This is a genomic window from Parabacteroides sp. PM6-13 (assembly GCF_029892605.1).
GTDB lineage: Bacteria > Bacteroidota > Bacteroidia > Bacteroidales > Tannerellaceae > QVMG01.
In genome coordinates this window covers 115,344-173,014 of the sequence record NZ_JARXWF010000007.1, presented here as the reverse complement: position 1 = coordinate 173,014, position 57,671 = coordinate 115,344, and the positions used below count along the sequence as shown (strand labels likewise).

The following is a 57,671-nucleotide window of genomic DNA, read 5'->3' as shown; positions in this document are numbered from 1 at the left end:
GGTGGTCGACGAATGCCATTGTATCTCGCAATGGGGCTATGACTTCCGCCCCTCCTACCTAAAGATAGCGGATATACGGGAACAGCTACCGGGCGTGCCACTATTGGCGTTGACCGCCACGGCCACTCCCGAAGTCGTCAATGACATCCAGGAAAAGCTCCTGTTTAAGAAAAAGAATGTTTTCCAGAAGAGCTTCTTACGCTCGAACCTCTCCTATACGGTACGAAGGACGGATGATAAACTCAATCAATTAGTCTATATATTGGAGCGGGTAAGAGGATCGGCCATCGTGTATGTACGCAACCGGAAACGCACCAAAGAGATTGCGGATCATCTCAGGAGCCAAGGTATCAGCGCGGACTTTTTCCATGCGGGGCTGAACAGGGAAGAGAAAACGGCCAAGCAGAATCAGTGGAAAAACAACGAATGTCGCGTAATTGTATCGACAAACGCCTTTGGCATGGGGATCGACAAACCGGACGTACGGCTGGTGGTGCATATCGATATGCCGGGATCGTTGGAAGAATATTTCCAGGAGGCCGGACGTGCCGGGCGCGACGAGCAGAAAGCCTATGCCGTAGCCCTTTGTTCGGGCATCGACAAAACAAAGCTCAAAAAACGACTGGCCGATGAGTTTCCTGATAAAGCGTTTATTGCCCGTGTCTATGAGGCGTTAGGTAATTATTACCAGATTGCCGTAGGGTATGGATTGGAAACGGTGCACGACTTTATGTTGGAGGATTTCTGTCATGCCTTCCGGTTCTCTATATTGCAGGCGCACCACGCGCTCAAAATACTGGAACTGTCGGGATATATCGAATATACGGAAGAGATCGAAAATGCGTCCCGGCTGCGATTCACCGCTACCCGGGAGGAATTGTATCGTCACCTGCGACAGGACCAGGTCACGGACGATATCCTTCATGTGATCTTACGCTCCTATACAGGCATTTTTACTGATTATGCCTACATCAACGAGGCAGCCATAGCCACCAAGGCGGGCGTCAGCGGGCAACAGGTATACGACCTGTTGATTAACCTGTCGAAATACAGGATCGTCAACTATATTCCACGGAAAAAGATTCCGCTTATCATCTACACCCAGACCCGGGAAGAGCTGAAATACCTGAAGATACCCCGCTCGGCTTATGAAGAGAGAAAAGAGCGCTTCGAAATGCGTATCGGAAAGGTATTGGAATATATCGGCAACGATACGGTCTGCCGGAGTCGGATGCTGCTGCGTTATTTCGGAGAGAAAGACTCGGCCGACTGCGGCATTTGCGATGTGTGCAGGGCCAAGCATGCGACGGGCCTGACCAACCAGGAGTTCAACGCGATCCGCTCGGCTCTCGAAGAAACGGTAACAACCGAACCGGTTGATTTTAAGGAACTGATACACACGCTCTCCTACCCGATGGACAAAATCATCGAAACCGTCCGGTTTTTAGCCGACAACGACCCCTGTTTCACCCTCGAAGAGGGCTATATTTCTTTTACTCCCAACAAGGAATAGGCCTGTTAAATAGCCTTTTATCACTTTTTTAATTAAAAAAACAGAGGAGTCTCCGGGAAACGCCTATCTTTGCCGGTGAACTTAAATGATAAATGTATGAAAAAGTTATTCATCTACCCCATCATGACCTTATGTCTGCTGGCTTGTGGGGAAAGGAGCCAGTATGATGTGAAGGGAACCGTTGCTGATAGCAAGTACGACGGACAATATGTTTATCTGTATGAATATGGTACCACCCGAGTTGCCCCCAAAGACAGCGCGTTGGTTGAAAAGGGCAAATTCTCTATGAAAGGAAAGCAGGAGATCCCCGCTTTATATACACTACGTTTTGCCGAGAACGAAAAGAGCGAGGCACAAACAAACACCGGCGAGGTTGCTCCTTTTACGGCTTTATTCACTTTACAAAACGCGAAATACACCATAGAGGTAAATGAGTTATCCACCGTTTCGGGCACGCCCGAAAATAATGCTTTCAGCCAATTGCAGCAAGAGTTACGGAAGGTGCGCGAAGAGATGGCATCGGTGACGGAGGATATGCGCTCAGACAATGAGGATATTGCCAACAGAGCAGAGGAACGATATGAACAGATCGAAGCCGAAGCGACAGCGTTGGTCAAAACATATATCGATAACCATCCCAATGCGCCGACATCGGCTAAACTACTGTACGACTTTAGGTACGACCTAAGCGAAGAAGAACGACGCGAGATCGTTTCAAAAGCAGGTGACGCATTCCTGGCGGTACCGGGCATCGATCGCATCATAGAGCATTTGGCCATACTGGAAAAGGTGGCTATCGGCAAACCATTCAGCGATTTTGACATGGCAGACCCTCAGGGCAAAATGCGCAAACTATCCGATTATGCAGGCAAAGGCAAGGTTGTATTGGTTGATTTCTGGGCCTCCTGGTGTCCTCCCTGCCGGGCGGATATGCCACATTTGGTTGCTTTGTACAAAGAATATGCGAACCAGGACTTCGAAATCGTAGGCGTCTCCTTAGACCGTACGGACGAGGCGTGGAAGAAAGGCATTGCCGACCTGCATATCACCTGGCCGCAGATGTCCGACCTGAAGTTCTGGCACAATGAGGCAGCCACGCTTTATGGAGTCAACAGTATTCCTCATACGGTGTTGATCGACAAGGACGGCACGATCATTGCCAAGAACCTGCGGGGCAAAGCGCTGGAAGAGAAACTACGGGAAGTATTGAAGTAAAATCTAATTCACCCGATATACATGAAAAAAAAGAAACGAATCATTCGCATATTAGTCATCATAGCCGCCATCATCGCGATTGCGGCTACCATTGCCTATTTTGTCTTAGAACCTGAAAAGCCCTGGTTAGCTTTTTATATTGCCTGTTGCGGCGGGGTGCTTGTGGTCAACTTCATCCTCTCAATCATCTTTGTCAATAAGAATTTCAAAGATCGGGAGTAAAAAAAGAGCTCGGCTAAACGTGAACGATTGTTTAATTCCACCCACGTATTCTTAAAAAAACTTTCTTTCCGCATTTTATGCTCTCCTCCGTTAGGGTTCAAGGGGAGCAGGCCGTCTTTATTGTAGTATCTGAAGTAAATTAACACATTTGTATTGGTTTGCAATAATGGAAATTCTATTACTGTAAATAGGTTAGTAGTGAGAATTAATTGTGAATACATCTGCGTGAGCAGATAACGAAAGATTTAAAAGATTCTATGCTTTAGTCGAGTGCGGGAGGCATTTGGCTAAAGCTTTTTTTTGTGATAAATTTTGTAAATTTGCACTCTTACTAAATCAAGAGACATAAGAAGATGAAGAATCCTATCCAGATGATCAAACAATGTTTTGAGAAAGATGAACCCTATTTTGTGTTGCGTGGACAAGACCGATGTGCGCTTGCTGCCATTGAAGCCTATTACAACGCTGTCAAAGAGGAGGTGAAAGACCCCTATTTTATCGAAGAGATTGAAGAGATTATGAAGGATTTTCGCGCCTATCTCGAAGAAGAGGAAAGGACAAAAATACCTGATTAACACCCTATACACCATGATAGACAGCTACAGAACGATAAAGAACCCGTCGGAAGGCTTTTACTCGGAGAAACGAAGCCGCTTCCTTGCGTTTGCTATTCCTGTTCGCACGGTGGAGGAGGTAAAAGCAGAAGTAGACAAATACCGCAAACAATATTACGACTCCCGCCATGTGTGCTGGGCGTATATGCTGGGGGCGGAGCGAAATGTCTTTCGTTCCAACGACGACGGGGAGCCCTCTTCTACGGCCGGAAAGCCTATCTTAGGGCAAATCAATTCCAACGAATTAACTGACATACTGATTATTGTTGTTCGCTACTTCGGTGGCGTAGAGCTGGGCACCAGCGGCCTGATTGTTGCCTATCGCACGGCTGCCGCCGACGCCATTGCTCAGGCAGAGATAGAAGAACGCACGGTGGATGTCGACATAACGATCGCTTTTGAATATCCTTACTTGAATGGCATTATGCGCGTCGTGAAAGAAGACAATCCGACAATCGTCTCCCAGCGTTTTGAAATGGATTGCGAAATGACCCTGCGCATCCGCAAAAGCGAAGTCGAACGATTGACAAACCGCCTGTTAAAAGTAGACTCCGCCTACCTGAAAGAATAAAATGGTCAGCAGCAAGGAATTTATGGTCGATTTTGCATTTCGGGTTGCCATCCTTTCCTTGAAAACGAGTATCTTTGAAATCGAAAGCACAGGTGACTTATTCGCCCATTATATACTTATTCTAATTTGACTTATGGAACGTAACATTCGAGTTATTCTTAAACCTCTTCGTCGCTTTGCCACCCAAAAGCCAAATGCCAGTGTACTCCTTTTTGTCGCTACAATCGTGGCGATGGTATTGGCCAATTCGCCTTGGGCGCATGCCTATCATGAGTTACTCTCATTCCCCATTCAGGTACAATTAGGAAGAATAACCCTCTTCACGCATCATGGCGAGCCCATGAGTATGTTGGAGTTTGTCAACGACGCCCTGATGGCTGTCTTCTTTTTCATGATTGGATTGGAGATCAAACAGGAGATACTGATCGGCGAACTAAGTTCCATACGCAAATCGATCCTGCCGGTGGTGGCTGCCTGCGGCGGTATGATTGTTCCGGTCTTATTTTACATCTTGGTATGCCATAAAGCCCCTGAGATACGAGGCGCCGCTATTCCCATGGCTACCGATATCGCCTTTGCCCTGGCTGTATTAGGGGCATTAGGCAAGCGGGTACCACTTAGCATGCGGATCTTCCTGACCGCGCTGGCGGTGGTCGACGATATAGGAGGTATTTTAGTGATCGCGATCTTCTATAGCTCTCACATCAGCTTCCAGGCCTTACTGATCTCTTTTGCGCTCTTATTTGTATTATATATAGCAGGAAGGATGAAGGTACATCAGAATATATTCTATTATTTTATGGGATTCCTGGTTTGGATGTTCTTCTTAGAGTCAGGAGTACATGCCACCATCGCCGGGGTATTGGTCGCTTTCACCATCCCGGCTCAGCCCAAGATCAACCTGAAACGTTTCTCAAGCAATATGGCCGGTTACTTGGAAATGCTCGACTTCACAGAGGTCAAGCACTCTCGGAATTGCGAAGTCCTCTCTCCTACTCAGATTCATGTGTTGAATAATATACACTCGATTGCCAACCGGACCATCAGTCCGCTGCAAAGCATTGCCGACAAATTGCATCCATTGGTGAACTACCTTATTCTTCCACTGTTTGCATTCGTCAACGCGGGAGTAACCTTTGGTGACATCTCACCGGCTACCCTACTCAATGTACCATTGGCTGTATTTTTTGGTTTGTTTGTAGGGAAAACGATTGGTATATTCAGTTTCTCTTACGCCTTTGTCAAATTGAAACTGGCTGCTATGCCACTGGGCATGAACAAACAGACATTGTTTGGGGTATCGATGTTGGGAGGTGTTGGCTTTACGGTGGCACTCTTTATTGCCAACCTATCGTTCGACGTAACCACCACGGCAGGCATGGATCTACTGAACCAGGCGAAGCTGGGTGTCTTCGCCGGATCATTCATCTCCGGGATATGCGGATTTCTTTACCTAAAGAAGAAACTTCCTAAAGGGGAATAAAGCGTTGAAGCTTCAAATAAGATTAAAAACCAGTTCTTAATCTTCCTGATTCAACGCTTTCATAGAGAAGTGGAAAGTAGTACCCTTGTTCTCTTCTGATTCAAACCAGAGCTCTCCATCGTGTAATTCGACAAAGTCTTTGGTCAACATCAGTCCTAAACCGGATCCTTTCTCATTGCCCGTACCGTAGGTAGTGAAGTGGGTATTCTGCTTAAGCAGTTTGCTTTGATCTTCTTTCTTAATACCAACTCCGGTATCCTTCACGCTTACAATTACGTAATCGCCCTCTGAGCGTGAGCTAATGGTAATCGTACCGCCTTCCAGGCTATACTTAAGCGCGTTTGAAATAAGATTGCGAACAACTGTCTTCAACATATCGATATCTACCGAACCGGCCAGTTTGCTATCCAATCCTTCAAGTACGATGGATACACCTTTCTGTTTGGCCATAGCGACATAGATATCAGAGGTGCTGGCAATAATACTATTGATATCGATCTGCTGACGGTAGAGCGTCTGACGTTTCAGTCTGTTCTTCGCCCATTTCAATAGGTTATCGAGCAACAGGAACACCTCTTCCGATGTTTTATTGATCATCTGAAGCATCTCGTACACTTCGGAGCCGACTGTTTTCTTGTCGACCATCAGCAATACGGCATTGATCATCATCTTCAATGACCCAAGCGGGGAGCGAAGGTCATGCGCGATAACGGAATAGAGCGTATCACGCGATTCGATCGTGTTTTCCAGTTCCAGCTTGATCCGCTTAATGCTAAACAGTTCGAAGCGATGGGCTACACGCTTGAGCAACTCTTCCCGTTGAAACGGTTTGGTCACATATTCAATGGCACCCAGTTGGTATCCCTTCACGATGCTCTGCATATCGCTAAGCGCTGACATGATGATCACAGGAATATCATTCGTCTCCGGATTACTTTTCAAGTGCTGTAACACCTCATAGCCATCCATTTCAGGCATCATAATATCCAATAGTATAAGATGAGGATGTTGCTCTTCCGCAATTTCCAACGCTTTCGGGCCATTGTCACAAGTCAAAATGGTATATCCTTCTTTTTTAAGGATTGCTTGAACCAACATTACATTGGTTGGCACATCATCAACGACTAAGACTTTGTAATCTGATGCTAAATTATCCATAAAGGCTATAGTGCTATTCTAAAGTTTTAATTCACAAATGTATAAATTAATGTTGACATGGGAGTCTTTTTTTTGTTTTTTCTTCCCGCATCAACTTAATGTACGCTTCACTCTGATTTTGAGTTCTTCCGGATTAAACGGTTTCAATATAAAATCAGCGGCACCGTTCTCAAACAAACGGATCCGGGTTTCACTGTCATCCACGTTTGAAAGGATAAAAACAGGAATACGTTGAAACATATCGTTTTCTTTCAGGTAAACCAGGAATTCCTCCCCGGTCATTTCCGGCATATTGATATCCGAGACAATCAGATCCGGTGTGTTTCCACTGGTAAGCCAGGCAATAGCAATCAATGGGTTCTCTACATATTTTATCTCATACTCACAGAGATACAAGGCTATTATCTTAGCTATTTCTGGTTTGTCATCTACTAACAAAATAGACTTTTTCATGAAATCCTCTTTAATTAAACTCAGGCAAATCGTAAATAGTTACAAATATATTCAAAAAAAACAGGAAGGCAAACACCTGGCTTGTCATAAAAATCAAAAGACAGGACAAATACTACTAAGAGTATTCGTCCCGCCTCATTATCTCATTGGCTGTGCTGACCGGGTTTACCAGGCAAACAGCGGATATTCCTTCATAATGCTGTTCACTTTCTCACGCACTGCCGCGATCGTCGCGTCAGATTCCGGAGCTGAAAGCACCTTATCCATCAATTCCACAACCTCCTGCATCAGCGGCTCCTTAGCACCACGGGTGGTGATAGCCGGCGTACCCACACGGATACCGGATGTCTGGAAAGCCGAACGGCTGTCGAACGGAACCATATTCTTGTTCACTGTAATATCGGCGGCCACCAGGGCTTTTTCCGCTACCTTTCCGGTCAGTTCCGGGAATTTGGTGCGCAAGTCGATCAGCATGCTATGATTATCGGTACCATCAGAAATAATCTTATATCCTTTATCGATGAAGGCCTGTGCCAACGCTGCCGCGTTCTTTTTCACCTGAGCTTGGTAAGTTTTGTATTCCGGTTCCAAGGCTTCGCCAAAGGCAACCGCTTTAGCTGCGATCACATGTTCCAGCGGTCCTCCCTGAATACCCGGGAATACAGCCGAATCCAGCAACTGAGACATCATCTTGATCTCACCCTTCGGTGTTTTCTTTCCCCAAGGATTTTCAAAGTCTTTCCCTAACAAGATGATACCACCGCGCGGACCACGCAAAGTCTTATGCGTTGTAGAGGTCACAATATGTGCATATTCCAACGGATTATTCAACAGTCCGGCAGCTACCAATCCAGCGGGATGCGCCATATCGACCATCAACAGAGCACCTACCTTATCGGCAATTTCACGCATACGTTTGTAATCCCAATCACGTGAATAGGCCGATCCACCGCCCACGATCACTTTCGGTTTCTCGCGCAGAGCCACCTCTTCCATTTGATCGTAATCGACACGTCCGGTATCTTCCTTCACGTTATATTCCGTAGCACGGTAGAGAATACCTGAACTATTCACAGGAGACCCATGGGAAAGATGTCCGCCATGAGAAAGGTTCAGGCCAAGGAATGTATCACCCGGATTCATCACTGCCAGAAAAACAGCGGCATTCGCCTGCGCCCCGGAGTGAGGCTGCACGTTTGCCCATTCGGCATTGAATAATTTCTTCAGACGTTCGATAGCCAGTGTTTCGCTTTGGTCTACTACTTCACACCCGCCATAATAACGTTTCCCGGGATATCCTTCCGCATACTTGTTGGTTAACACGCTCCCCATGGCTTCCATGACCTGGTCGCTCACGAAGTTTTCTGAAGCAATCAATTCGATACCTTTTAGTTGGCGTTGCTTCTCTTTCTCAATAATCTCGAAAATCACAGTGTCTCTTTTCATTACCTTAATATTGGTTATTGGACTAATGAGTTCTTGCTATCCAAGCAAGAAACGCTACAAATTTACAATATATTTCCATACATTTCTTTCACAAATGGAAGTTTCAAGACACAAAAGACACAAACGCACGCCTCATTGAGGGATTTGGCGGATATATTCGTATAGTATAGCATAAAGAATAAAAATATGAAGAATAGATTGTTTATCATTTTCTGCCTGACAGGAATAGCTTGGGGCTGTTTACAGGGCCAGACACAGACAAGCGTGTCGATTGACAGGAACGAATTATCCCGAAACCGTGTTTATCAATGGGAGACAGACATAAACTGCCTGCCGGGCGAAAACGAAGAAAATACCAGACGCGCCTTTCTATGGATTCCGCCCGGTTGTGAGCAACTGAAAGGCCTGATTGTGTGTGGGCATAACTATATTGAAGAGGGTATTTTGGAAGATCCTTTGTTTCGGGAGGCGATGACCCGGCTCGATTTTGGTGAGATCTGGATCACGCCGGGTATTGATCCGGGCGGAGTATTCGATGTCAGAACGGGCGCACAGGATTCTTTCGACGAAGCCATCCATGAATTAGCCGATATCTCTGGTTATGATGAGATCCGCTATGCGCCGGTGGTCATGCTCAGCCATTCGGCACAAGCCTCGCAGCCTTGGAATTTCGCAGCATGGAATCCGGAACGCACCTTGGCTGTGATCTCGTTTCATGGCGATTCTCCCCGTTCGACCTACCTTTGTTGTAACCATTTCAATCCGGATTGGGAGGATCGGACTATCGACGGCATACCCAGCCTGATCTGTATTGGCGAAGAGGAGTGGAACGAGTTTCGTGTGGAAGACTCTTTCCGCTTTATGAAGCAATATCCCGGCAGCCTTGTCTCGTTGTTATGTAATGCCGGACGCGGACATAGCGATTTTAGCCAGGAGGATCTGAGATACCTTATCCGTTTCATCGAAAAAGCGGTTCAATACCGGATGCCCGCCCAGTGGGACGGTCAATCGGAAATGGCTCTAACAAAGCTTCGACGCGAAGAAGGGTGGCTGGCAGATCGTTGGCATAAAAACCAATTGCCGTCGGCCAGAACAGATAGCTACGGAGGCTATCCCGGCAACCGGGAGTATGCCTATTGGTATTTTGACGAAGAGATGGCGCGCTGGACAGAAAGCATCTATACCCGGGAAAGAAATAAGAAAAAACAATACATAACCCTGATGCAAGATGGGCGGATACTAAAACCCCACGAGCGTTTGGCATTTGTGACCGACGGCCACACCATGGATATTCAGGCCAAAGTGGTCTTTACCGATTCGACCTACACCCGTTTGTCCGACGCACATTCCATCGAACCGGTTCGAATAAAGCGGATTGCCGGACCTGTTCATATCATCAATGACTCGACCTTCCGGTTCAGCCATTACCGACCGGGCACGTCGCATAATCGCGCTATGACCATAGGGTTGTTTGCTTTTGCAGAATCGGATATCTTCTACGGACATGCCGTACGCGAAATCTCCTGGAGAATGCCCGTCAGACTAACGGAAGGCAAACCCCAGGAGATCAAATTTCCGGAAATAGCCGATGTGGCAATCGGTACTCCTTTTATTCAGTTAAAAGCGACCTCAAACAGAAAGCTACCGGTGCAGTATTACGTCCGAAGCGGTCCTGCCTATATAGAGGGCGACAGGCTTATATTCACCGAACTGCCTCCAAAAGCAAAACTACCGGTTAAAATCACGGTGGTAGCCTGGCAATATGGCAGCATGGTCGATCCCCTTATACAAACAGCTTTACCGGTAGAGAGAAGCTTTTATTTGTATTCCCGATAGAATTCGGCAACTGCTTCGATGCCTTGGTAAAAGAAATCCAGGCGGCAGCTCTCGTTCGGTGAATGGATAGCATTCTGCTCCAAGCCAAATCCCATCAGGATGGTTTTCAGACCTAACACCTTTTCGAAGGTAGAGATAATAGGAATACTTCCACCCCGTCGTACCGCCAAAGGCTTTTTGCCGAAAGCGATACCGACGGCCTTCTCGGCTATCTGATAGGCCGGCATGTCGATTGGGCATACATAACCCTGTCCGCCATGCGTAGGACGCACCTTCACCTTCACATAATCGGGAGTAACCCGGTTCATATAGGCTTCAAACAGGTCGGATATCTTTTGGTAATCCTGATGGGGTACCAGGCGGCAGGATACTTTCGCATAGGCTTTCGAAGGCAGGACAGTCTTGCTTCCTTCTCCGGTGTAGCCCCCCCAGATACCGCAAAGATCAAAGGTCGGGCGACAGCTATTCCTTTCGAGTGTGGAATAACCCTTTTCACCAAAGAGGGCTTTCACATCGATCGCCGCTTTATATTTCTCCTCGTCGAAGGGTATCTGCGCAATCATCTCCCGCTCTGCTGGCGACAGGTCTTCCACATCGTCGTAGAAACCGGGGATGGTGATGCGTCCGTCGCTATCGACAATATCAGCCATCAATTTGCATAAGACATTAATCGGATTGGCTACTGCCCCGCCGAAATGACCCGAATGCAGGTCGCGGTTCGGACCGGTCACCTCCACCTCCCAATAAGCCAGGCCACGGAGACCAGTAGTCAACGACGGCGTCTCGGCACTGACCATGCTGGTATCGGAAACAAGGATAATGTCGGCTTTCAACAGTTCTTTGTTTTCTTGACAGAAATCTTCCAAACTGGGCGAACCGATCTCCTCTTCCCCTTCAAAAATAAACTTCACATTGCATTGCAACAAACCCTCACGAAGGGCGGTTTCAAACCCTTTCACCTGGATCATTCCCTGCCCTTTGTCGTCGTCGGCTCCACGCGCCCAGATACGTCCATCCCGGATCTCCGGCTCAAACGGATCACTTTGCCAGAGATCCAACGGCTCTGCCGGCATCACATCATAATGGGCATAAACAAGCACCGTCGGTGCATCCTTCGACACGAATTTCTCTCCGTATACCACCGGATGACCTTTTGTTGGCATAACAACCGCTTTGTCGGCACCCGAAGAGAGCAAGACCTCCGTCCAACGACGGGCGCAAGCCTCCATATCAGGACGATGCTCCTGTTTGGCACTAATGGAAGGAATACGAATTAATGAAAATAATTCTTCCAGAAAACGTTCTTTGTTAGATTCGATGTACGTTTTTACAGACATGGTATTTTTATTATTTGGTTATTAAACAGGTAACAAACTTACATAAAAACATGATTATAAATGATACAAATCAAAACAATTCTTCTACCTTTGTGATATTAGACCCTAAATTACAACGGATGGATGCGCTACAGTTTTTTTCAGTTCCTGACAATAACCCCGGCTTGCTAAAAGAATACTTTCAAAAAGTAACTGCTATTTTATCCAATAATCATATTGGTTTGTGGGAATGTGATATGGAGAATGCATGCATGAAATATCTAAATGATTTCCTGCATGTACTGAAACTTGATAAAATCGGATTGCAATATGATAATCTGACCAAGTTAGAAGATTATGTACACCCGGAAGACCTACCAAAACTCTGGGAAGTATTTCATTTAGCCCGGACACAAAAAGGGAAAAACCAGACAATCAGATACCGCGCCATAGGCCCTCAAGGTGAAGTCATGTGGATGGAAGATCATTTCTATGCCATCATTGAAGAGGAAGGCGACACAAGGGAAAAAATCATCGGTTATACGGTTAATATAGAAAAAATCCTGGAAGAAGAGATACGGGCCAACCAATTGGCACTTCTTTCCAAGGCCATGAACGAAGCTCAGCCCGGCTTTATCTTCGTGTTTGATGATAAATTCTTCCTCAGAGAGGTGTTTATGCCAGACAGCATGAAGCTACTCCATAGCATGAAAGAGTTGATTGGCATGGATGGGCGACATATCTACTCACCCGAGGTAAGCGAACTGATCATACATAACATTCACGGTTGTCTGGAAGACGGACAACTGCGCGAATTAGAATATCCTGTCGACCTGAACAACCTTCGTTTCTACTACCAGGCACGTATCGTGCCCTATAAAGAGAATATGGTACTGGCCATGATTCAGGACATTAGTGACCGTATCCGTCGGATAGAAGAATTGGTGGAAGTACGCAAACAGGAAGAAACGAACAAAATGAAATCGACCTTCCTGGCCAATATGAGCCATGAAATACGCACGCCACTCAACGCGATCGTTGGTTTCTCAGAGATATTGGCAGCAGAAGATGATCCTGAAAACCGAGAGGAATTTATCAGTATCATACGAAAGAATAGCGACCTCTTGCTTCAGATCATCAACGACATCTTGGATATATCTCGCATCGAATCGGGGAAAATAGAGATCAATGTGCGGGAGACGGATATTAACGCACTTATTAAAGAAGTAGCAGAGGTTCATCAGTTGAAAATGAAACGGGAAGTTGAATTCATCGTCATGATGCCAACGGAACCGGTTCGCACCTATTCCGATCCAAACAGAATAAAACAGGTATTATACAATTTCCTTTCCAACGCCATAAAACATACTGCAGAAGGACATATCACCCTACGTCTGGAAGTTGAAAAAGATGAGATTCACTTCTATGTTACAGACTCGGGGGCTGGTATTCCGGAAGACAAAATGCCCTACCTGTTCCAGCGATTCGAAAAGCTGAATAGCTTTATACAAGGCACCGGCTTGGGCTTGGTCATTTCAAAAAATTTAGTCGAGCACATGGGTGGGCGGATTAGCGCCACCTCCGTCTTCCGGGAAGGCAGTACTTTCACCTTTTCGCTGCCCATATATAGCTCCGCGCAAGAAGCAACGACAGCGATCTCGAATCAGACCATCGCCAACAAGAAATCGAACTCCGATGATTCGGGAAAGAAAAGAATTGTGGTGCTTGAACCGGACGACCAGGATTTCAATACGCTCAATGATATGCTTGGCAGCGATTACTCCCTATCGCAAACGAGAACAAAAAGCGAAACGATCGACCTATATGTATCTGAAAAGCCCGATCTTTTCCTATTAGACATCTCCAATCCGGACAACGAAGGCGTGGAAACGATAAAAAGGATCCGAGCCTTTTCCATCAACATTCCCATCATTGCCATGGCGACACATGGGAATTACATTGATCAGGAGCATGCGTTCAAAGCAGGTTGCAACGATGTGGTGTTAAAGCCTTTTACCACCTCCCGCTTGCAAGACGCTATCGTGGCATACATTTAGGAGTCCTCTCCCTCCTACTCGGGCTGAATACATTCACCCCTCTTATCAAAAGATAATGGCCAGTTGTCAAACAATTTTGGTCGGACTGTTTTGCACATAGTATATTTGCTATGTGATTATCATTTTCAAGGCATAAAGAAGACGGTTAATAAAGTAAAAGAGATGGAAAAGGAGATGTATTTAGGTCAAAAAGATATCGTAGAACAGGGAAATTCATTTGCCTCTTATGAGAACGTATTAGGCATGTTGGAAGTAGACAAAAACTTCTCTCCCGAAAATATCAAAAAAGTTGAAAACCTGGGGAAAGAAACAGATATGATCACCCTGTTTTGGTTGGAACAAGGCAGTTGTTCCTTATCCATAAACAACAAGCTCATAGCGATGGAAACGCATACCTGTTGTTTTGTCTCTTCTTTAAGCGATTTGCAAATCAACACCTACACTTCGGATTTCAACGCCCGGGTATTGATTGTCAAAAAGAGCTTTATGGATGAATGTTTACCGAACAAGAACATACGTTCTTTCTATAATCGTTTGTTCATCAAACTATGGATCAAAATCACCCTCACCCAGGAAGAGAGCGAGTTGATCAACCAAAGTTTCCATATACTGAAACACAAAATAAACGAACAAAAGGATTCTTCTTTCTACAAAGAATTCATTTATGTCAGTTTCAAATCATTCATGTTCGACCTGACACATATCCTCAACAGCCGGGAAGAGAATAACACATTAACATTCAGCCGCAAGGAAGAGCTGTTTATTCAATTCATGGATCTGTTATTGGAACATTATAAAGAGGAACACGAAGTAGGGTTTTATGCCGAAAAACTATTCGTTTCCCCTCAATACCTTACGTTGATTATCAAAAAACTGACCGGAAAAACAACCAATAAGTGGATAGACGATACCTTGCTGATGGAGGCACGCAAATTGTTAAAGACAACACAAGAGCCCGTTCAGCAAATCGCTTATCGGCTTAACTTCTCCGATCAGTCCACATTCGGTAAGTTTTTTAAGAAATACTTGGGCATGTCTCCCTTGGAATACCGCCGGTTGGAACATGCACCTGCCGTAGCCATTTAACCGTACCATACAAGCCAATCTATACTTTTTTATTTGACAGAGAGGAAAAAATGACTTTTTCCTCTCTTTTTTTGTACTAATTTGTAAGAAAATGTGTTTGTTTGCGACTGATTTAAAGAAATAGTAAAGCAAACAAATCAAATCAATGTTAGAAAAAGAACTTCAAAGCCATCAGTGGAAGGCTTTCAGACGACACTCCATGTTCGAGCGCAACATGGGAGTGAAAGTATTTATGTTCATTATCTTCGGAATTCTGGGGCTTCAACTGATGTCGGTTGGCTTCCTGCTTGAAAAGATATTATTGGATGTCGGTGCATATACCTATGCCATCGACACCTTCAATCATATTCTTTTCCCGCTGTTCCTCTTCGATTTCATATTGAAGTACACTATGAAGCAGAGCAATTCCATGCAGATAGCTCCTTATCTCACACTGCCTATCAAGCGAAACAAACTATTCAACTTCCTGTTGATAAAAGAGTTTTCCAACGTCTGGAACCTCTATTGGTTCTTCCTGGTGATTCCTTTCGGACTGAAAGCAATCACGCCCTATTTCGGATTCCTTTCGGCCGTATTGTATATCCTTTTCTTCTATCTATTGTGTGTAGGCAATAGCCTACTGGTCAATATGGTAAACCAGCTACAGAAGATAAGCGGATGGCTCTACTACCTTCCTTTCCTGGTAGTGGTCGGTCTGTTTGCCTTAACCATTCCGGCCTGGTCACCCATTGGCGAGTTTACGGTAAAGATGGGCGAATGGGTATTGGCAAAGAATCCGTTCGTCTGGCTGGCCGAGATAGCCATTCTGTTTGTGCTGTGGAAAATGAACCAACGCTTTATGCGCCAGGAGGTATACCGTGAATTACAAGGCAAGAAGGTGAAGGATGCCACCACCTTTAGCGGATTCTCATTCCTCGATAAACTGGGCGAAAAGGGTGAGTTTATTCAGACAGAGATCAAGATGATCTTTCGTTCCAAGCGCTTGAAACAGCAGATGTATATGATGGGCTTCTTCTTTGTCTTCTACTTTATTATGCTCTTTAGCGCGGATTCACAGATTAACCGGATCTACTTCTCTAAGCTCTTCTTCACCCTTTTCTTAGTTGGATTCCTGGGATTGATTATGTCGCAATACATGTTCACCTCCGAATCCTCTTTCTTCGACGGATTAATGGTGCGCAAGCACTCAATCCTCAACCTATTGAAAGGAAAATACATATTCTACAGCGCCAGCTCTGTATTAACCTTGTTGATTCTTATGGTTCCCGTATTTATGGGCAAGCTCGATTTCTTTTTTCTTATCTCGGTGTTTTTCTATTCCGTCGGCTTCCTCTATTTCCTGATGTTTCAGAATGCGGTATATAACAAAAGTTACTTCGACCTTTTCGACGGAGGGGCCATGAACTGGAAAGGCACCTCGGGCAATATGCTGGTTGTAACCATGCTGGGTATGTTCCTCCCGGTAATCATCGCGATGATCATTGCCGGGATCTTCAATGAAGCAATTGCCAACTATTATATGCTGGGCATGGGATTGCTTTTCACCATCACGGCAAAATCCTGGCTTCGCTGGACATACAACCGCTTTCTGAAACGGAAACACATTAATATGGAAGGGTTTCGGAGCAACGCTTAAGGAGTAAGAAGTTAAGAAGTCAAGAAGCAAGAAGTTAAGAAGCAAGAAGCAATTAATTATCAATTATCAACTATCAATTATCAATTAAAAAAATGGACATTACAATAAAAGATCTGAGCAAACGATTCGGCGACAAAGTAGCCATCGATATTCCTGAGTTAACCATCGCGGAAGGTACCTTATTGGGACTGGTAGGCAATAACGGAGCCGGAAAAACAACCCTATTCCGTCTTATCCTGGATCTGTTGAAGGCCGATAGCGGGTATGTATTGAGTAAAGGTGTTGATGTCACCAAAAGCGAAGACTGGAAAGGCTATACCGGTTCTTTCCTGGACAACCGTTTCCTGATCGATTTCCTCACACCCGAAGAGTATTTCTACTTCGTGGGACAGGCCTATCAGTTGAACAAAGAGGAGGTAAACGAGCGATTAGCCCCATTCGGCCGCTTTATGAACAGTGAAATACTGGGACAAAAGAAGTATATCCGCAATTTCTCAGCAGGTAATAAACAAAAGATCGGCATCATGGCTGCTATGATGATCCGTCCGCAACTGTTGATACTCGACGAGCCATTCAACTTCCTCGACCCCTCTTCCCAGATGGAGATACGCGATATGATCCGGCAGATGAACGAAACGGAGAAGACGACGATCCTTATTTCAAGCCATAACCTAAACTACACCACTGATATATCCAATCGGGTGGTATTGCTTGAAAGCGGAAAGATCGTGAAAGACATGGACAATTCGCCGGCAGCCATTGCCGAACTCAATGCCTATTTTCTGGAAAAAAGCATCGAATAGACATGAAACGAATCGTTATTGTAGGAGCAACCTCCGGCATTGGTCGGGAGGTAGCCCGCCTTTTTATTCAACAAGGCTGGCGGGTAGGCATCGCCGGACGTCGGACAGAGTTATTGGAATCTATCCGTAGCGAAGCGCCCCAGCAGGTTGAGACAGCCCCCATCGACGTCACAGCCGCGGATGCGCCCGAACGACTATATGCCTTGATCGACAAACTGGGCGGCATGGATATCTTCTTTTTAAGCTCCGGGGTCGGGTGGTATAACCCATCCTTGGATCCGGAACTGGAAATGAAAACCGTCGAAACCAATGGAAAAGGCTTCACACAAATGGTCGATTCAGCCTTTCACTATTTCCTGCAACAGGGCAAAGGGCATATAGCCGTGATCAGCTCCATTGCCGGCACGAAGGGATTAGGCGCCGCCCCTGCCTATTCAGCCAGCAAACGCTATCAGAACACCTATATAGACGCGCTTGCCCAGTTAGCCCGCATGCGTAAAATCCCCATCCGTTTCACCGACATCCGTCCGGGATTTGTCCGCACCGACCTATTAAAAAACCAAGCCTTCCCGTTACAATTAAAACCGGAGAAGGTAGCCCGTCAAATAGAAAAGGCGCTCCTTAAAAAGAAGCGCCGTATAACAATCGACTGGAAATACCGTCTATTGGTTTTCTTCTGGCGGCTCATCCCCTTATGGATCTGGGAAAGGCTGCCTATTCACACCTAATCAATCTAAACAAATTATTCTTTTTTTGTTTGCTCTGTCAACAACAAAAGCTTGCGGATAAAACCTCCGACCCGCTTGTATGCCATATCGGGATCCGCCGGAGTCCCCGTTTCATCGTATTCCGTCCCGGCATTGATTGCGGTAAAAGAGGCGGGCACCACCAAGGCTCCCATATAAAGCATAAGCGCTTGAATCTCTTTCACAGTCGCGATACCGGCATTCGTGCCATAGGTCACCGAGGAGACAGCCACCACCTTGTCACGCCACTCTTTCACTAAGAGGTCGATCACATTCTTTAGGGCAGCCGGGAAACTGGTATTATACACCGGAGAGACGATGATGATAGCATCCGCCCGGTTAAAACGTTCCACATAATCCAACACCTGCGGGGTAGGGTTCTTCTGATACATCAACCGTTCCGTAAACAACGGAAAATCATACGCTTTCAAGTCCAGGATATCCACCTTAGCCAACTGGTTTTCCTCCATATATTTCTTCATAAAAAGAGCCACCCGATGGCTAAGTCTCCCATCCCGGATACTGGCGGATATAATTGCAATCTGTTTCATTTTTTTTCGTTCTATAAATTATACATACATACTTCTTACTTATAGAACGCTATTTCGGCCGGTTTTGTTTAGGAATAGAGCCGCTTATTTCTGAAACACCTTGGTCGACTTCACATACACATCTTTCAAAGGACGATCGAACTCATCGCGTTCCACCAAAGACATCTTCTCTACCACATCGAGTCCCTTCACCACTTCTCCGAAGATAGTCACCGAACCATCCAGATGAGGTGATCCACCAAGGGTTTTATAGACCTCCCGCTGATCTGCCGGTATCACATACGGGCCACCCAGCCGTTCTATCTCATCCATGATCATAAGCGACAACTCTGCCTCCAGCTCATCGGCTTTCTCTACCTCACCCCAAGAAGCATCCTTCTCCAATAGCTCTTTCTTAAACTTATAATACAACCAGTTGCGACGTATATCATTGATACGCACCTCTATTTTATCCAGCTCTTCATCGGTTTGTATCTTTCCTTGCAGGAAGCAGAATTGTGTCCCGGCCGAGGCACGCTCCGGATTCACATCATCCCCCTGCTTGGCATCGATCAGGGCGCCTCGTTTATTGAAGTAGTGAGGTAGGATCTCTGCCGGAACCGTATATCCGCCACTGTTACCCCCATAACGGGCACCCGGCTCGCGCTCTTTGCTGGTCGGATCGCCTCCCTGCACTACAAAGTCTTTGATTATACGGTGAAACAAAACACCATCATAAGCGCCCTCCTGGCACAAACGAATAAAGTTCTCTTTATGCAAAGGAGTGTCGTCGTAAAGCAATACCGTCACTTTGCCCATAGAGGTATTAACCGTTACATAGACCGGCTTCTCCGGATCTAATGGCTTTTGCTCGCCGGAGCAACCGACACATAGCATGCCTGCTAAAAAAACAAGAGTAAAAAGTAGATTCTTCATTTGATTATAGATTTAGAAATTAACATATATCATCGGCTTTCATCCAAAAACACCTTCATTTCACACGCCTTGCAATCAAAGGCCAACCGCAGGCGATTTCCCTTATAAACCAGGAAATAGGGTTCCTGATAGGGAGAAGCCTTTTTCTGCCACACCGGACACCACCCCAACGAATAGCGAAGGCAATGCTTCGTAAACATAAGCGGTACCTCTTTTTTATTCTCTTTTTCAAAGGCCGGTTCAATCGCTTCTACGCCATGGAGCGCATAAAACGAAGCCGCCTTTTCATTATACACATTCCCCTGATAGGAAAGCGTTGTCTGTGGATAGGCCACAGCCGAATTTCTTCGCATGATAGGACGCGCAGACAGAGCAGGATAACGCATCCGACGAGCCATCAATAATCGATCGACCAGCTGACGACGCATCTCATTCAATACCGAAGAGGGTATAAACCAGTTCTTGGTCAGCGAAACCCTCACATCGCGCGCCTCAAAGGGCGTATTGCCCAACTTAGTCAATTGCGTCTCTATATTCTTCCGCTGATCAGAGCGTGCCTCCTCCTTTTCGCAAGGAAACGGCATCTCCACCCGAGCGCCTGTTTCATCGGTCATCGCCAGGGTGAAGCCCCGGGCATAATCCGCGAAGGTGATATCCACCGCTATCTTCCGTGTGGCCGAAGGCTTGTCCAACAGCTTCTCAAACTCCTGATCCATATTCCGGTAAAGCGGCGTCTTAGGTTGAATGGTGGGCATCTCGGCCGGGAAAACACGATTATCCTCTACCCGATTTACCCGAAATCCGTCCAGTTCGCCTTGGGGATTAAAGAAAACCAATCCGTCGCCATTATGTAATGATTTCACGCCAGCCACCGTAAAGGAGTTGCCTTTGATCTCTTTCACCGTTCCAACCGCTTCGCCTATCGACTTCGGTGTATCAAACGAGGTGATATCTTGACTTCGCCTATCCAGCCAATAGGAGGTAAAGCCACGGTTAAAGCTCTTTTCCGGAACAGGTTCAAACGTATACCGGCTCTCTCCTGCCGACGAACGCCGGTATTCCGGTCGGCGCGCCAGTATCGCATCCAGCCTCTTCCGGTAATAGGCCGTTATATTTTTTACATACGAGACATCTTTCAACCGCCCTTCGATCTTGAACGAGGAAACACCGGCATCCAATAAGGCTTCCAGGTCCGCCGAACGGTTCATATCTTTCAACGATAACAAATGCTTTTGGGACAGAATCGGGGTATCATCACGATCAACCAGATCGTAGGGAAGACGGCAATACTGCGCACACTCTCCCCGGTTAGCACTCCGCCCGCTCAGGGCAGCGCTCAGATAACATAACCCACTGTAGCTCACGCACAAGGCGCCATGAACAAACACCTCCAGGTTGACCGATGTATTTTCCGCGATCTCCCGTATCTGAGGCAAGGCAAGCTCGCGCGCCAAGACTACCTGATCAAATCCGCTGTCTTCCAGAAACCGTACCTTTTCCACCGTCCGGTTATCCATCTGCGTACTCGCATGCAACGGAATAGGCGGTATATCCAGCATGGCAATGCCCATATCCTGCACAATAAGGGCATCGGCTCCCGCCCTGTACAATTCCCCAATCAGCTTCTCCGTCTCCTTCAACTCTTCATCCTTCAGGATCGTGTTCAAGGCAATGTAAATACGGGCGTCATAGATATGCGCAAATTCACAAAGTTGGCGGATATCCTCGACCGAATTGCCTGCCGCCGCCCGGGCACTAAACTTAGGCGCACCGATATAAACCGCATCCGCCCCATGCAGAATAGCCTCTTTTCCACTAACCAAATCTTTAGCAGGGGCTAATAATTCTATTTGTTTTTGATGTTTCATATTATGAAGATAAAACGAAGGCAATCACAAATCCCCCAAGTATTTTATATCTTCAATATTATAGGGCGTTTCCTGATAGACATAGTAATTCAACCAGTTGTTGAACAATAGATTGGCATGTCCCCGCCAACGCACCACAGGCCCCTGTGCCGGGTTATCGTTACGGTAATAGTTCTGTGGAATATTGATCGGAAGCCCCTTCTGTTTATCACGTATATATTCGTCATTCAACGTATAAGGCGAATACTCCGAATGACCGGTCACGTAGAACTCTCTTCCTCCCCGCGACATCACCATATAGACACCCGCGTCTTCGCTTTCGGACAAAAGCGTCAACTCCTTGTTTTTCACAATATCCTCCCGGCGTATCTCGGTATGGCGGCTATGAGGCACAAAAAACTCTTCGTCGAAGCCTCTGAAAATAGGAATATAAGGTTCCCGAAGCGTATGTCGAAACACACCAAACATCTTGGCCGGAAGCTCATATTTAGGCACATCGTAAAAATGGTACAGTCCCGCCTGAGCCGCCCAACAGATATACAGGGTGGAGGTCACATGCGTCCGTGCCCAATCAAAGATACGTACCAATTCATCCCAGTAGTTCACCTCCTCGAAAGACATCAACTCCACCGGAGCGCCCGTGATAATCATACCGTCGTAATACTGATCGGCCATCTCTTCAAACGTCTTATAAAAGGCCTGCATATGTTCGATGGGTGTATTCTTAGGCGTATGCCCTTCGATCTTCATAAACTCCATCTCCACCTGCAAAGGGGTATTACTCAACAAACGCACCAGGTCGGTTTCCGTTGTGATTTTCAGCGGCATAAGATTTAACACCACCACCTTCAAAGGGCGAATATCCTGTGTAGCCGCCCGTAGCGAATCAATCACAAAAATATGTTCTTTCTTGAGCAGTTCGATCGCCGGTAGATTCTCTTGTACGTTTAATGGCATAATAATAGCTGTTTAATTCCCTTGCAAAGATATAGAAAGCTAAACGCAGCGCCAACCCCAAACTGACATTTTGTCAAAATCGCCCGACTATTTTTCCAAAAACGTAGGGGTATTTAAAATTAGTCAGGCGGGTAACACTTTTTAACGTATCATATTGTAAAGCAAAATGCCGTTTTTGCTTACAATTTGTCAAAGGCAAAAAGAAAAGAATCAAAGGGTAGCCGCCTTCGATCTCCGCAAGCTTTTTATCAGGCGGAAAAGCTCGCCAAACCAAAGCACAAACGAGGTCGTTCCGATAATGATGCCCCAATCTTTCCAACTCAAAGGAACCACATTAAACATTTCACCGCCAAAAGTAACGATCAGGTACTGCCCAACCAATATCAACAGGGCCACAAACACAAACGTTTTACTCTCTTTCATCCGGGCAAAGGCAGAGGTGCCTTCCAGGAAAGCCTTGGCGTTAAACATATTCCAGAACTGAAGCATCACGAAGAAGGTAAAAAACCAGGAGAGGTTATAAGGCGTGAGCCCGCCCTGTTGTTGGAAACAATACAGGAGCCCCATCAGGATAACAACAAACAACAGCCCTACACTCAGGATCATATACTGCATCGGGCGTGAGATAATAAAGTCGCCCCCTACCCCGCTGCGACGCGGTTTATCGTTCATCACCCGCTCGTTCGGAGGAAGCGAGGCCAGGGCAGCCGCGGCAAACGTATCCATAATCAGATTCACCCATAACATCTGCGTAATGGTCAAGGGCGATTCGGTACCAAAGAGCGAGCCCAACAATACAATGAGGCAAGCGGCCACATTGATTGTCAACTGGAACAACAGGAATTTCTGTATATTGCGATAGAGCGAACGACCCCACATCACAGCACGCGTGATGCTGGCAAACGAATTGTCCAAAATAGTGATATCGCTGGCCTCCTTGGCCACCGAGGTACCGTCGCCCATAGAAAGCCCTACCTGTGCCGCCTTCAGGGCTGGGGCATCATTGGTGCCGTCGCCGGTAACCGCTACAACGGCGCCTTTCTGTTGTAATAGTTGCACCAAGCGCTGTTTGTCGGTCGGCCGTGCCCGGCACATGATCTTCATATCCATCACCATGTCTAATGCTTCTTCGTCGGTCAAGGCGGCAAACGAGGTACCGGTGATGATGTTCTCTTCCGAATCATTTTCCTCCCAGATACCAATCTGACGGCCTATCTCACGGGCGGTTGCGGGTGTATCTCCGGTAACGATCTTCACCTGTATGCCGGCATCCAGGCATTGCTGCACAGCCTCCGGCACATCCGGGCGGATCGGGTCGGATATGGCGATAATACCCAGAAACACCATATCGCGGCGGTTAACACGCCCATGCGCGAAAAGAGCGTCGTTATCCGTTTCATCGATCTCCAAATAAGCCATACCCAAGGTACGCATTGCCTGATTCTGATAGGCCAACAACTGCTCCTCAATCACAGGACGAAGCGCCTCTACCGGTTTCATGCCCTCAGGAGTAGCAACCGATTGGCAGAGCTCCAACAAAAACTCAGGCGCCCCTTTCACATATAAGACCCTCCGTTTGCGCAAAGGGGAATCGACCAGGGTGGCCATATATTTGCGCTCGGTGGAAAAGGTCAACTGATCGATCACCGGAGAGGACTCACGCAGTTCCAGGTAATCGATCTGCTGCCCATACAACCAAAGCAGAAGCGCCGCCTCCGTTGGGTTGCCAAATGTTTTCAGTTTCCCCTCGGAATGATCCAGAAAAGCGGTGGAATTAACCGATATACCCTCTTTAATTAATTGGCTATACACGTCATCGGCAAGCGTTTGTTCCGGCAGACAATAAAAATTGGTACGATACACCTGCATCTGATTCTGCGTCAGCGTGCCCGTTTTATCCGTACAGATCACCGTGGCAGCCCCCATGGTTTCGCAAGCATGCATCTTGCGCACGAGGTTATTGGTTTTCAACATCCGGTTCATGCTCAAGGCCAGGCTGAGCGTTACACTCATTGGCAGCCCTTCCGGCACCGAGACTACGATCAGGGTAACGGCGATCATAAAGATATTCAAGATGTCACCGACCATATCCAGCCAGGGCACCGATGGAGAAAACAACAATAGTTTCCCCAATAAAGCCACGAAAGTGAGTCCGGCAACCGTATACCCTACCTTACTAATCAATGCCGCCAGTCCTTTCAATTGTATCTGAAGGGGCGTATCCAGGTTGTTATCTATCTGCGATCCCTCATAGACCTTTCCGTATTCCGTGGCATCGCCTACGGTATCGACCTCCATAATGCCATGGCCATCGACCACGGTCGTGCCGCGCATCAGGCAGTTGCTTGGATAGGTTGCCTCCCGGTTGAAGTTTTCCTCTTTCGTTGTTTTGGAAATCACCGGTTCGCCGGTCAGGGTCGACTCATTCACCTGCAGGGAGATCGCCTCCAACAAGGTACCATCGGCTGGCACCTCATCGCCTGTCTCAACTATGACAATATCTCCCTTCACGATATCTTTCTTGGGGATCTCTGTGATATTCCCTTCGCGGATCACCTTGATCAGTGCGTCATCGTTGACGGTATTCAACAGATCGAATGCGCGGTTAGCCTTCGCTTCAAAAGCAAAGCCTACCCCCGTTGCCAATAGGATGGCAAAGAAAATACCGATAGGTTCGAGGAAAGCCTTGAAGCCTTCCGCGTCAGGTCCCCAGCAATGCACTCCGGCAATGATCATGGAGAGCAGCCAGGCTACCAATAATATCTGTATGATAGGGTCTTTGAATTTTTCCAGAAATTGTACCCAGAGCGACGTTTTCTGAGGAGGTGTCAATAGGTTATGACCGTATACTCGTCTGTTCTCTTCTACTTGTTCCTGTGTTAACCCTGGGTAAGGGTGACTATGTTCCATATGTTACACCTTGTTTAGTAGTGCAAAGATAGTGAAAGATAGTGAAATCCCTCTCTTTGCCTATTGTTGTACTATGTTGATAACAACCAAACGTAGCATTTTGCTTTAGAAAAAGGGAAAAAAATGATATTTCCATATTTTCTTTACCTTTACACCCATGAAACGTCAAAAGAGTTATCCGGGCATACTTCTCTTTATCGTCCTACTATTTATCGGATGCGGAGGGAAGAAACAGGAGAATAGCCTGCGGGTTACGATCCTTCGCGGCCCTTCTGCCATTGCTTTTGCCGGATGGATCGAACAGCCTCCGGTGATCGACGGGCGGAAAGTCGTTGTGGAAGTGGCCGATTCTCCACAGCAGGTACAGGCGTTACTTATCCGTCGGGAGACCGATTTGGCGGTCGTTCCGATGATTAGTGCCGCCAATCTCTATAATAAAGGTATCGACTACCAATTGGCAGGTTGTCCCATTTGGGGCAATCTCTACCTGGTAGGGCTTCCGGATGCCCGTCAGTTGCATCTGTTTGGCTCGGGCACTACACCGGATATCCTCGCGCGCTATTACCTGGAAAAGCAGGCGCTCCCCTATCGCTTGAACTATACACTGACGACTGCTTCTGAGGTGACCCTCGCCCTATTGGCAGGGAAAGCCGAAATAGCCGTACTGGCAGAGCCTTTTGTCAGTTATGTCCTACGCGAGAAACCGGAATTGGAGTTGCTTGCCGACCTGAATAATCCTTCGGGAGATTCACCAGGCTTTGCAGAGACAGCCGTTCTTTTCCGGAGTTCGTTACAGGAAGAACGCGGCGTGATTGATAGTTTATTGACGGCTACTTGCCTTTATGCCCGCCAGAAACCGACCGCTGCCATCGCTATTTTGGAAAAAGAGGGCATATTTCCTCCCGGCCTATTAACAGAAGAGAGCATCGAACGTTGCCGGATCGACTACCTGCCGATTGCCGCCATACGCGAAGAGACCGAGGATTTCCTTCGGATCATCTATCAATACGAACCCAAAGCATTGGGAAACAAACTGCCCGATAACCTATTCTACCAGTAACGCTATGAAAAAGAAATACGTTCCCTATCTCTCTATTGCCCTATTATTATTGATTTGGCAAGTGACGGCTATGATCGTGAACCAGCCGCTTTTCTTTCCTTCTATCGATCGATTGGCGGTTTCTATCTGGCACCTTCTCTCCACTCCCTCCTTCTATATGTCGCTGGGTGCGACCATCGGGCGGGGTGTAATCGGCATGCTTCTCTCCTTCGGGGCAGCAGCAGGATTCGCCTTTGTCTTCACGCGGGTAGAGTGGTTACAGGAACTGTTTCGCCCCTTATTGGCAATCATGCGGTCGATTCCGGTGATCTCGTTTATCCTGTTGGCGCTTATTTTTTTGCATGCGGAAAGTATTCCGCTCCTGATAGGCTTCCTGACCATGTTTCCCCTATTGACGGAAAACCTCACAAAAGGGATTAGCCAGATGCGCCCGGAATGGAAGGTTTTCTCTCATCAGTTTCGGCTGAACCGACGAAATCATTTCAGCCAGATCATCTATCCGCAGATAAAACCTTTTCTCTATAGTGGACTAGCCTCCGCTGCAGGTTTCGGTTGGCGCGCGATTATTATGGGTGAGGTGCTCTCGCAATGCAATTATGGCATCGGAAGCGAGATGAAACAGGCGCAGGTATTTATCTCCGTGCCCGAACTGATTGCCTGGACGGTGATTGCGATTGGGCTTAGCTTTCTGACTGATCGCTTGATCAGCCGCGCCAACAGCTACCATCCCCCGATTCTTTTCCTCTCCCGAAAAAAGGAGATGCGGGATCCACTGATCGACAACAGACCAAAAGGGCTTCCCATTCTATTGGATCAGGTCTCTTACGACTACGGCATCCACGATTTTTCCTATGCCTTTGAAGCAGGAAAGAAATATGCTATTTCCGCCCCTTCGGGCGCCGGGAAAACGACCCTGTTGAAACTGATCAACGGCACCCTTATACCTACGACCGGAACCATTACGATCGACCGCCGACAGGGCATCGCCTCCCTGTTTCAGGAGCCGGAACTGTTGCCTCATCTTTCTGCCCTCGACAATATCGCACTGCCTCTGGCTCGTTTGGCTTCGCAGGAGATTGCCTATGAAAAGGCGCGCGAACTGCTTCACCTGACCGAGATGGAAGAGTTTGAATCACAACGCCCCACGGAGCTAAGCTACGGACAACAACAACGCGTAGCCCTTGCCCGTGCTTTGATATACCCCTCCCCTTTCCTTTTCCTGGACGAACCCTTCAAGGGTTTAGACGAATCCTTGACACAACGGATTATCGAACGCATCGTTGAGAAAGAAAGGCTCTGGCAACAAACCCTGCTCTTTACATCACATAACCCCGAAGAGGTTACCAAATTATCCGATCTAACGATCTATCTATAAGAGTAAGGACTTTAAGGACTTTATGGACTTCAAGGACTTTAAGGACTCTAAGAGCTTTAAGGTCTTTAAGGTCTTTAAGGACTCTAAGGACTTTAAGGTCTTTAAGGTCTTTAAGGTCATTAAAGCCCTCAAAGCAATTCTTCATTCTTCATTCCTCATTCTTCATTTTTTACTACCTTTGATGTTGCAAATAAAAAGTACGCCTAAAAGATGATGATACAAGAAGATATCAGAAAAGACCTCCAACTAAAATGGAGGCGATTGCAAGAGAACATGAGTAAAACAGGGGCAGACGGATGCCTGTTGAGTGTGGATGTGAACCTGTATTATGTGGCTGGACGCGTTTACAGCGGCTATTTCTATCTGCCGGCGGAAGGCGATCCCTGGTTCTTTGTCAAGCGGCCGAACGGACTGACCGGCGACCAGGTTCATTACATCCGCAAACCTGAACAAATGCCCGAACTGTTTATTGAACATCAGATCCCCCTACCCAAAAAATTGCTCTTAGAAGGCGACGAACTCGCCTATAACGAATATATGCGCCTGGCAGCCGCCTTCAAACCGGAGGAGACAGGCAATGCCACCGCCCTGCTTCGGCAAACGCGCAGTGTAAAAACACCCTGGGAGATAGAACAATTCAGCCTTTCTGCCCGCCAGCATGCACTGACCTATTCGGAGATCACCGGATGTTTTCGTCCGGGCATGACCGATATAGAGCTTCAATATGAAATTGAAAAGCGGATGCGTAAGAACGGTTCCATGGGACTCTTCCGGGCATTTGGCGCCAATATGGATATCTTTATGGGAAGCCTGTTGGCAGGAGAGAATGCCGAAACGCCCTCACCATTCGACTTTGCCCTGGGAGGCGGAGGCGTGAACAGCTCACTACCTATCGGCGCCAACGGTACCCTATTGAAAGAGGGTACGGCCGTGATGGTCGATATGGCAGGCAACTACACCCCTTATATTACCGACATGACCCGCGTCTTCTCAGTAGGCAAGCTACCGGAAGAGGCCTATCGTGCCCATCAGGTAGCGTTGGAGATACAAGAGGTGGTAACAAATATCAGTCGTCCGGGCACCTCCTGTGCGGAGATGTATAATCTCTCCCTAAATATAGCCGAAAAGGCCGGCTTAGGCGACTGTTTCATGGGCACCAAACAGCAGGCGAAGTTTGTCGGACACGGCATAGGCATACAGATCAATGAATTGCCGGTACTCACTCCCCGCTCCAAAGAAGTCTTGGAACCCGCTATGGTATTTGCCTTGGAACCCAAGTTTGTCCTGCCGGGCATCGGAGCTGTGGGTATCGAAAACAGTTTCTTAGTGACGGAAACAGGCATCGAAAAGCTGACGATCTTTGAGGAAGAGATCATCCGGTTGGATTAATTAATCGTTATAAAACAATCTTTATTCAGAATATATCATGAAAAGAACAATCTTTTTCTCGCTTTTGCTGACAATCATCCTGTGGCCGGCACAAGCGACTCAAACGGAAGAGGTAAAACCCGTAAAGAACCTGATCGTCCTGATCCCCGACGGATGCTCGCTACCCGTTGTGTCCGTATCACGCTGGTTGCAATGGTATTCCAACCCCGATCAACCTGATTTACACATTGATCCTTACCTCTGCGGAACGGTTAGCACCTTTTCCTCCAATGCCCCTATCGGCGACTCCGCACCGACAACCTCCTGTTATATGACCGGTTACCCAAGCCGTACGGGATATGTGTCGACCTATCCGGTAGCCGATGGCGACAACGACATTTTCCCGATGGATCCGGAACGTGCCTATCAGCCGCTGGCAACCGTTTTGGAAGCGATGAAGATACTGCAGAACAAAGCGACAGGACTGGTTTTTACCTGTGAGTTCCCACATGCTACTCCTGCCGATTGCTCGGCGCATAGCTACCGTCGTGGCAATTATCATTGGATTGCTCCGCAGATGGTGCATAACAATCTGGACGTGGTGATCGGGGGTGGTGTGTCTATCCTGTCAGACGATATGGAGGCATACCTGACAGAGAACGACTACCATGTATATAGAAACAACCTGGCAGGTATGCGTGCCGATAAGAACGATAAGATGTGGGCGCTGTATGGTCATAGCGCCATGGACTACGACCTCGACCGCAACCCGAACGAACAACCCTCGATCGAAGAGATGACCCGTACGGCTATCGAAAAGCTATCGCGCAACGAAAACGGCTTCTTCCTGATGGTCGAAGGCAGTAAGGTCGATTGGGCGGCTCACGCCAACGACCCGGTGGGCATGTGTACCGACTTCCTGGCATTCGACAAAGCCTGCGGAGCGGCATTGGACTTTGCCAAGCAAGATGGTGAAACGTTGGTAATCATCGTGCCCGACCACGGCAACAGCGGATTCAGCTTAGGCAGACGCGATTGCGGTGGCTACGACAGACTGACCAAAGAACAGCTTTTCCATAACCTCGCGCAATTCAAACTGACGGCAGAGGGATTAGCCAGTATGGTCAATAGCCAACCAAACACAGAGGTACAGCAGATCTTCCGCACCTATGCAGGCTTCGAACTTTCCGAAAAGGAACTGAATGCTCTGAATCAGGTGAAAGACTATAAGAACAGCCCGATTCCGGAAAGCGAACGTTCATCAGAAGGAATCGACCCTTCGCTTTACAGCGGATCATTAAGCTCTTTCATGTCTAAACTGATCACAACGAAAACCTGCTTTGGTTTTACCACCGGCGGACATACAGGCGAAGAGGTATTCCTTGCCGCTTATCATCCGAAAGGAACTCCCCCCATGGGCAGACACACGAACGTCGACCTGAACCATTATATGTGTGAAGCAGTAGGCATCGGACATCTGGACGATCTGACCAACCAGATCTTTGCCCGCCATACGGAAGTGTTTAAAGACTTTACCTGCGAACTAATTCCTTCCCAGGAAGAGAAGGGCTCCCCTACCCTTGTTGTGAAAAACAAGAAGAACCGCAACAAGCAATTGACTATCACCCCCTTCTCTAACATTGTCAAATCAGACCGTAAAGCGCAGGATGAGATCCGCCTCAACTCGGTGATCGTCTACGTGGATGCCAACGAAACCTTCTACCTGCCGCAAAGTCTGGTAGAGTATTTGAAGTAAACGAAAAGCTGAGTCGTTGCTTTTCTCCTGAAAAAACACTATATTTGTAAACCAACTTGGTACACATTAATAAAATAGAAAAAAGAAATGTTAGTCATCAGTACAAGAGAATTCAGGGAAAAGCAAGGGGTTTATCTCAAATTGGCAAAAGACGGAGAGGATATTATCCTGAAGTCAAGAGAAAAAGGCAGCTTTAGGATTGTCCCGGTAACAGAAGATGATACCTTGATGAGTAAGGAAGCCTTTTTCGCAAAAATAGAGAGTGCTATTCAGGGCATAAAAGAAGGAAAAGGAAAAGCGATTCATTCGAAGGACGAACTTCTATCCTATCTTGACAGCTTATGATATACAACATTATTATTTCCGAAGAGGCAGATAAGGATATCAGACTCCTGAAAAAGAATGAACCGAAGGTATATCAAAAACTGGTCAAACTCTTATTTGAGTTGCAAGAGCATCCCATGTCCGGAACGGGGCATCCAAAGCCATTAGGTGGAGACAAAAGTGGACAATGGTCAAGACGAATAACGAATAAGCACCGCCTTATTTACATGATTGAAAAAGAAAAAATATATGTCTATGTATTGTCCGCGTATGGACACTATGACGATAAATAAAAAAAGGTCGGCATCCCGAATTATCCCGGTGCCGACCTTTTTTTATTTTTCAATATGCGCTTCATCACCTGATGCGCTGCCATCTTCTCACTACAACAAATTCGCAGCCATCTCCGCCAATTGACTTCGTTCGCCTTTGATCAGGTTGATGTGGGCAAAGATATCCTGTCCTTTCATCTTATCGACCATATAGGCCAGGCCATTACTCTGCGCATCGAGGTAAGGTGAGTCGATCTGTTGGATATCACCGGTGAAGACCATTTTGGTTCCTTCGCCGGCACGGGTGATGATGGTTTTTATCTCGTGCGGCGTCAGGTTCTGCGCTTCGTCGACAATACAGAATGTTTCCGACAAGCTGCGTCCGCGGATAAAGGCCAACGCCTCCACCACCAGTTTATTCTCTTTTTGCATATCGTCAATCAGTTTCACCTCTTTGCTGCCCGGAGCAAATTGTGCTTTGATCACATTCAGATTATCAAACAACGGCTGCATATAAGGAGCCACCTTCTGCTTTTCGTCACCCGGTAGGAAACCAATATCTTTATTCGCCAGCGAAACGATCGGACGGGCAAGCAATATCTGTTTGTACTGATTGGCCTGTTTCAGGGCAGAAGCCATGGCCAACAGGGTTTTTCCCGTACCTGCTTTCCCGGTAATACCCACCAGTGTCACTTCGGGGTCGTTCAACACTTCAAACGCAAAGCTCTGCTCCGCATTACGAGGCTGTATGCCATAATTATTACCCTTCTCTACCCGTTGAATCTTTCCGGTAAAAGGATTATTACGCGCCAACACCGAATTACGAACGCTCTTCAATATAAAACAATCGTTCGGTTCGAGTTTGGAATTAATCTCCAACAGATCCGCATCGACCCCGTCCGGCGACGCGTATAGTTTATCGATCAGATCCGGATCGATATTATCATAGGTATCCTGGGCACGTTCAAAGATATCGACATTGACCACCTTGTCGTTGATATAGTCCTCCACCTTGATCCCCAAGGCTCTTGCCTTCATGCGAAGATTAATATCCTTGGTCACCAGGATCGTTTCCATCTTCGGCTTTGTTTGAGCAATCATGGAGGTACAGGAAAGGATGCGGTTGTCAGCGGTCCGTTCAGGGAAAGAGAGCGATACGTGCTCCATCACCTTCTCTTCGGTCACCACATATAGATGTCCCCTTCCCGCCCCCAGCGAGGCTCCTTTCAGAAAAAGATCATTACTGGTCAGGGCATCCAGCTCACGCACAAACTCCCGGGCATTATAGTTGATCTGATCGCTTCCCCGTTTAAAACGGTCTAACTCCTCGAGTACGACAATCGGCAGATAGATATCATTCTCCTCAAAGTTCTCAATACTTTTGTAGTCGTGCAGAATCACATTGGTGTCTAACACGAAATTCTTCTTTCCCATGGCTTTCTATCTTTAAAGTATGTTCGCACTAAATATACAAACAATTATGAGACCGTCGACTTCCTACTGCAGAAAGAACGAAAGAAAACTGCTTTTTGACGAAATGGGAAGGTGAAATCAAAAATTGACAAACTGTCAAAATCGCGGGACTATTTTCCCGAAAACGTAGGGGTATTTTAAATTACCCGCAGGAGTAACACTTTTTAACGTATCATATTGTAAAGCAAAATCGACTTTTTGCTTACACTTTGCTTTTTGAGATTGAAAAGAAAAAGGATACTTCCCGGGGAGGAAGTATCCTTTTTCGTCTATTAAATCAATCGTATATTGCCTACTGATCCCACGCCGGAGGCGTCACACCTAACAGATGTTTCACAAAGAAATCGAAGCGTTTGCGGTCGCCATATTCACCACCCATAGAGTGGTTCATACCCGGAACGACTACCAGTTCAAAATCTTTCTTCGCCTTGATGAGCGCATTCACCACCTGCATAGTAGAAGCTGGATCGACATTATCGTCCATCTCACCAACCATCAGCATCAGCGGACGGGTGAGTAGGTGAGCATTCTCCACATTGCTACATTCGATATAGCTATTATCAACCGGATAGCCCATCCATTGCTCGTTCCACCAGATCTTATCCATGCGGTTGTCGTGGCATCCACAGGCCGAATAGGCGGCTTTGTAGAACTCGGGATGGAACAATACCGCTCCCATCGCCTCCTGTCCACCGGCTGACGAACCGAAGATCCCTACCCGTTCAATATCCATATAGGGATATTTCTCGGCGGCAGCCTTCATCCACAGCTTGCGATCAGGAAAACCGGCGTCTTTGAGGTTCTTATAACATACGCTCTCGAACGCCTTGCTGCGGAAAGAGGTACCCATGCCATCACATTGCACCACGATAAAGCCTAACTCGGCAATCTGTTGCAGGCTCCAATGGAAAGCGCGGAAAGCCTTCGGCGTATAAGCACTGCCCGGCCCGGCGTAGATATATTCAATCACCGGATATTTCTTCGATGGATCGAAATTGGTCGGACGGCAGATCACGCCCCATATATCCGTTTCGCCATCGCGTCCTTTGGCCACGAATGGCTCGGGCGCGATCCAACCGGCTGCTTTCAGCGCCGTCAGGTCGGCTTTTTCCAACTCCATCAATAGTTTGCCGTCTTTTGCAGAACGCAATACGGTCACCGGTGCCTGATCTACCTTCGACCAGGTATCAACCAAATACTTCATATCAGGCGAGAAGCGAGCCGTATGCGTACCCTCATCCGGCGTCAGACAGGTCAATTTAGAGCCATCCATATTGATCCGGTAATAGCGCACCAGGTAGGGATCTTCCCCCTTCACCATGCCATTGGCAGAGAAATAGATCACCCGATTTTTCTCATCCACTTCTACGATGTCGCGCACATACCATTCTCCCTTGGTGATCTGGTGTTTCACCTTGCCCGACGACTTGTCGATCAGATAGAGGTGATTCCAATTATCGCGTTCACTCATCCAGATCATCTCTTTATCATCCGGCATATCGTGGCGGAAATAACGGCTGTAATTCACAAAGGTATCACTGGTCTCTTCTACGATGGGACGAACGGCGGCTGTTTCAGCCGACATTTCCAATACCCGATAGACCTGATGCCCGCGTTGGTTGTATTCAAAAGTAATCGCTTTGCTATCCTGATTCCAGCTTAATCGGTTTAAGTCGTATTGGGAGGAGAATAGTTCGGTCGAAGGGGTCAGGCCAACACCTGATTCCACATGAAATATATGCGGAACGGCAAATGGCAATGCATCGCCCGGTTTGGCATATTCGCGCTGATGGAGTTTAGGTTGCAACTGATCTTTCGGCGATGACTCCACAAAATAGAAATATTGCTTTTCGGCAGGGCGGATCTTGGTCGTAGCCACCTTCTTTGAGTCGGGCGACCAATGGATATAAGCCGAATAGTATTCGCCGGCGGCTCCGTCCTGGCTAAGTGCTTTTTCGTTACCGGTAGCCACTTCGCGTACATACACATTGCTATTCTTTATAAACGCCATGTATTTTCCATCGGGAGAAGCGATCGAATCGGCCGAGCGTTGTTCGTCGCGCTCGCCCCAGTAACGCCCGCCACCGGGGTAACGGTAACGCCCACGCTGATCGCCTACCAATCGCTGCCGCATCGTATCCGGCATTTCGGCGATCGTCCGCTTATCCGCGTCTACCAAGACATATTTTCTACCTCCGGGCACCTCCTGCACATACCAGAAGCGGTTGTTTGCAATCCAGTTTGGCATAACGGAGGCGTTTAATACCAAACCATTATATTTTTCAGCCAGGCTATATGCCCGCGCATAGTCTTCGGCTGTGCCCTGGGCATGCAAAAGGTTGCCGGCCAAAGCCAGCAACCCTACTACTATAATACTTTTTGCTTTCATAAGCTGATTATTCTACACTCCATTCAAATAAGCCCGCAGCATTCTTTTCCGGCAGCTGTACTTCGAGTTTCAGCGCTTTGGTCGTTACCGGTTCGAAGCGAACCTCATTGTTTTCACCCTTTACAGTTCCGTAGTCTGTGGTGTTTTTCACCGGCGCCCAATTGCCGGAAGCATCCTGGTAGAAGAGTTTCCAGTTCTTCGGCACACGACATCCGCCCCAAGGGCCGTCATCGTACCAGAAGATAGACGAAGAAGAAACCTTTTGAGGGGTAGTAAACTCATAAGCAAGCCACTCGGTCGTTCCTTCTTTCGGCCACCAATGATAGTAAGGAGCCGAACGATCGCTCTCATCCTTCGGAAGCAGACCGTCGTTGATTGCAGAAAGCGAGCTCGCCCGGTGGGAAGCAGTTACCTTCGCATCGCTGGTGATCGTCGGCGGCATAACCGGACGCGTCGCGCTCAGTTCCTGCGGTAACCAAACCGTCATCTCGCCGGTTCCCCGGTGTGCCCAGGCATAATAAGGAATCAGGGTAAGGGTCACATCCTTGGCCTGCAGGCGTCCTTTCTCATCGAAGCTCAGGGTTTGAGCCTGCGTCTTCAACTGGTTGATGCCACACAATAGTTCCGGTTTACTTTCTACGGTGAATTCCGGTTTGCGATTCATAAAGACACTCCGTACGCTAAAGTCATTATCAGGCCATTCCGCGCAATACACAATCGGGCCGCGTTCAACAGATACCCGTCCTTTGTCAGCTTCTACCAAAGAATGAGCCTTCACCGTTCTGGGTTCCATATCAAAATGGATATCCACTACATCGCCTTTCTTCCACTGGCGGGAGATGGTGAAATAGCCATTATCTAAAGCGCTTTCTACGACTTCACCGTTCACCTTAACGCTATAACCCAACTGTTTGCGGTCTGCATAGGTATAAAGTTTGCTCGGCACTACATCACCCTGTACCCAACCCGGCACGCGGATCTTCAAGGCGAACTCCTGTTTGCCACGCGGAGTCACTTTCACCTGCACGTCGCCGTTCCAAGGATAAGAAGTTTCCTGCACTATCGTTACCTTTTTGCCTCCGACAGTCAGTTCTGAGGTATTGCCCATAAACAGGTTCATATACACATCTTTGCCTTTCACCGCATACACATAACCTGGCAAAGAGGGGATGAAACGGGCAATATTCGACGGACAACAGGCACAGCCAAACCAAGGCTGACGCTGATGCTGACCAATCGACTCGAGAGGATTCGGATAGAAGAAACCACCGCCATCCATCGATACGCCGGAGATCAGCCCATTGTAAAGCGAACGTTCCAATACATCATAGTATTTCGATTCGCCATGCAAGAGGAACAAACGGTGATTCCAATATACATTACCAATAGCCGCGCAGGTTTCACAATAGGCCGACATATTAGGCAGTTCGTAGTTTTTGCCGAATGCTTCACCACTATTTGTTGCACCGATACCACCGGTGATATAAAGCTTCTTGGTCACCACATTGTCCCAGATCCGGTCGATCGCCTGAATATATTCCGCATCGCCGGTAAGAGCCGCCACATCGGCGATTCCTGAATACATATACGCAGCACGTACGGCATGACCTACGGCCTCATCCTGTTGCAATACCGGTTTATGCGCCTGGCTGTATTCATCGCGGCGTTCGGTATACCCACGTTTGTCTAAAAAGAACTTAGCCAGGTCGAGGTATTTCTTCTGTCCGGTCACCAGATAAAGCTTGGCTAATGCCATCTCGGCAATCTGATGTCCGGGTACTTTCACCTGCTTACCGGGCGCATCGCCGATCTCTCTTTCCACACAATCGGCATACTTGATAGCAATATCCAGAAACTTTCTCTTTCCGGTAGCCTGATAATGCGCGATAGCTCCTTCGATCATATGTCCCAGGTTATAGAACTCATGGCTGAGGTCTTCTACCTTTTCCCAACGTTTGCTTCCGGCCCATTCATGCGGATGATCCGGGTTCATGGTGCGAGCGGTAAAGAGATAACCATCGGGTTCCTGTGCTTTAGCGACAATATTCAGGACACTGTCGATGTATTTTTCCAGTTTCTTATCCGGATAGGTCTGCATAGAATAGCTCGCCCCTTCGATGGTTTTGTAGACATCGGTATCGTCGAAGGAAAGACCTTCCACCTTATAATCCTTGCTCGGATTGGCTGCTTTCACAAAGTTTTCATACCGTCCGGTCTCTTCGCATTTACTGAATGCCAATGGAATGGTTACATCACGACTCGCCTTCAAGCGTTGTCCCCAGAAATTGTCGGTTACCTTCACCGAAGTAAAGGGTACGGGATCGATCGGATATCCTCCCGACTTTTGTTGCGCGTTCGTTCCTAAAGCGAAAGAAACGAGTAATAGAGATAATAATGTTTTCTTCATGTTACATAGGTATTATAAATTGTTTTGAATTGTTGCCTCATCCATCACCGTGTCATAGACTTTCAATGAATGCAGATAGCCGCTAAAAGGAAGCTCCCCACTATGTTTACAGCCCAAAGTTAACACATCGCAATCAGCCACCACCAATAAAATATCTTTTTCTTTTACCAGAGATCCGTTGATATAGAGCTTTTCCATATATCCGTCGAAGGTAACGACAATATGTGTCCATTCACCCGCTGGAGGCATCTCGTCTAATCCCAGATCCTCATACCATCCGTTGTGAATGGTGATCCCACCCCGTTTGTCGGTGCCATAGCCCACGGCAATCTTATGCAGTTCGCCCCACGATTCATTGAGGTCGATGATACAGGTATTCTCTTTCGGATCGGTAACAGCCACCCAGTAGGAGATAGTATAAGGAGGGTTCCCTGTCATCGTACGCGGCAGGGAGAAATCAGATTTGAATTGTTGCTTGCCGTCGAACACAAAGGCCGATTTGCCTTTATACGTTTCAACCTTCACTGCCATAGCCTCCGCGTTGAAGCCCTGCTTGGGGTTCTTTTCGTTGGTGATCCGTCCCGTTACGGTTCCTTCGGAATAGCTGTCGGCGTTGATTTCAAGGAGCATTTCTCCTCTTTGGGGAGCTGCTTCCGTAGCCTGTTTATTGAACCGTTCGAGGTTATTATCAAAAGGATCCTCTCCTTCCGAGAATACCTGAATATTCCACACCGCCGGGATATAGCCATTGCGTTCGTTGCCGGTGAAACGAAGGCGCAGGTAACGTGCCTTCACATCGCCCCGGTCGATCATCGGACTGCCCGCCAAGGTGTTGTCACGTCGGTCCGCAAAGGTTGTCCATTCTTTTCCGTCCAGCGACGTTTCGTAGATATACTGGTAGAAAATGGTCGCATGCTCGAACTGTGTCCAGATACGGGTAATCGGCTGCGCCTTGCCCAAGTCGATCTCCAACCACTCTTGCTGTCCCGTTTCCGGCAGTCCCTTCGCACGCCAGAGGGTAGCGTTATTATTGTCTATCGCATATTCCGGCTTAAACGAATCATTATAATAGGAAGAGGCAGTCACCTTGACCTTGCGATCCAACACCAGGTTCTTAGACGGGTTGCTGTTCTTCTGCAAAAAGCCGATGCCTTCGTGGCTGCCGGGTATCTTATTGATACGTCCTTCGGCATCGAAGGTCAATCGATCGGCCGCCACCTGGCGGTGGAATCCCCGTGTCGACTGCGGGATATTGTGGCGATGATACAGGATATAATAGTCATCGCCTTCCTGCAAAATGCTATGATGCCCCGGTCCATGGATGGTTCCGTCGGCATTGGTTTCGAGAATGGGGTTGTTGTCGGCAAACACAAAAGGCCCCATCGGACCCACCGTGCTGGTCGCATACTGCACCCGGTAGGTATGGTCGTGACAGGAACCGGACGAATAGGTCAGATAATAGATGCCATTGCGCTTGAACACATAGGGCGCTTCAAAGAAATCGGTCGCCTGTGTGTTGGGAATAAGCGTCGTATCGGCAAAGCTTTTCATATCGGGGTTCAATTTACCCACGCCACATCCATGATTCGGATAGATGCCCCAGGTGCCCCAATAGAGGTAGGTAGATCCGTCGTCGTCGATGAAACTCTGCGCATCCAGGGTGATCGACATGGAGACATAGCGGTCGGGAATCAACACCGCCTCCGGAGCGCCCAGGATATTCTCCCAGGGACCGGTCGGGCTATCCGACACCGCACAATAGATCTTACACGCCTGACTGTAATAGAAATAGTAACGCCCATCGACACCCTGCATGATATCCGGTGCCCAGATCTGGCGTGTTGTCGGCCAGTTCATCGGCTGGATCGTCCAGTTTACGAAGTCTTTGGATGTCCACACCTGCGAAGGACCAATTCCCCCGGCTGTTCCGTCAGTCGTACAATAGAGGTAATAGGTATCACCAAATTTGCGGATCGTCGGATCCGCAAAATAGCCCGGAATAATCGGATTACCCGCCGAAGGGGTATTGTATTGCACCTGCTTCGACTTCCCGGGAGAGAATGACGCAAGCAGGGATACAACGATCCCTGCCAGCAAAATAAGATAGCTTCTCTTCATAATAATAGTTTCATAATGATTGTAACGGCTGCGTTCCGGTCAGTTTGAACTGGTAAGGCCATTCGTTCATCGGAGTTTGAGAACGCATGTTCAGTTGATGATGTTCCGTCGGAGCACCCATCACCACTAACCAGAGATTAGCGGTTCCTTCTGGAACGGTAAAGGAGGCTGTTCCTTCCGTAGCGGAACAAGTCTCGCCATACACCCGCTCGCCATTCTCTTTCAACGCCATAAAGCCATAGCGCCATCCGGCCTTGTCGAGGTTGATCGCCTCATAGCCTTCTGCTCCAGCGATGCCTTTGAAATGAAGCGCTACTTCGCCGCCACCGGCAGGTACTTGCAATTCGATACCGTTGTATCCATAGTCCTGCGGACAGTTTTCTTTGGCTACCTGCCACCAGCCCTCTTTCAGCTGATCCAACTTGGTCTTGTGCAGGTTGATATAAGGAGCCGACACCTCGCGGATACGCTCCATATCCCAGGTCATAAACTGAAGATAACCTTTGTGCAGCTCATCGTTGAACGCCTCCTGCGTCAGGTTCGTATGACGTTTGTAAGCCATTAAGATATCTTCTCCCTCTTCTACCGTGTTCCAAAGCGTACCGATTAGATCTTTCCCATGCAGGCTTGCCCAGTACTCCAATACGAAAGGAGAATGATACATATTGGCATGATGCAGAAACGCCAAATGGTTCTTTTCCAGGAAGCCTACCAGGTGGTAATTCTCAAACACAATCCATTCCGGATAATACTGCCATAACATATACTGGCAGGTCATCTCATGGATACTACCCTCGAACACCCTGCCTTTATCACATCGAACAATATAATGGAATCCATGTCCCATCTCATGCGCGATGGCACCATAAGGGCCTTTCTTCACCCGGTTGGGGTTGATCCACATTGCTCCCACCTTCTCGTCGGTACCGCCTCCATATACCGTTCCTTCATCGCTATAGAAGAAGTAAAGCATCAGACGGTATTGATCAGAAAGCGAATTGCCTTCCTCTACAAACTTCAGTTCATCCCGGAAAAAGCAATACATCTTCTCGGCCTCATTCATCAGGTCGGTCATCGGAATACGGTATTCGGGATCTTCGCAGGTCTCCGGGCTTTCGCCAAATTGCGGTTCCCAAAAAGCAACCAGGTTAGGTGTTTCTATCATTCGATGCACACTGAACTGGCTGTTCGGATCCTGAAAATCATTCAGGCTATCAACCCGCCATACCTCTTCCGGGAAATAGGTCACCTTTTTATTTCCGTTGTTTGTCACACAGGAAGAAAAACACAAAAGGGAGAAACACACACACAGGGCAAAAGAAATAGTTGTTCGTTTCATATTTGATTATTTATTTTATTATTTCACCTTCCACTCAATCACGCCTCCCGAATAACCTCTGCGCGTCACGTCCACCACCTGGGGGCCTTTCTCTTCCGATACCTGATCGGTTTTGGGGCGTTGGAGTTGGGCAACGAGCTTCAATTCGGTTGTCGTCACAGGGTCAAAAGTCACTTTGTTATACTTGTTCAATTCAGTACCATAACCGGATGGATTTTTCACCTCTTTCCAGCTGTTGCCGTCTTTGTAAAGCAATTTCCAGGATTCCGGTTCTTTATAAATGACATCGTAATGCTCAAAAGCCAGCCAATAGACCTCCACGCTGGAGACAGTCTCCGGCTGATCGAACTGGTAACCGATGCTCTCTTCGCTTCCCGATTTCAGCCACCAGTAATGATAAGGGGTGTTGATATCGGCTGAAGAGGCAGGTTCAAACTGATCATTGAACCCCCATCCGTCGATCTGCTTCGCGCGGGAAGCGATGGTTGGTTCGGGCTTGATGATTGCCTTTTCGTTTGTTTCGGGCGTCCACACCACTAACTGTCCCTTTCCACGGTTATTCCAGGTGCTATAAGGCACCGCCTTGAAGGTGAAGGGTTTTTCGCCCTCTTTCTCTACCATATGCGCCTCGCCGGTAAGCACCACCACACCGTTGAGCATATTCTTATCATACTGAGAAGCTATTTTCGCCCCACGGGGAATCACAATATCGAAAAGAAACTCTTTCGGCTGATCGATACTTTCCAACGCATACAGGATAGGGCCGCGTTCCATGGCCAGCAAACCCTCGTCGTACACAGCCTGTTCACACGCCTGCACGCGACGTACCGGCATATCCAGATGAAGAGAGACTTTATCGCCGGCTTTCCAGATGCGTTTGATAACGGCATACCCATCCTGCTTTTTCAGGTTGATCTTCTTTCCGTTCACAGCAATAGTGACCACGGGCTGCGCCTCATCCACATAGCGATAGAGATCCGTCGGAACCGGCTGACTCGTTGCCCATCCGGGAATACGCACCATCAGGGAGAAGGTCTTTTCTTCCGAAGGGTTGACCGTTATCTCCACATCGCCATCCCAGGGATAGTCGGTTTGTTGCTGGAGCTCCACCTCTATATCGTCTAAAGCAACCGAAGCGCTGCCTTCCGCATACATATTGACAAACAATTTGTGTTGATTAACAGCATAGGCATAGCCCGGTACAGAAGCCATAAAGCGGGTTACATTGCCCGGGCAACAGGCACAGCCAAACCACTCTTCGCGTTCATGCACACCATTGGATGCCATCGGGTTGTCGTAAAAGAATTTATCGCCACTCAGAGAAACACCCGCTATCACGCCATTATACAAGGCACGTTCCATCACATCGATGTATTTTGATTCGCCCGTAGCCAAAAACATACGGTGATTCCAATACACATTCGCAATAGAGGCACAGGTTTCGCAGTAGTTATTGAAATTATTCAATTCGTAATCGGGACCAAAGCCTTCACCCTGCGGACGTGAACCAATGCCACCGTTCAGATAGAGCTTACGACCGGCCATGTTATCCCATACCCGTTTCACGGCATGAAGCAATTCACCATCGCGCTGCAACATAGCCACATCGGCCACACCCGAGTAGAAATAACCTGCCCGTACGGCATGTCCTACAATCTCATCCTGTTCGAGCACCGGCTTGTGGTCCTGGCTGTAGATGCCCGGTTTGCGTCCGTTCGACAACCGGCCTGCCTCATCCACAAAATAGCGCGCCTCATCGAGGTATTTCTGTTCGCCTGTTACATTATAGAGCTTCACAAGTGCCATCTCAATGATAGGATGGCCGGAAGGGTATTGGATCTGTCCTTCACCCAAGCCAAAGGTTTCACATACCAGATCGGCATTCTTCAACGCCACATCCAACAGCGATCGTTTGCCTGTCGCCTTATAATGGGCAACGGCAGCTTCATAGAGGTGTCCGCTGTTGTAGAGTTCATGGCTGTTGATCCGTTCCCAACGCGATTTACCCCACCAGCCCGACAGACGTTCGCATTTGTTGGTCACGCAGGTGGTCAGATAACCATCAGGTTCCTGGGCTGCCGCGATCAGGGTGATTACACTATCCAGGTAGGCGTCCAATTTGGCATCGTATTTCACAGCTAATGAATAGGAAGCACCTTCAATAATCTTATAGGGATCGGTATCGTCGAAAGAGAAATCCCCCTGGTGCTCGCCTTCGATCAATCCACCGGCTAAGGCAAAATTATCGAAACGGCCATTGATCTCACACTGATGAAAAGCCGAAGGGATAGATACCGTACGGTTGATTTCGATACGCGGAGCCCAGAAATCATCTGTAAACCGAACATTGGTAAAAGCCACTTCATGGATCGGCACAAAATCCTCCTCCTTGTGGTTCATATCGCAGGAATTGAAGAAAGCAACCGCCAGTAAGAGTTTTATTACATTCTTCATATCTTAAATGTTTTATTGTTGTTAGTCATTCCATATCCGCTTTGTATCAGTTTTTCTTTCGGAGCGCGAGAGCAAATCCTCCACCCGGCGCCAGAGCCACCTTTAGTTTATCTTTTGAAGTTGCCGTAAACAACTCTTTTTTATAATCCGAAGCCTGTCTGTCGGCATTGACTCCATCTTTAAACAGGGTAGCTTCATAACTCGATCCAGTGAGGAAAGAGAGGTCGACCTCCACTTCCCGTTTGTCCCAGTTCGTCATACCGCCAATATACCAGTCGTCCCCTACCCTGCGAGCGGTAATGATATATTTGCCCAATGTTCCGCCAAGGATACGCGTCTCGTCGATACCCGTATTCGGGATGCTCGTGATGAAATCGGTACATTCCTGTTCTTTCCGGTAGATGGTCGGATTGTCGGCCAGCATGGTGATGGGAGAATCATGCACGATATAGGTAGCCAACTGATGGCAACGGGTGCCCTGGCTCATCGGGTTATTATAGATATCCTTGAAATCGGCCTTCGTCGCGTTGCGCATAGCCCCCGGGGTATAATCCAATGGGCCAGCCATCATGCGGATATAGGGCATAATCACGTCGTACTCCATCATGTCTTTTGCTACCGTGCTCCATTTCACCTCTTCCATGCCGAATACACTCTCGAAATTGATAATGTTCGGATAGGTGCGGTTCAGCCCTGTCGGTTTATAGAAACCGTGGAAGTTGAGCGTCAGTTTATGTTTGGCAGCCCCTTCAGCAATGCGGTAGGCCATCTCCACCGCTGTCTGATCGTCGCGATCCAGGAAGTCTACTTTAAATCCTTTCACGCCTAAGGCGGCATACTTCCGACAGGCCTCTTCCAATTGTTCGTCCAATACATTAAAGACAGTCCACAGAATGATATCGACCTTTTTGTTATTAGCGTATGTTATAAGTTCAGGGAGGTTGAGGTCAGGAATCACAGTCAGCATATTCCCCCCTTTGGGGTCATACCAACCTTCGTCTAAGATCACATAAGGGATATGGTTCTCCGAAGCAAAATCGATGTAATACTTATAGGTCTCCATATTGATACCCGCTTTGAAGTCGACGCCGTAGATGCCCCAGTTATTCCACCAGTCCCAGGCCACTTTGCCACCTTTCACCCAGGAATAGTCGCCAATGCGGTTCGGGGCAGCCAGGGCATACACCAGGTTATTCAAAGGCATATCCGTGTCTTTTTCGGAAACAGCCAATACGCGCCAGGGGAAATCACGTGAGCCTTCCACTTTGGCAATATAATCAGCGCGCTCCCCCACATAGGTCATATGCCGCCAGGGGTAACGATCCATACGGGAGGGATAAGCCGCAAACTCGCCTTTCAGGCTTGCACTCTTCCCATCGCCCCGGATAAACATACCCGGATAGGATTCCAGATCGGATTCGGTGATCGTCAGTTTGGTACCGTTTGCGTAGTCGATGGTCACCGGCAGGAAAGCCACCCTCTCCGGGTCGGCTTCGGTTAGTTTTGCTTTTGTGTACAGATTCTGAAAAGCCATCGCATAGGGATCTTTCCCTTGGGCAGCCGTAGAATAGGCTCTATACGAAAGGTGATCTTCCGCAAACTGGAAGTCTGCTATTTCATCTTTCACAATAAAAGGTTGCTTGAAGGTCGTATAAAAACGATAAGCCACCCCTTCATCGTAGGCACGTATCCGGATACCGTAGTTTCCCCGGAAAGTGATATCCATCTCATTATAAGAAACGGCAAAGGAGGGCACCCGATAATTCGGAGAGGTGATCTCTTCGTTAACCGTTCGTGTCTTTCGCTTACTCATGCGCGCATCTTTTCCCAGCGTCCGGTCTTCCAAAAGCAGACCGATCGTACCCTCTTTTACCAATACCTGCCCGTCGCGCGTCAGGGTATAGGCGAGTTGTTCACCGGCTGTCAGCGTTATTTCCAGCTTCCCATTAGGCGAACGAAGCGAATAGGCATTACCTGCCGCATAAAGCGGCAGGCATGCTATGAAAAACAAAAAGACTAAAGTGTATTTATTCATGAAAAATCTTTTTTTAGTATGTTATTGAATAATTGTTGTACCTGTCAGTTTAATTTGGTAGGGCCATTCTTCTACGCGACTGGAATTCAATGTAGCATGCGATGTCGGGGCGCCCATTACCACTACCCAAAGATAAGTTGTTTTTTCAGGCACGGTAAAGGTCGCCTGGCCTTCTTTTTCAGCATATGTTTCACTATACACACGTTCTCCGGTACTTGTCAGCGCCATAAAGCCATAGCGCCAACCAGCTTTATCCAGGTTATAAGCGCTGTAGCCTGTCGCACCGGCAACGCCTTTAAAGTCGAGCGTCACCTTAGTGCCTGCCTCAGGCACTTCCAGACGAATACCATTGTAACCATAGTTTTGAGGGCAATTCTCTTTTGCCACCTGATACCAGCCATCATCCAAGGCATCCAGTTTTGTTTTGTGCTGGTTGATATAAGGCGTAGAAACCGTACGAATACGATCCATATCCCAGGTCATAAAACGAAGGTATCCCCGGTGTAATTCATCATTGAAGGCGGTCTGCGTCAAGCCGGCATAACGTTTGTATGTCGATACGATATCTTCCTGCCCCTGCACACTACGCCATAGATTACCAATCACATCATTCCCATGAAGGCTTGCCCAATACTCCAGGACAAAGGGAGAATGATACATATTGGTTTCATGTAGGAATGCATAGTGGTTTTTCTTCATAAAATCAGTCAAGTGATAATTTTCAAAGACAATCCAGTTAGAGTAGTATTGCCACAGCATATACTGGGAGGTCATTTCAAAGATACTGCCACCGGGGAAGTTGCGTCCTTTATCAAAACGGACTATTTCCTGGAAAGCATGTCCCATTTCGTGGGCAATCGCACCATAAGGGGCATTCTTTACCCGGTTAGGAGTGATCCACATAGCGCCTACCTTATCGTCTGCACTTCCTCCGTAGACTGTGCCTTCATCGCTATAATAAAAGAAAAGAATCAATCGATAGTCGTCAGAGAGCGAGTTGCCTTTTTCGGCGAACTTCAGTTCATCGCGGAAGAAACGGTACATCTTTTCCGCTTCTGCCATCAAATCACGCAAGGGGAAACGATAATTCGCATTGCTGCATGTCTCGGGATCACTGCCGAATTGAGGTTCCCAGAAAGCCACCAGATTCGGTGTCTCCATCATCCGGTGAATACTAAACTGACTGTTTGGATTCTGGAAATCATTGGATCCCCCACTCCAATTAGCCAAATCTTTGCATACCCATTTGGGGAAATAGGTCACTTTACCACCTTCTCCTTCTACCTCATTCCATTTATCATCCATCGCTACTTCCATAGTAGCCTGTGTGTTCAGGTATTCGCCTTGTATCTTCGTTCGTTTGTTAACCTGATGAGGAACATTTTTTATCTCGCGGGAAGATGTATTGCCCATTTGCAGTGTCACATCCATCCGGGCTGACTCTTTCGGCGCAAAAATATAATCAGAGATCAATTTACCGGTTGTTTCTGTTAACGAGAAAGACCTTTCATCTTTCCCGCTTCCGGAAACAGCGGTTCCATCCAACACGTTCAAAGAGCTATAGTTGACAGAATAGGCTACTGTCAATGTCTTCCCGGCTCCTACATCGTCCGTTTCCACATAATCGATCCTGGCTACGGCATGCGACAGTTTGACATCATATTTGTCCTTGGTTATCGAAGTGGTCACTATGCCGGAAAAGGCATCTGTCGGTTTCGCTGTTTTATTCATAGTCACCGCCTTCAGGTCGGAAGCATTGTAAAAATTATTAGCACTTCCTACCTCTCCGTAATCAGCCCAGAACAGGCAGGTATAGGTTTTAGCTATATCCAGATTGACCGTAAAAGTGCTCTGGGTTTGTTCCATCCGGTTGGAGGCAGAAAACACGTTTTGCGGATTTCCGTCTGTATCATAAACAGCCAGGATATATCTGGGGGCCTTATCGGTAGAGTTACTTTCGGTTGTCACATTGAAGACATACTGCTGCATAACAACCTCTTTCTTCTCATCATCGCTACAAGCACTAAAGAGCAGCAGGATAAACAATATAGGTAGAATCGTCTTTTTCATGGTTTTATATATCCTCCATCGCACCTGTATCAGTACGATGGAGGATTTTCTCTTTGAAGTTACTACTAATCAAATAGCTCTATGACAGATAGAGATGGCGAACCATCTCTATCCTCAAGGGAAAACAATTATTTATTCATACGGAGCCGCATCCAACGAAGGAGCCTTTCTCAATTCACTACGTGGAATAGCCATCCAGTAGTTCTTGGGAGCATGGAAAATACGTGTTTCAATCGGTGTTTCTTTAAGTGTATATTTCTTGCTTCCGTCTGACATTTTCCTAATATCCAAACCGATGATCGGTTCTTTATAGATAGCTTCCGCTGTTTTCCAACGACGGATATCAAACCAACGCTGTCCTTCGAAAATAAGTTCAATCTGGCGTTCGTATTCATAATCCGCCCAGATATCTGCTCCGGTTGCCGGAGGCATCTGAGCACGCTCACGTACCACATTGATATATTTCAAAGCTTCCGCATTATTTCCCAACTCAATCTGACACTCGGCATAGTTCAGATAGAATTCAGCCAGACGCATCATAATACCCGGTGAGGTATGAGCTGCTGTTCCCTGGTCATCATAATCGGGGTCCAAGCCTTTCTTTATCAGATAACCTGTCTGGGTTGCATTCCACCAGGCAGAGCCTTCACGGCTGTCTCTTCCGGCCACAACACCTTTTTCGCCCGCTACAAAGTATTCCACTTCGCGCTTGTCGCTTCCATAGCCCCACAACGAACCATCCAGGATGATCGTTCCTTCCAGACGAAGGTCACGATCGGCCCAGGGATACTCATCTTCGCCACCTTGCACATACGGCTTACCGTCTGCCATCTGGAACTTCTTAACCACATTATGGGTTGGTTGGATTGTACCCCAACCGCCATAACCGTTTCCGGAGCCACAAGGAGACTGATGCAGGAATGCCTGGTTGCTACCAACCGTTCTTTTCGCATCAAATAATTTCTGGAAAATAATTTCCGGGTTTTGCGGATCATTGAACAACTTCGTGTAATCAGCCGAAGAGTTTACCGGTTTCAGGGAATAGGCATTCAGATCAATAACTGCCTTATTAGCTGCCGATGCTGCCTCCCATTTGCTACGGGTTGGATAGTTTTCATCAAACAACGGGCTGGCAGCAAACAATAAGGTTCTAGCTTTCAGCGCCATCGCCGCTCCTTTGGTGGCACGACCAAAATCACCGCCATCAGCATAAGTAACCGGCAACATGCTGATAGCCTTATCACAATCTGCCACAATAAAGGCAGTCACCTCTTCGATAGAAGCTCTTTTTTCGGTATATTCTTCCGTATCGATAGAGAATGTTTTGTCAATAATAGGTATCCGTCCAAAAATATTGTAAAGCTGATTATAGAAGAAAGCGCGCAGGAAATAGGCCTGTCCAGTCAATTCTTCTTTCCATACATCGTCACCGTCATTCACTACAGGTACTTCTTCTATTTTTCCGAAAAACAAATTGACTTCTTTGATCGCTTTGTAATAATAGTTCCAAGGATTCCACATATCATCATCCCATCCAAAATGGGAATTATCAGGAGAAACATGTCCCTGTCTTACATTATCTGTTCCATAGAGGTGCATCTGATAAATCTCATCTGTCAGGCTAGCAAAGCGAGATCCTTTTCCTGACTCCGATATAATTCTCGTATACGACGTATTAAGGTAGGCTTCCGCCAATGCTAAGTCACCCCATACGGCGGCATCACTGTATGAATCCACCGGATCTACATCCAACACATCACAAGACACGACATTGAAACTCGCTACCAAGGCGATTCCATATATGATATAGTTTTTTATCTTCATGATAATTTAATTTTTACTTTTTGATATTAGAAAGTGATATTTAACCCTGCTGTAAATGAGCGTTGCAGCGGATAAGCGGTAATACTCTTGGTAAGTTCCGGATCGAAGTCCTTGATCTTATCAATCGTAAACAGGTTATTACCGTTCACATATACACGGAGATATTCTACACCCACTTTTTGAGAAATGTTCTTCGGTAGGGTATATCCCAATTCAACCGATTTCAAACGAAGGAAAGCCGCGTTGCGCAACCACCAGGTAGAACCGTCACCATTGAATTTATCGCCATAGGTCTGTTTGATCATCGCACGCGGATACTTCGCTTCGAGATTCTGTTCAGCTGTATTCAGCGGAGTCCAACGTCCATCATAGAAGCAGGTAATCATATTCATACTTGGCTGCACCAAGGTGCGTGCCTGTGCCTGTCCTTGGAAGAAGACATTCAAATCCAAGCCTTTCCAACCACCGTTGAAAGTAAAACCGTAGATTACTTTAGGAGTCGGGGAAGCATTGATACGGATCGCATCGTCCCAGGTTATCTGTCCATCGTCGTTGGTATCACGGTAGATTAAGTCACCCGGTTGAGCCCCTTCGATATGTACTGAGTTGGCTACCTCTTCCGGTGTCTGATAGATACCTAACGCGTCATATAGTGTATATGAATCGATCGGGTGTCCGGTTGCCCGTTGCCATGCCGGTGTAGATTCAGCCTCGTCGATATAGACCATCTTGTTTTCTGCGAACGTGAAATTCCCATTTACACCCCAGTTGAAGTCACCGGCACGATCTTGATAGCCTGCAACGATTTCAAACCCTTTATTGTCCATCTTACCGATGTTTTCAGAAGGCAATGAGAGACCTGCGTAAGAGGGGATCGAAGCGTTTCTTGCCCGCAAAATATTTTCACGTTTTGATTTGAACACGTCAAATTCGAAATTGAATTTGTTGTCCAAGAATTGAGCCTGCAGACCTATATTCCATGTTTTAGCCGTTTCCCAAGTAATATTCGGATTGGCTTCTACCATCTGATAAATGGCTTTATATACTTCATCACCAAACATAACTCCACTACCTTTGAAACCTTTGTTGGAACTAATAAAACCATAGCGAGAAAGATATTGGAATGCCGAAACATTATCATTACCCATCATACCCCATGATCCTTTCAGTTTCAGGAAGTTTACATAGTCTTTCGCCGGAATAAAGAAGTCTTCTTCACTCAATACCCAACCGGCAGAGAAGCCCGGGAAGAGTCCCCAACGATTTCCCTTCGGGAAGTTCATTGATCCATCATAACGCATGGTTACTTCAGCCAGGTATTTATCCTTATAGTTATAATTCACACGTCCAAAGAAATTCTGACGGGCTGTCTTATCACCATACCCACCATTACTCATATCTTCCGGATTATCGCTACCGGCAAATATTTCCATAATAGCCGTAGAGAGGTAGTTGGTACGATAAGCACTTACCGTATTGTAGTTATAGGTAGACTGTTCGTAAGCGGCAAAAGCGTCGATCTTATGATCACCAAAGGTATTACTATAACCAATCCGACCATTCAGCGTGATACGATCCGAATTGTTTGCCCAGGAGTTCATTGAAATCTGACCTGTTTGCGCGCGCAGGGTATTATATTCACCGCTTGTCGCATCGTATTCATAAATATCATAGGGATGATAGATTGTTTTTCCGTTATTGAAACTCAAGTCGATAGCGGCATATCCTTCCAGGTATAATCCTTTGGTCAATACATCCAAGTCGATACGAAGACGCGGCTTCAAGTTTAGGATATTACTCTTGTTGTTATCTGTTCCCGGCAGATCGGTTACCATAATAGCCGCGTTACGGGTGATTCCATCAACGCCTGCACGATACAAACCGTTCGGATATTTTGCCGGTACCATCGGACTTGTTTTCAGGAAATACTCGAACATATAATCAGTCTCATAGATACCACGATTACGTCTTTCCTGACGTCCCAGAACGTCTAAGCTAAACTTAATCGCCTTCGTTATCTTCGCATCTACATTAGCTGTAAACTGATACTGTCCATAGTCTTGCGCACTTTCCCGGTAGATAGCATCCTGCCACATATATTGAAAAGAGGTATAGAAAGATACTTTGTCTGAACCACCACTTACCGACAAGCTATGCTGCGTACGCGGTGCCCAATCTCTCGCTACCGACTCCCACCAGTTGATATCACCATAATTGATCGGATCGGATCCATTCTTTATCTTTTCGATTGCTTCATCGGAATAGGTTTGAGAAAGACCATGTCCGGCATCGTATTCATTGATGTAGGTTGCATACTCTAAAGAATTCAACATCTTCGGTATACGAGTTGGCTGTGAAACCGTATAGCTACCGCTATAATTAACATTTACCTTCCCTTCCTTACCGCGTTTGGTGGTTACCAGGATAACCCCGTTTGCAGCACGGGCACCATAGATAGCAGCCGAAGCATCCTTCAGGATAGAGATCGACTCGATATCTTCCGGATTCAAACGAGAGAAACTACGGTCGGCAATACCGTCCACCACGATCAACGGAGAGGTGTTACCAGTCGTTCCCTTACCACGAATCAAAATACTGGCATTGTCTTCGCCTGGTTCACCCGAACGCACGTTGGCAATCACCCCGGCTGTTTTACCGGCTAATGTATTGGTCAAGTTGGCTGCCGCTACCTTCTTCAGTTCATCACCACCTACCTGTGATACCGAACCGGTCAAAGTTGCTTTTTTCTGTGTACCATAACCCACTACAACTACTTCATCCAATCCGGTCACGCTCTCTTGCAGGGTAACATTGAAGTTTCTTGTATTCCCCACGGCCAGTGTCTGTGTCGTATAACCGATATAGGAGATCTCCAGTTGAGCACTCGCACTGCGAACAGACAAGGAGAATTCTCCATCAATATTGGTTACGGTACCGTTGGTCGTACCTTTTTCCACAATACTAACTCCAACTAACAGTTCCCCGTAGGCATCGGACACAACCCCTCGCAGTTGGATGGCCTGCTGTTGTACTCCCATGGCAGTTCCTATTTTATCATTTGCTTTCGCCGAAAGCGTAGCGCATGCAAAGAAACATGTGAATAAAGCGTAAAAAGAGATTTTACGAGCTATTCTATGTGATTTCAAATAAATATTCATGTTTTTCTTTTTTTGTTTTAATTAATAGATCAAGATTATCTCTATCCGATGATTTCCTACGGCAACTTAAATGAATAGGTTTCTTTATAGGTATTGTCAAACCAGCTTTCATATACATAGCAGTCGATATAGATCTCACCCGTTTCCGTGTTGAAATAGGATTTGTTGTCTTTCACGTCGTTTGATCCTCCGGTTGCTACGAGCAGTTCCAGGAAGGTATAGATTTCAATTTTCTTACAATTCGGTTTGCCCGGCATATCTTCGTCGGTTACTGAGAAGAGAACAGCATACCATTCGCCATCACCACCAAAGCCATATTGTGCTGTTGCCTGCACATCATCCCAACCACGTTGGCAATCTTTCGCGGCAAATACCCGGTTGGTGATATTACGCTTTCTTTCGTTGGTAATCACCGTCAGGTCGTATGTACCGATCAGGTTCTTAGCCACATCCAGATAGATCACCTTAGATCCTTCTACCGATCCTACTTCCAGATCATCTTCCTGCAATACCAGCGGAACCAAATAATGGTCACCACCCAGCTTCAGGTTTGTGATATCAATTTCATACTGAATATTCATATCCTTCGAGTTCGCATTGATCTTACCATTGGTAATCTTGATCTTGGTTCCTTCCGGAAGCGTACTGAAGTTTGATTTCGTATTGGTGTTAAAGGCTGCGATCAAAGAGGGATCGTAAGCCATATTGATCGTTAACTCCTGCGGCAATACAGAGTTGGCTGCCACATTGATAGATCCCTTCACCGTTTTCAAACTACTGTAAGCACCTACCGTTTCATCTTCAGAAGCTCCGGCGATGGCCAGTTTCACTTCCGTAATATTAAGCTGGTAATAAACCGGCTCGCTCTGTGCCACGGCATAATCAACCGTAGAAGATTTGAAATAGCAAGGCAATACATAGGTATATCCTTCCTTCAGATTCTTGGCATTAAACTCAATATCGGCTGTCAGTTTCTTGGTGCCGTCTAATTTCACCTGACCGAAAGAATAGTTCGCTTCCGGAAGAAGTTTATACTGAGGATCGCTCAACAAAGAGGCATTCTTGTCGATTGCCAAAGAGATAGCACTCGCATCAATACCCGTAAAGTTCAGATTGGCCTCCATCGTTTTTATTTCTTTGGCTGTACTTTCTTCGACAAAGAAAAGATCAACGGGAGCACTGGGAATAGTCGTGGTTACGGTAGCCGCTGCCATATCAATATGGAGGATCACCGTATTGGCACTTTCATTCTCATCTACTCCGTCTGAATTTTCCGCAATAGCCCGAATCGGCAAAGCGTACTGGGAAGCACTCTGCACGGAACCGGCAGATTTATAGAGTTGTTTGGATTTAACAACCACTTCAAAATCCGCGTTTTTCGATTTGAGTTCAAATTTCACGCTTGTCGGCATCGTATAATATTCTGCCGGAAGCATCTTGTAACTGGTTCCGTTAGCCGCGTTAAAAGCACTTAACGCCTCTTCACTAACAGTCAACAGCATCGTCAGATCCCTGGATATACCATATTGGCGACTGTAAACCGCCTTATAGGTATCCGTTTCATTTTGTGATACAGCCGATATCTTTGCATATCCGGAGGTAGCAAACCCCGGATTGATCTCGACCGTAGGAATTGGGTTTTTCAGATCATCGGCACATCCGGCCATGATGCATGCAAAAACAATGAGAAAGAGATTTCTCACATGATGTAGTTTTCTTAGGTTCTTCATATCATTACTATTTGAATTAAAGTATAATCGATAGCAAACATAAAGATTCGGAACTCCTTCGCGTAGCATAATTGTCTAATTAAATAGCTTTATTATTTTAGTGCAACCGAACAAGAAAACTACCATACACAACTATATATCAACCATATACACAAATTCAAATAGACAATTCTTTCAACTTCTAAGACGATAATTCTATTTTATCCGTCACCCGCCAATTTCACACTCAAAAGGAGGCGATTTTTCAGATTTGTTCTACAGCTAAAGATTTTCTCACGCGGGTGAGAATTTTTTCTCATGCGGGTGAGAATTTTTTTTTCAAAAAAAAGTCCGGTAAAGATTCGAATAAACCTTTACCGGACACCGAGACTATCTATTTACAATATCAGGGTTTTGTTTCAGATCCCTTAAAACTGCATATTAAGTACAAAGGTGGCTTTGTATTGCTTGCCATCTTTGGTGTAAACTAATGTTGGCTTGATGGTGTACTTCTTGCCGGCTACGCTGGATCCCGGCTTGTGGCCGTAGGTGATTACAAACGCGTCTTTGTCGTATTCAAACCATAACGGATCGTTGTTGCCCCACGAGCCCTGGTTACCCTCGGCTGTGCAATAGAAACCGACATTGGCGGTATAGGAGTAGGAATAGCTACCGTCGCTTTGTAATAACCCCAAGGCGATTTTGCCCTCTTCCGGCACAGCGGTGTTCCCGTTGACAATGGGCAGGGTGTTTGCACTGAGTATGGCCGATTGCATCACGAAGGCTTGTGCCAACTTCTGTATATCGCCATTGCCTTGCAAATCAATCGTACCCAGGATGTAATCACCCTTGCTGGCGTCGCAGGTCAGGTTGTAGGTGAAGGTGATATCTTTTACATCGGCATTAGGATCAATCGTGAAGTTGCCCAATAAATCCGTTCCTTCGAACTTCACTTTGTAGGGCCATTGCGCATCGTCCGACTCCTTATCGTTCCAGCCGTGTATCACGTATTGCGCGGGGGCACCCTGCACGACGAGGTATAGGTGGCTGGTGTTGGCAGGTACGGTATAGGCTATTTGCCCTGCGCTCTCTTTGTGCATAGGGGCATATTGTGCTTTGCCGTTCACGATGGCCACGAATCCGTAGCGCCACCCTGCTTCTACCGTGTGCTTGTTGTAGTTGCGGGTAGTGCCTGCGACATTGCCATCACCATCGATCATAACACCCGGATCATCGGCAGCCAAGGCGCTTCCGGGTTGTAATCCTACGAAATCGGCTTTGATGGTTGTTCCCGCATCGGGTACATTGAGTGCTATCACGTTGAATCCGGTGGTTCCCGGGCAACTGGCATAGCCCACTTGATAGTAATCGCCGGCATTAAACAGCTTGGTGGCATAGTTCCCGGTCGTTGAGGGACGGTAGTCGCGTACGACATCCAAGTCGTAGGTCACCATGCGCGTGGCATAGTCATACATATCTTCGTATAACGTTTCTACATTGTTATTACAGTAAAGGTGCATATAGGTAGAGAGCGCATCTTCGGGATAGACCGCTTGTTTCCAAATGTCAGCAACACTCTCAATACCGTGCTTTTGCACCCAGTAGTATTGTAACCAGTAGCTCGCGTAACGCATCCACTCGTGTTCGAAACTACGGTGATAGTTTGCTTCCCATACGCTGACGTGGTAGCCAAATAGTTCATTCGGGTAATCCTGAAACGATTGCCATTGCGCACACTGTTCCCAGAAGCCACACCCACCGTTGCTGCCTTCGTAGCCGTAACGGAAACCTTGGGTGAAATCCATGGGAGCCCCTTGCGCCACTTTATCACAATAGACCTGATACTGGAAGCTGTGTCCAATCTCGTGTGCGATGGTCGACCCAACAGGATGGCAAGTGCTGGGGTTTACCCACAAAGCACCAATCACATTATCGTATCCACTACCGTAAGCCATCCACTCCGTCGTGTAGTGCATGTATATTTGCATTTTGTACTTATCCAGGTTGGAGGCACCGCTACCGGTATTGGCAAACTTCAACTTTTCGATATTTGTTTTGTAAAACTGTTCTGCCTTCGCTAATAGGTCGTCGATGTCTACGCGCAATTCGCTTGGCACATCAGTGCTATTAGGATCAGGCCCAAAGCCCGGCTCCCAAAACACAAAGAAGTGTTCGCTCTGTTTGTAGCGGGAAAAGGACCATTTAGAATCCTCCAACAACATATTCATATTGGAGAACTCTTCCGGTTTATGATATTTTTCGTAGTCAGGTATATCTTTCGGATCAATTTCTTTGATGACCGGGTCTGTGTTTTCTTTTTGGGTAATGGTGATTTCACCTTTATCTGTCGCGCACCGGATCGTGATCTTTGCCGTACGCGGTTCTTTTAGTTCATTTTTCTTTACGGAAACATTTACCTTAGTCAGATAGGTACCCATACCCTCTTTTCTATCCAGCTCAATCCAGTCGGCCGACACTTCGGAGGTCCATTTACTCGAAGCAGTAAAGCTGATCTCGACGGTTCCCCCTGCGTCAGAGACTTGAACATCCGTCTCTTTTACGTCAACGGTATCAAGCGCTATGGGAGTATCTTTGCCACACCCCTGTAAGCCTAAAGCGATCAACAACGCCCCAACAAGGAGGATAGGGTATGATAGTATTTTTTTCATAATAAGTATTTTATTTATTTGAGGGTGTATCAAGTTTTTACTTTTGATACACCCTCAAGATGATTAATCCATTGTAATACTAATCACAAAGCGCAACAGCTTGCTTGTGTCTGCTTTATCACGGAAACCGATACTAATGGTATATTTGTCGCCTTTGGCAGGTAAATAAGAGCGACCTACATACATGATGCCGGCATTTACATTACATTCTGCATAGAGGCAATAGCCATCGGCACCCCAATTGGTCACCGTACCATCTGCTTTCATCCAATAACCAGGTGCATTAGCCGTATAACCACTGCTTTCATCCCATTTCAAAGATTCAACACCTACGGAATACATGTGTATCTTATCACCACCCAGTGCGGTACAGAAGTCGGCAACGTTCAAGCCAAAGCGTTCTTGTATCGCGCTGGCATAATCATTGAAATCAACAGGTGCTGAATTATATTCACCGTCCGGAATCCGAATAGATACTTCAACAGGAGTGTCTACAATAACAATATCGCTAAAGA

General features: G+C 47.0%; 40 protein-coding genes (2 of these 40 cut by a window edge). 18 read left to right on the top strand and 22 right to left on the bottom strand.

Annotation, left to right across the window (positions count from 1 at the left end; genetic code table 11):
* From M2134_RS08565 to nhaA, 6 genes are all read left to right on the top strand, one after another.
* A protein-coding gene (locus tag M2134_RS08565) for an ATP-dependent DNA helicase RecQ (RefSeq protein ID WP_280750851.1) crosses the window boundary here: on the top strand, positions 1 to 1,513 show its 3' portion. Its footprint begins 401 nt before the window's first position; the window shows 1,513 of its 1,914 coding nt (coding positions 402–1,914); its start codon lies beyond the left edge, outside the window; it ends in the stop codon at positions 1,511 to 1,513.
* A gap of 96 nt (positions 1,514 to 1,609) precedes the next feature.
* Entirely contained in the window at positions 1,610 to 2,728 is a 1,119-nt protein-coding gene (locus M2134_RS08560) for an AhpC/TSA family protein (RefSeq protein WP_280750852.1), read from the top strand.
* Between the two features lie 21 nt (positions 2,729 to 2,749).
* Positions 2,750 to 2,950: a hypothetical protein gene (locus M2134_RS08555; RefSeq protein WP_280750853.1), complete on the top strand. Its 201-nt coding sequence runs from the start codon at positions 2,750 to 2,752 to the stop codon at positions 2,948 to 2,950.
* A gap of 353 nt (positions 2,951 to 3,303) precedes the next feature.
* Positions 3,304 to 3,525 (top strand): hypothetical protein, encoded by a 222-nt coding sequence (locus M2134_RS08550; protein WP_280750854.1) that lies wholly within the window; start codon positions 3,304 to 3,306, stop codon positions 3,523 to 3,525.
* A gap of 13 nt (positions 3,526 to 3,538) precedes the next feature.
* Complete coding sequence (locus M2134_RS08545; RefSeq protein ID WP_280750855.1) at positions 3,539 to 4,135, top strand: YigZ family protein; 597 nt, start codon at positions 3,539 to 3,541, stop codon at positions 4,133 to 4,135.
* A gap of 133 nt (positions 4,136 to 4,268) precedes the next feature.
* Entirely contained in the window at positions 4,269 to 5,618 is a 1,350-nt protein-coding gene (gene nhaA, locus M2134_RS08540; RefSeq protein ID WP_280750856.1) for a Na+/H+ antiporter NhaA, read from the top strand.
* A gap of 36 nt (positions 5,619 to 5,654) precedes the next feature.
* Here the strand turns inward: nhaA and M2134_RS08535 are convergent, their stop codons facing one another.
* The 3 genes from M2134_RS08535 to glyA form a co-directional block, all read right to left on the bottom strand.
* Positions 5,655 to 6,776, bottom strand: a complete 1,122-nt coding sequence (locus M2134_RS08535) for a hybrid sensor histidine kinase/response regulator (protein WP_280750857.1) — start codon at positions 6,774 to 6,776, stop codon at positions 5,655 to 5,657.
* Between the two features lie 90 nt (positions 6,777 to 6,866).
* Positions 6,867 to 7,229: a response regulator gene (locus tag M2134_RS08530; RefSeq protein ID WP_280750858.1), complete on the bottom strand. Its 363-nt coding sequence runs from the start codon at positions 7,227 to 7,229 to the stop codon at positions 6,867 to 6,869.
* A 165-nt stretch (positions 7,230 to 7,394) separates the two neighbouring features.
* The gene (gene glyA, locus M2134_RS08525; protein WP_280750859.1) at positions 7,395 to 8,675 is read right to left on the bottom strand and encodes a serine hydroxymethyltransferase; all 1,281 of its coding nucleotides are present in this window, start codon (positions 8,673 to 8,675) and stop codon (positions 7,395 to 7,397) included.
* Positions 8,676 to 8,861: 186 nt separating this feature from the next.
* Between glyA and M2134_RS08520 the strand changes: the two genes are divergently transcribed.
* Positions 8,862 to 10,511: a hypothetical protein gene (locus M2134_RS08520; RefSeq protein WP_280750860.1), complete on the top strand. Its 1,650-nt coding sequence runs from the start codon at positions 8,862 to 8,864 to the stop codon at positions 10,509 to 10,511.
* Here M2134_RS08520 and M2134_RS08515 read toward each other — a convergent pair.
* On the bottom strand, positions 10,493 to 11,848 hold the full coding sequence (locus M2134_RS08515) for a dipeptidase (protein WP_280750861.1): 1,356 nt from the start codon (positions 11,846 to 11,848) through the stop codon (positions 10,493 to 10,495). The genes M2134_RS08520 and M2134_RS08515 overlap by 19 nt on opposite strands.
* 251 nt (positions 11,849 to 12,099) lie before the next feature.
* On the opposite strand from M2134_RS08515, the gene M2134_RS08510 reads away from it, so the two are divergent.
* The 5 genes from M2134_RS08510 (at position 12,100) to M2134_RS08490 (ending at position 18,137) form a co-directional block, all read left to right on the top strand.
* On the top strand, positions 12,100 to 13,884 hold the full coding sequence (locus M2134_RS08510) for an ATP-binding protein (RefSeq protein ID WP_280750862.1): 1,785 nt from the start codon (positions 12,100 to 12,102) through the stop codon (positions 13,882 to 13,884).
* Between the two features lie 162 nt (positions 13,885 to 14,046).
* Positions 14,047 to 14,970, top strand: coding sequence for an AraC family transcriptional regulator (locus tag M2134_RS08505; RefSeq protein WP_280750863.1), 924 nt, complete (start codon positions 14,047 to 14,049; stop codon positions 14,968 to 14,970).
* Between the two features lie 145 nt (positions 14,971 to 15,115).
* Positions 15,116 to 16,606 (top strand): DUF5687 family protein, encoded by a 1,491-nt coding sequence (locus M2134_RS08500; protein ID WP_280750864.1) that lies wholly within the window; start codon positions 15,116 to 15,118, stop codon positions 16,604 to 16,606.
* Positions 16,607 to 16,698: 92 nt separating this feature from the next.
* Positions 16,699 to 17,409: an ABC transporter ATP-binding protein gene (locus M2134_RS08495; protein ID WP_280750865.1), complete on the top strand. Its 711-nt coding sequence runs from the start codon at positions 16,699 to 16,701 to the stop codon at positions 17,407 to 17,409.
* A 2-nt stretch (positions 17,410 to 17,411) separates the two neighbouring features.
* Entirely contained in the window at positions 17,412 to 18,137 is a 726-nt protein-coding gene (locus M2134_RS08490; protein ID WP_280750866.1) for an SDR family NAD(P)-dependent oxidoreductase, read from the top strand.
* Positions 18,138 to 18,151: 14 nt separating this feature from the next.
* Here the strand turns inward: M2134_RS08490 and M2134_RS08485 are convergent, their stop codons facing one another.
* From M2134_RS08485 to M2134_RS08465, 5 genes are all read right to left on the bottom strand, one after another.
* Positions 18,152 to 18,706 carry an NAD(P)H-dependent oxidoreductase gene (locus M2134_RS08485; protein ID WP_280750867.1) on the bottom strand — a complete coding sequence of 185 codons (555 nt, stop codon included), beginning with the start codon at positions 18,704 to 18,706 and terminating at the stop codon, positions 18,152 to 18,154.
* 84 nt (positions 18,707 to 18,790) lie between these two features.
* On the bottom strand, positions 18,791 to 19,621 hold the full coding sequence (locus M2134_RS08480; protein WP_280750868.1) for a peptidylprolyl isomerase: 831 nt from the start codon (positions 19,619 to 19,621) through the stop codon (positions 18,791 to 18,793).
* Between the two features lie 29 nt (positions 19,622 to 19,650).
* Positions 19,651 to 21,489 (bottom strand): U32 family peptidase, encoded by a 1,839-nt coding sequence (locus M2134_RS08475; protein WP_280750869.1) that lies wholly within the window; start codon positions 21,487 to 21,489, stop codon positions 19,651 to 19,653.
* 24 nt (positions 21,490 to 21,513) lie between these two features.
* Positions 21,514 to 22,446: a homoserine O-succinyltransferase gene (metA, locus tag M2134_RS08470; RefSeq protein WP_280750870.1), complete on the bottom strand. Its 933-nt coding sequence runs from the start codon at positions 22,444 to 22,446 to the stop codon at positions 21,514 to 21,516.
* A gap of 210 nt (positions 22,447 to 22,656) precedes the next feature.
* Positions 22,657 to 25,356, bottom strand: a complete 2,700-nt coding sequence (locus tag M2134_RS08465) for a calcium-translocating P-type ATPase, PMCA-type (protein WP_280750871.1) — start codon at positions 25,354 to 25,356, stop codon at positions 22,657 to 22,659.
* A 157-nt stretch (positions 25,357 to 25,513) separates the two neighbouring features.
* On the opposite strand from M2134_RS08465, the gene M2134_RS08460 reads away from it, so the two are divergent.
* From M2134_RS08460 to M2134_RS08435, 6 genes are all read left to right on the top strand, one after another.
* Positions 25,514 to 26,416: an ABC transporter substrate-binding protein gene (locus tag M2134_RS08460; protein WP_280750872.1), complete on the top strand. Its 903-nt coding sequence runs from the start codon at positions 25,514 to 25,516 to the stop codon at positions 26,414 to 26,416.
* A 4-nt stretch (positions 26,417 to 26,420) separates the two neighbouring features.
* Entirely contained in the window at positions 26,421 to 27,791 is a 1,371-nt protein-coding gene (locus M2134_RS08455) for an ATP-binding cassette domain-containing protein (protein WP_280750873.1), read from the top strand.
* Positions 27,792 to 28,004: 213 nt separating this feature from the next.
* Positions 28,005 to 29,180 carry a Xaa-Pro peptidase family protein gene (locus tag M2134_RS08450; protein ID WP_280750937.1) on the top strand — a complete coding sequence of 392 codons (1,176 nt, stop codon included), beginning with the start codon at positions 28,005 to 28,007 and terminating at the stop codon, positions 29,178 to 29,180.
* Between the two features lie 37 nt (positions 29,181 to 29,217).
* A complete protein-coding gene (locus tag M2134_RS08445) occupies positions 29,218 to 30,915 on the top strand; it encodes an alkaline phosphatase (RefSeq protein ID WP_280750874.1) in 1,698 nt (565 codons plus the stop codon).
* An 87-nt stretch (positions 30,916 to 31,002) separates the two neighbouring features.
* Positions 31,003 to 31,260 carry a prevent-host-death protein gene (locus M2134_RS08440; protein WP_280750875.1) on the top strand — a complete coding sequence of 86 codons (258 nt, stop codon included), beginning with the start codon at positions 31,003 to 31,005 and terminating at the stop codon, positions 31,258 to 31,260.
* On the top strand, positions 31,257 to 31,532 hold the full coding sequence (locus M2134_RS08435; protein ID WP_280750876.1) for a Txe/YoeB family addiction module toxin: 276 nt from the start codon (positions 31,257 to 31,259) through the stop codon (positions 31,530 to 31,532). Before M2134_RS08440 ends, M2134_RS08435 begins: the two co-directional genes overlap by 4 nt.
* A 90-nt stretch (positions 31,533 to 31,622) precedes the next feature.
* Here the strand turns inward: M2134_RS08435 and M2134_RS08430 are convergent, their stop codons facing one another.
* The 13 genes from M2134_RS08430 to M2134_RS08370 form a co-directional block, all read right to left on the bottom strand.
* Positions 31,623 to 32,945: a PhoH family protein gene (locus M2134_RS08430; RefSeq protein ID WP_280750877.1), complete on the bottom strand. Its 1,323-nt coding sequence runs from the start codon at positions 32,943 to 32,945 to the stop codon at positions 31,623 to 31,625.
* 331 nt (positions 32,946 to 33,276) lie between these two features.
* Positions 33,277 to 35,373, bottom strand: a complete 2,097-nt coding sequence (locus M2134_RS08425) for a S9 family peptidase (protein ID WP_280750878.1) — start codon at positions 35,371 to 35,373, stop codon at positions 33,277 to 33,279.
* Positions 35,374 to 35,380: 7 nt separating this feature from the next.
* The gene (locus M2134_RS08420) at positions 35,381 to 37,780 is read right to left on the bottom strand and encodes a beta-L-arabinofuranosidase domain-containing protein (RefSeq protein WP_280750879.1); all 2,400 of its coding nucleotides are present in this window, start codon (positions 37,778 to 37,780) and stop codon (positions 35,381 to 35,383) included.
* Between the two features lie 12 nt (positions 37,781 to 37,792).
* Positions 37,793 to 39,898: a family 43 glycosylhydrolase gene (locus M2134_RS08415; RefSeq protein WP_280750880.1), complete on the bottom strand. Its 2,106-nt coding sequence runs from the start codon at positions 39,896 to 39,898 to the stop codon at positions 37,793 to 37,795.
* Between the two features lie 10 nt (positions 39,899 to 39,908).
* Positions 39,909 to 41,237, bottom strand: coding sequence for a DUF6055 domain-containing protein (locus M2134_RS08410; protein ID WP_280750881.1), 1,329 nt, complete (start codon positions 41,235 to 41,237; stop codon positions 39,909 to 39,911).
* An 18-nt stretch (positions 41,238 to 41,255) separates the two neighbouring features.
* Positions 41,256 to 43,691, bottom strand: a complete 2,436-nt coding sequence (locus tag M2134_RS08405; protein ID WP_280750882.1) for a glycoside hydrolase family 127 protein — start codon at positions 43,689 to 43,691, stop codon at positions 41,256 to 41,258.
* Between the two features lie 46 nt (positions 43,692 to 43,737).
* A complete protein-coding gene (locus M2134_RS08400; RefSeq protein ID WP_280750883.1) occupies positions 43,738 to 45,726 on the bottom strand; it encodes a glycoside hydrolase family 97 protein in 1,989 nt (662 codons plus the stop codon).
* Positions 45,727 to 45,747: 21 nt separating this feature from the next.
* Entirely contained in the window at positions 45,748 to 47,796 is a 2,049-nt protein-coding gene (locus tag M2134_RS08395) for a DUF6055 domain-containing protein (protein WP_280750884.1), read from the bottom strand.
* Positions 47,797 to 47,928: 132 nt separating this feature from the next.
* Complete coding sequence (locus M2134_RS08390; RefSeq protein ID WP_280750885.1) at positions 47,929 to 49,620, bottom strand: RagB/SusD family nutrient uptake outer membrane protein; 1,692 nt, start codon at positions 49,618 to 49,620, stop codon at positions 47,929 to 47,931.
* 26 nt (positions 49,621 to 49,646) lie between these two features.
* Positions 49,647 to 52,658, bottom strand: a complete 3,012-nt coding sequence (locus tag M2134_RS08385) for a TonB-dependent receptor (RefSeq protein ID WP_280750886.1) — start codon at positions 52,656 to 52,658, stop codon at positions 49,647 to 49,649.
* Between the two features lie 176 nt (positions 52,659 to 52,834).
* A complete protein-coding gene (locus M2134_RS08380) occupies positions 52,835 to 54,508 on the bottom strand; it encodes a DUF1735 domain-containing protein (protein ID WP_280750887.1) in 1,674 nt (557 codons plus the stop codon).
* 407 nt (positions 54,509 to 54,915) lie between these two features.
* Positions 54,916 to 57,156, bottom strand: a complete 2,241-nt coding sequence (locus M2134_RS08375) for a DUF6055 domain-containing protein (RefSeq protein WP_280750888.1) — start codon at positions 57,154 to 57,156, stop codon at positions 54,916 to 54,918.
* A gap of 63 nt (positions 57,157 to 57,219) precedes the next feature.
* Positions 57,220 to 57,671, bottom strand: partial view of a DUF4859 domain-containing protein gene (locus M2134_RS08370; RefSeq protein WP_280750889.1) — the end only. 526 nt of this gene lie beyond the right edge of the window; the window shows 452 of its 978 coding nt (coding positions 527–978); the start codon falls outside the window, past its right edge; its stop codon occupies positions 57,220 to 57,222.

Excerpts from the sequence above, each read along its gene's own strand:
- M2134_RS08485 (WP_280750867.1), bottom strand. The coding sequence starts at position 18,706 with ATGAAACAGATTGCAATTATATCCGCCAGTATCCGGGATGGGAGACTT.
- nhaA (WP_280750856.1), top strand. The coding sequence starts at position 4,269 with ATGGAACGTAACATTCGAGTTATTCTTAAACCTCTTCGTCGCTTTGCC.
- M2134_RS08530 (WP_280750858.1), bottom strand. The coding sequence starts at position 7,229 with ATGAAAAAGTCTATTTTGTTAGTAGATGACAAACCAGAAATAGCTAAG.
- M2134_RS08430 (WP_280750877.1), bottom strand. The coding sequence starts at position 32,945 with ATGGGAAAGAAGAATTTCGTGTTAGACACCAATGTGATTCTGCACGAC.
- metA (WP_280750870.1), bottom strand. The coding sequence starts at position 22,446 with ATGCCATTAAACGTACAAGAGAATCTACCGGCGATCGAACTGCTCAAG.
- M2134_RS08375 (WP_280750888.1), bottom strand. The coding sequence starts at position 57,156 with ATGAAAAAAATACTATCATACCCTATCCTCCTTGTTGGGGCGTTGTTG.
- M2134_RS08495 (WP_280750865.1), top strand. The coding sequence starts at position 16,699 with ATGGACATTACAATAAAAGATCTGAGCAAACGATTCGGCGACAAAGTA.
- glyA (WP_280750859.1), bottom strand. The coding sequence starts at position 8,675 with ATGAAAAGAGACACTGTGATTTTCGAGATTATTGAGAAAGAGAAGCAA.
- M2134_RS08395 (WP_280750884.1), bottom strand. The coding sequence starts at position 47,796 with ATGAAAAAGACGATTCTACCTATATTGTTTATCCTGCTGCTCTTTAGT.
- M2134_RS08425 (WP_280750878.1), bottom strand. The coding sequence starts at position 35,373 with ATGAAAGCAAAAAGTATTATAGTAGTAGGGTTGCTGGCTTTGGCCGGC.
- M2134_RS08400 (WP_280750883.1), bottom strand. The coding sequence starts at position 45,726 with ATGAATAAATACACTTTAGTCTTTTTGTTTTTCATAGCATGCCTGCCG.
- M2134_RS08390 (WP_280750885.1), bottom strand. The coding sequence starts at position 49,620 with ATGAAGATAAAAAACTATATCATATATGGAATCGCCTTGGTAGCGAGT.
- M2134_RS08465 (WP_280750871.1), bottom strand. The coding sequence starts at position 25,356 with ATGGAACATAGTCACCCTTACCCAGGGTTAACACAGGAACAAGTAGAA.
- M2134_RS08455 (WP_280750873.1), top strand. The coding sequence starts at position 26,421 with ATGAAAAAGAAATACGTTCCCTATCTCTCTATTGCCCTATTATTATTG.
- M2134_RS08445 (WP_280750874.1), top strand. The coding sequence starts at position 29,218 with ATGAAAAGAACAATCTTTTTCTCGCTTTTGCTGACAATCATCCTGTGG.
- M2134_RS08420 (WP_280750879.1), bottom strand. The coding sequence starts at position 37,780 with ATGAAGAAAACATTATTATCTCTATTACTCGTTTCTTTCGCTTTAGGA.
- M2134_RS08550 (WP_280750854.1), top strand. The coding sequence starts at position 3,304 with ATGAAGAATCCTATCCAGATGATCAAACAATGTTTTGAGAAAGATGAA.
- M2134_RS08415 (WP_280750880.1), bottom strand. The coding sequence starts at position 39,898 with ATGAAGAGAAGCTATCTTATTTTGCTGGCAGGGATCGTTGTATCCCTG.
- M2134_RS08450 (WP_280750937.1), top strand. The coding sequence starts at position 28,005 with ATGATACAAGAAGATATCAGAAAAGACCTCCAACTAAAATGGAGGCGA.
- M2134_RS08475 (WP_280750869.1), bottom strand. The coding sequence starts at position 21,489 with ATGAAACATCAAAAACAAATAGAATTATTAGCCCCTGCTAAAGATTTG.
- M2134_RS08545 (WP_280750855.1), top strand. The coding sequence starts at position 3,539 with ATGATAGACAGCTACAGAACGATAAAGAACCCGTCGGAAGGCTTTTAC.
- M2134_RS08510 (WP_280750862.1), top strand. The coding sequence starts at position 12,100 with ATGAAATATCTAAATGATTTCCTGCATGTACTGAAACTTGATAAAATC.
- M2134_RS08410 (WP_280750881.1), bottom strand. The coding sequence starts at position 41,237 with ATGAAACGAACAACTATTTCTTTTGCCCTGTGTGTGTGTTTCTCCCTT.
- M2134_RS08560 (WP_280750852.1), top strand. The coding sequence starts at position 1,610 with ATGAAAAAGTTATTCATCTACCCCATCATGACCTTATGTCTGCTGGCT.
- M2134_RS08515 (WP_280750861.1), bottom strand. The coding sequence starts at position 11,848 with ATGTCTGTAAAAACGTACATCGAATCTAACAAAGAACGTTTTCTGGAA.
- M2134_RS08440 (WP_280750875.1), top strand. The coding sequence starts at position 31,003 with ATGTTAGTCATCAGTACAAGAGAATTCAGGGAAAAGCAAGGGGTTTAT.
- M2134_RS08555 (WP_280750853.1), top strand. The coding sequence starts at position 2,750 with ATGAAAAAAAAGAAACGAATCATTCGCATATTAGTCATCATAGCCGCC.
- M2134_RS08535 (WP_280750857.1), bottom strand. The coding sequence starts at position 6,776 with ATGGATAATTTAGCATCAGATTACAAAGTCTTAGTCGTTGATGATGTG.
- M2134_RS08520 (WP_280750860.1), top strand. The coding sequence starts at position 8,862 with ATGAAGAATAGATTGTTTATCATTTTCTGCCTGACAGGAATAGCTTGG.
- M2134_RS08460 (WP_280750872.1), top strand. The coding sequence starts at position 25,514 with ATGAAACGTCAAAAGAGTTATCCGGGCATACTTCTCTTTATCGTCCTA.
- M2134_RS08500 (WP_280750864.1), top strand. The coding sequence starts at position 15,116 with ATGTTAGAAAAAGAACTTCAAAGCCATCAGTGGAAGGCTTTCAGACGA.
- M2134_RS08385 (WP_280750886.1), bottom strand. The coding sequence starts at position 52,658 with ATGGGAGTACAACAGCAGGCCATCCAACTGCGAGGGGTTGTGTCCGAT.
- M2134_RS08490 (WP_280750866.1), top strand. The coding sequence starts at position 17,412 with ATGAAACGAATCGTTATTGTAGGAGCAACCTCCGGCATTGGTCGGGAG.
- M2134_RS08435 (WP_280750876.1), top strand. The coding sequence starts at position 31,257 with ATGATATACAACATTATTATTTCCGAAGAGGCAGATAAGGATATCAGA.
- M2134_RS08505 (WP_280750863.1), top strand. The coding sequence starts at position 14,047 with ATGGAAAAGGAGATGTATTTAGGTCAAAAAGATATCGTAGAACAGGGA.
- M2134_RS08380 (WP_280750887.1), bottom strand. The coding sequence starts at position 54,508 with ATGAAGAACCTAAGAAAACTACATCATGTGAGAAATCTCTTTCTCATT.
- M2134_RS08405 (WP_280750882.1), bottom strand. The coding sequence starts at position 43,691 with ATGAAGAATGTAATAAAACTCTTACTGGCGGTTGCTTTCTTCAATTCC.
- M2134_RS08480 (WP_280750868.1), bottom strand. The coding sequence starts at position 19,621 with ATGAAGAATCTACTTTTTACTCTTGTTTTTTTAGCAGGCATGCTATGT.